General features: G+C 64.4%; 51 protein-coding genes (2 of these 51 cut by a window edge). 26 read left to right on the forward strand and 25 right to left on the reverse strand.

What is annotated here, in order from left to right:
• On the forward strand, positions 1-801 hold the 3' portion of the coding sequence (locus L0U80_RS06935) for a TolC family outer membrane protein (protein WP_233863227.1). The gene continues 1074 nt to the left of window position 1, outside the view; 801 of the gene's 1875 nt are visible here — the last part of the coding sequence; its start codon lies beyond the left edge, outside the window; it ends in the stop codon at positions 799-801.
• 95 nt (positions 802-896) lie between these two features.
• On the opposite strand, the gene L0U80_RS06940 is transcribed toward L0U80_RS06935, so the two are convergent.
• The 3 genes from L0U80_RS06940 to L0U80_RS06950 form a co-directional block, all read right to left on the reverse strand.
• The gene (locus L0U80_RS06940; RefSeq protein ID WP_233863228.1) at positions 897-2090 is read right to left on the reverse strand and encodes a urate hydroxylase PuuD; all 1194 of its coding nucleotides are present in this window, start codon (positions 2088-2090) and stop codon (positions 897-899) included.
• A gap of 213 nt (positions 2091-2303) precedes the next feature.
• Complete coding sequence (gene uraH, locus L0U80_RS06945; protein ID WP_233863229.1) at positions 2304-2657, reverse strand: hydroxyisourate hydrolase; 354 nt, start codon at positions 2655-2657, stop codon at positions 2304-2306.
• A gap of 468 nt (positions 2658-3125) precedes the next feature.
• Positions 3126-4058, reverse strand: coding sequence for a LysR substrate-binding domain-containing protein (locus L0U80_RS06950; protein WP_233863230.1), 933 nt, complete (start codon positions 4056-4058; stop codon positions 3126-3128).
• Positions 4059-4352: 294 nt separating this feature from the next.
• Here L0U80_RS06950 and L0U80_RS06955 point away from each other — a divergent pair, with 294 nt between their 5' ends.
• The 4 genes from L0U80_RS06955 (at position 4353) to L0U80_RS06970 (ending at position 9378) form a co-directional block, all read left to right on the forward strand.
• Positions 4353-5987 (forward strand): ABC transporter ATP-binding protein, encoded by a 1635-nt coding sequence (locus L0U80_RS06955; protein ID WP_233863231.1) that lies wholly within the window; start codon positions 4353-4355, stop codon positions 5985-5987.
• A gap of 180 nt (positions 5988-6167) precedes the next feature.
• Positions 6168-7274 (forward strand): ABC transporter permease, encoded by a 1107-nt coding sequence (locus L0U80_RS06960; protein WP_233863232.1) that lies wholly within the window; start codon positions 6168-6170, stop codon positions 7272-7274.
• Positions 7275-7290: 16 nt separating this feature from the next.
• A complete protein-coding gene (locus L0U80_RS06965; protein ID WP_233863233.1) occupies positions 7291-8220 on the forward strand; it encodes an ABC transporter permease in 930 nt (309 codons plus the stop codon).
• 69 nt (positions 8221-8289) lie between these two features.
• Positions 8290-9378, forward strand: coding sequence for a BMP family ABC transporter substrate-binding protein (locus L0U80_RS06970; protein ID WP_233863234.1), 1089 nt, complete (start codon positions 8290-8292; stop codon positions 9376-9378).
• A gap of 169 nt (positions 9379-9547) precedes the next feature.
• Here the strand turns inward: L0U80_RS06970 and L0U80_RS06975 are convergent, their stop codons facing one another.
• Positions 9548-9757, reverse strand: a complete 210-nt coding sequence (locus L0U80_RS06975) for a dodecin (RefSeq protein WP_233863235.1) — start codon at positions 9755-9757, stop codon at positions 9548-9550.
• 168 nt (positions 9758-9925) lie between these two features.
• Between L0U80_RS06975 and L0U80_RS06980 the strand changes: the two genes are divergently transcribed.
• The 5 genes from L0U80_RS06980 to L0U80_RS07000 all read left to right on the forward strand — a co-directional run bounded on the left by L0U80_RS06980 (position 9926) and on the right by L0U80_RS07000 (position 16367).
• Positions 9926-10831: an NAD(P)-dependent oxidoreductase gene (locus L0U80_RS06980; RefSeq protein ID WP_233863236.1), complete on the forward strand. Its 906-nt coding sequence runs from the start codon at positions 9926-9928 to the stop codon at positions 10829-10831.
• Positions 10832-11055: 224 nt separating this feature from the next.
• Complete coding sequence (locus L0U80_RS06985) at positions 11056-12648, forward strand: ABC-F family ATPase (RefSeq protein WP_233863237.1); 1593 nt, start codon at positions 11056-11058, stop codon at positions 12646-12648.
• Between the two features lie 177 nt (positions 12649-12825).
• A complete protein-coding gene (locus L0U80_RS06990) occupies positions 12826-14259 on the forward strand; it encodes an aldehyde dehydrogenase family protein (protein ID WP_233863238.1) in 1434 nt (477 codons plus the stop codon).
• 167 nt (positions 14260-14426) lie between these two features.
• Positions 14427-15617 (forward strand): NAD(P)H-dependent flavin oxidoreductase, encoded by a 1191-nt coding sequence (locus L0U80_RS06995; RefSeq protein ID WP_233863239.1) that lies wholly within the window; start codon positions 14427-14429, stop codon positions 15615-15617.
• Positions 15618-15701: 84 nt separating this feature from the next.
• Positions 15702-16367: an OmpW/AlkL family protein gene (locus L0U80_RS07000; protein ID WP_233863240.1), complete on the forward strand. Its 666-nt coding sequence runs from the start codon at positions 15702-15704 to the stop codon at positions 16365-16367.
• 65 nt (positions 16368-16432) lie between these two features.
• Here the strand turns inward: L0U80_RS07000 and L0U80_RS07005 are convergent, their stop codons facing one another.
• A complete protein-coding gene (locus tag L0U80_RS07005) occupies positions 16433-16636 on the reverse strand; it encodes a DUF1289 domain-containing protein (RefSeq protein ID WP_233863241.1) in 204 nt (67 codons plus the stop codon).
• 566 nt (positions 16637-17202) lie between these two features.
• Between L0U80_RS07005 and L0U80_RS07010 the strand changes: the two genes are divergently transcribed.
• The 4 genes from L0U80_RS07010 (at position 17203) to L0U80_RS07025 (ending at position 21313) form a co-directional block, all read left to right on the forward strand.
• Positions 17203-18303: a polyamine ABC transporter substrate-binding protein gene (locus L0U80_RS07010; protein WP_233863242.1), complete on the forward strand. Its 1101-nt coding sequence runs from the start codon at positions 17203-17205 to the stop codon at positions 18301-18303.
• Between the two features lie 105 nt (positions 18304-18408).
• Entirely contained in the window at positions 18409-19569 is a 1161-nt protein-coding gene (locus tag L0U80_RS07015; protein WP_267954671.1) for an ABC transporter ATP-binding protein, read from the forward strand.
• The gene (locus tag L0U80_RS07020; protein WP_233863243.1) at positions 19566-20498 is read left to right on the forward strand and encodes an ABC transporter permease subunit; all 933 of its coding nucleotides are present in this window, start codon (positions 19566-19568) and stop codon (positions 20496-20498) included. The genes L0U80_RS07015 and L0U80_RS07020 overlap by 4 nt, the downstream gene beginning before the upstream one ends.
• Positions 20495-21313, forward strand: a complete 819-nt coding sequence (locus L0U80_RS07025) for an ABC transporter permease subunit (protein WP_233863244.1) — start codon at positions 20495-20497, stop codon at positions 21311-21313. The genes L0U80_RS07020 and L0U80_RS07025 overlap by 4 nt, the downstream gene beginning before the upstream one ends.
• A gap of 79 nt (positions 21314-21392) precedes the next feature.
• On the opposite strand, the gene L0U80_RS07030 is transcribed toward L0U80_RS07025, so the two are convergent.
• Positions 21393-22817, reverse strand: a complete 1425-nt coding sequence (locus L0U80_RS07030) for a methyl-accepting chemotaxis protein (RefSeq protein ID WP_233863245.1) — start codon at positions 22815-22817, stop codon at positions 21393-21395.
• A gap of 476 nt (positions 22818-23293) precedes the next feature.
• On the opposite strand from L0U80_RS07030, the gene L0U80_RS07035 reads away from it, so the two are divergent.
• Positions 23294-24073 carry a class I SAM-dependent methyltransferase gene (locus tag L0U80_RS07035; RefSeq protein ID WP_233863246.1) on the forward strand — a complete coding sequence of 260 codons (780 nt, stop codon included), beginning with the start codon at positions 23294-23296 and terminating at the stop codon, positions 24071-24073.
• On the opposite strand, the gene L0U80_RS07040 is transcribed toward L0U80_RS07035, so the two are convergent.
• The 4 genes from L0U80_RS07040 to L0U80_RS07055 form a co-directional block, all read right to left on the reverse strand.
• Positions 24070-25551 carry a flavin-containing monooxygenase gene (locus tag L0U80_RS07040; RefSeq protein ID WP_233863247.1) on the reverse strand — a complete coding sequence of 494 codons (1482 nt, stop codon included), beginning with the start codon at positions 25549-25551 and terminating at the stop codon, positions 24070-24072. The genes L0U80_RS07035 and L0U80_RS07040 overlap by 4 nt on opposite strands.
• Before the next feature lie 115 nt (positions 25552-25666).
• Positions 25667-26818, reverse strand: coding sequence for a tetratricopeptide repeat protein (locus L0U80_RS07045; RefSeq protein ID WP_233865738.1), 1152 nt, complete (start codon positions 26816-26818; stop codon positions 25667-25669).
• A gap of 96 nt (positions 26819-26914) precedes the next feature.
• Positions 26915-27595, reverse strand: a complete 681-nt coding sequence (locus tag L0U80_RS07050; protein ID WP_233863248.1) for a PspA/IM30 family protein — start codon at positions 27593-27595, stop codon at positions 26915-26917.
• A 281-nt stretch (positions 27596-27876) separates the two neighbouring features.
• Complete coding sequence (locus tag L0U80_RS07055) at positions 27877-28527, reverse strand: hypothetical protein (protein WP_233863249.1); 651 nt, start codon at positions 28525-28527, stop codon at positions 27877-27879.
• Between the two features lie 632 nt (positions 28528-29159).
• Between L0U80_RS07055 and L0U80_RS07060 the strand changes: the two genes are divergently transcribed.
• The gene (locus tag L0U80_RS07060; protein WP_233863250.1) at positions 29160-31664 is read left to right on the forward strand and encodes a penicillin-binding protein 1A; all 2505 of its coding nucleotides are present in this window, start codon (positions 29160-29162) and stop codon (positions 31662-31664) included.
• A 215-nt stretch (positions 31665-31879) separates the two neighbouring features.
• Here L0U80_RS07060 and L0U80_RS07065 read toward each other — a convergent pair whose 3' ends face one another.
• The 5 genes from L0U80_RS07065 to L0U80_RS07085 form a co-directional block, all read right to left on the reverse strand.
• On the reverse strand, positions 31880-32302 hold the full coding sequence (locus L0U80_RS07065; protein WP_233863251.1) for a YfiM family lipoprotein: 423 nt from the start codon (positions 32300-32302) through the stop codon (positions 31880-31882).
• Positions 32303-32608: 306 nt separating this feature from the next.
• Complete coding sequence (locus L0U80_RS07070; RefSeq protein ID WP_233863252.1) at positions 32609-33217, reverse strand: 2-hydroxychromene-2-carboxylate isomerase; 609 nt, start codon at positions 33215-33217, stop codon at positions 32609-32611.
• An 80-nt stretch (positions 33218-33297) separates the two neighbouring features.
• A complete protein-coding gene (locus L0U80_RS07075; protein ID WP_233863253.1) occupies positions 33298-34845 on the reverse strand; it encodes an efflux transporter outer membrane subunit in 1548 nt (515 codons plus the stop codon).
• Positions 34842-37958 (reverse strand): efflux RND transporter permease subunit, encoded by a 3117-nt coding sequence (locus L0U80_RS07080; RefSeq protein ID WP_233863254.1) that lies wholly within the window; start codon positions 37956-37958, stop codon positions 34842-34844. Before L0U80_RS07080 ends, L0U80_RS07075 begins: the two co-directional genes overlap by 4 nt.
• The gene (locus L0U80_RS07085) at positions 37955-39106 is read right to left on the reverse strand and encodes an efflux RND transporter periplasmic adaptor subunit (protein WP_233863255.1); all 1152 of its coding nucleotides are present in this window, start codon (positions 39104-39106) and stop codon (positions 37955-37957) included. The genes L0U80_RS07080 and L0U80_RS07085 overlap by 4 nt, the downstream gene beginning before the upstream one ends.
• Before the next feature lie 225 nt (positions 39107-39331).
• Between L0U80_RS07085 and L0U80_RS07090 the strand changes: the two genes are divergently transcribed.
• Positions 39332-39949, forward strand: coding sequence for a TetR/AcrR family transcriptional regulator (locus tag L0U80_RS07090; protein WP_233863256.1), 618 nt, complete (start codon positions 39332-39334; stop codon positions 39947-39949).
• An 18-nt stretch (positions 39950-39967) separates the two neighbouring features.
• On the opposite strand, the gene L0U80_RS07095 is transcribed toward L0U80_RS07090, so the two are convergent.
• The 6 genes from L0U80_RS07095 to L0U80_RS07120 all read right to left on the reverse strand — a co-directional run bounded on the left by L0U80_RS07095 (position 39968) and on the right by L0U80_RS07120 (position 46380).
• The gene (locus tag L0U80_RS07095; protein ID WP_233863257.1) at positions 39968-40198 is read right to left on the reverse strand and encodes a DUF2795 domain-containing protein; all 231 of its coding nucleotides are present in this window, start codon (positions 40196-40198) and stop codon (positions 39968-39970) included.
• 105 nt (positions 40199-40303) lie between these two features.
• Complete coding sequence (locus tag L0U80_RS07100) at positions 40304-40564, reverse strand: hypothetical protein (RefSeq protein ID WP_233863258.1); 261 nt, start codon at positions 40562-40564, stop codon at positions 40304-40306.
• A gap of 262 nt (positions 40565-40826) precedes the next feature.
• Positions 40827-42176: a C45 family autoproteolytic acyltransferase/hydrolase gene (locus tag L0U80_RS07105; protein ID WP_233863259.1), complete on the reverse strand. Its 1350-nt coding sequence runs from the start codon at positions 42174-42176 to the stop codon at positions 40827-40829.
• 237 nt (positions 42177-42413) lie between these two features.
• Positions 42414-44159 (reverse strand): ClcB-like voltage-gated chloride channel protein, encoded by a 1746-nt coding sequence (locus L0U80_RS07110; RefSeq protein ID WP_233863260.1) that lies wholly within the window; start codon positions 44157-44159, stop codon positions 42414-42416.
• Positions 44160-44269: 110 nt separating this feature from the next.
• The gene (locus L0U80_RS07115; protein ID WP_233863261.1) at positions 44270-45007 is read right to left on the reverse strand and encodes a glutathione S-transferase; all 738 of its coding nucleotides are present in this window, start codon (positions 45005-45007) and stop codon (positions 44270-44272) included.
• Positions 45008-45306: 299 nt separating this feature from the next.
• The gene (locus L0U80_RS07120) at positions 45307-46380 is read right to left on the reverse strand and encodes a YeiH family protein (RefSeq protein ID WP_233863262.1); all 1074 of its coding nucleotides are present in this window, start codon (positions 46378-46380) and stop codon (positions 45307-45309) included.
• 113 nt (positions 46381-46493) lie between these two features.
• Between L0U80_RS07120 and L0U80_RS07125 the strand changes: the two genes are divergently transcribed.
• The 4 genes from L0U80_RS07125 (at position 46494) to L0U80_RS07140 (ending at position 50049) form a co-directional block, all read left to right on the forward strand.
• Positions 46494-47420 carry a LysR family transcriptional regulator gene (locus tag L0U80_RS07125; protein ID WP_233863263.1) on the forward strand — a complete coding sequence of 309 codons (927 nt, stop codon included), beginning with the start codon at positions 46494-46496 and terminating at the stop codon, positions 47418-47420.
• A 123-nt stretch (positions 47421-47543) separates the two neighbouring features.
• Positions 47544-48509 carry an NAD(P)-dependent oxidoreductase gene (locus L0U80_RS07130; RefSeq protein WP_233863264.1) on the forward strand — a complete coding sequence of 322 codons (966 nt, stop codon included), beginning with the start codon at positions 47544-47546 and terminating at the stop codon, positions 48507-48509.
• Between the two features lie 313 nt (positions 48510-48822).
• Positions 48823-49638: a YhfC family intramembrane metalloprotease gene (locus L0U80_RS07135; RefSeq protein WP_233863265.1), complete on the forward strand. Its 816-nt coding sequence runs from the start codon at positions 48823-48825 to the stop codon at positions 49636-49638.
• 45 nt (positions 49639-49683) lie between these two features.
• Entirely contained in the window at positions 49684-50049 is a 366-nt protein-coding gene (locus tag L0U80_RS07140; protein ID WP_233863266.1) for a DUF3022 domain-containing protein, read from the forward strand.
• 20 nt (positions 50050-50069) lie between these two features.
• Here L0U80_RS07140 and L0U80_RS07145 read toward each other — a convergent pair whose 3' ends face one another.
• Both L0U80_RS07145 and L0U80_RS07150 read right to left on the reverse strand, forming a co-directional pair.
• Positions 50070-50504 carry a PGDYG domain-containing protein gene (locus L0U80_RS07145; protein WP_233863267.1) on the reverse strand — a complete coding sequence of 145 codons (435 nt, stop codon included), beginning with the start codon at positions 50502-50504 and terminating at the stop codon, positions 50070-50072.
• Positions 50505-50716: 212 nt separating this feature from the next.
• Positions 50717-51259 carry a Spy/CpxP family protein refolding chaperone gene (locus L0U80_RS07150; protein ID WP_233863268.1) on the reverse strand — a complete coding sequence of 181 codons (543 nt, stop codon included), beginning with the start codon at positions 51257-51259 and terminating at the stop codon, positions 50717-50719.
• A gap of 262 nt (positions 51260-51521) precedes the next feature.
• Between L0U80_RS07150 and L0U80_RS07155 the strand changes: the two genes are divergently transcribed.
• Together L0U80_RS07155 and L0U80_RS07160 are read left to right on the forward strand one after the other, a co-directional pair.
• Entirely contained in the window at positions 51522-51986 is a 465-nt protein-coding gene (locus L0U80_RS07155; RefSeq protein ID WP_233863269.1) for an Lrp/AsnC family transcriptional regulator, read from the forward strand.
• A gap of 166 nt (positions 51987-52152) precedes the next feature.
• Positions 52153-53259 (forward strand): saccharopine dehydrogenase family protein, encoded by a 1107-nt coding sequence (locus L0U80_RS07160; protein ID WP_233863270.1) that lies wholly within the window; start codon positions 52153-52155, stop codon positions 53257-53259.
• A gap of 28 nt (positions 53260-53287) precedes the next feature.
• Here L0U80_RS07160 and L0U80_RS07165 read toward each other — a convergent pair whose 3' ends face one another.
• Both L0U80_RS07165 and L0U80_RS07170 read right to left on the reverse strand, forming a co-directional pair.
• Positions 53288-53890 carry a P-loop nucleotide/nucleoside kinase family protein gene (locus L0U80_RS07165; protein ID WP_233863271.1) on the reverse strand — a complete coding sequence of 201 codons (603 nt, stop codon included), beginning with the start codon at positions 53888-53890 and terminating at the stop codon, positions 53288-53290.
• Positions 53887-54018: a cytochrome bd-I oxidase subunit CydX gene (locus L0U80_RS07170; RefSeq protein ID WP_233863272.1), complete on the reverse strand. Its 132-nt coding sequence runs from the start codon at positions 54016-54018 to the stop codon at positions 53887-53889. The genes L0U80_RS07165 and L0U80_RS07170 overlap by 4 nt, the downstream gene beginning before the upstream one ends.
• A 219-nt stretch (positions 54019-54237) precedes the next feature.
• On the opposite strand from L0U80_RS07170, the gene L0U80_RS07175 reads away from it, so the two are divergent.
• The 3 genes from L0U80_RS07175 to L0U80_RS07185 all read left to right on the forward strand — a co-directional run.
• The gene (locus L0U80_RS07175) at positions 54238-54720 is read left to right on the forward strand and encodes a hypothetical protein (protein WP_233863273.1); all 483 of its coding nucleotides are present in this window, start codon (positions 54238-54240) and stop codon (positions 54718-54720) included.
• Between the two features lie 138 nt (positions 54721-54858).
• Positions 54859-55836 (forward strand): magnesium/cobalt transporter CorA, encoded by a 978-nt coding sequence (corA, locus tag L0U80_RS07180; RefSeq protein ID WP_233863274.1) that lies wholly within the window; start codon positions 54859-54861, stop codon positions 55834-55836.
• A gap of 503 nt (positions 55837-56339) precedes the next feature.
• Positions 56340-56625, forward strand: the beginning of a protein-coding gene (locus tag L0U80_RS07185) for a LacI family DNA-binding transcriptional regulator (protein ID WP_233863275.1). Its footprint extends 779 nt past the window's final position; 286 of the gene's 1065 nt are visible here — the first part of the coding sequence; its start codon is at positions 56340-56342; its stop codon lies off the right edge, out of view.

A 56625-nucleotide genomic window follows, 5' to 3' on the forward strand; every position in this document is an offset into this window, starting at 1 on the left:
GTGCAGCGTGCGCAGGCGTCGCTCGACGCGACGAGGACTGGTTTTCGCGTGGGCAGCCGCGCGAGTACGGACGTGCTGCGTGCGACGGACAGCTTCTATGCGAGCCGCCGCGACCTGATTCGTGCGCGATACGACACGGTGCTTGCCTTGCTGAAGCTGCTCGCCGAAACGGCGAGTCTGAATCTCGACGAAGTCGGGCGCATCAATACGCAGTTGTACGCACAACGCGCAAGCGAGCCGCGAATTGTGGATCCGGGTGTGGCGGTTGCGGCGCGGCAGGCGGCGGAGTCGAGCCCGTCTGATGCTGCGTCGCCCGTGGTTGCGGGTGGACGCATGGCGGTGCAGATCGCTTCACCTGCGGCACCCCGGTCCGGTGGCGGTTCACAAGCCACGGCTTCGTTTCCTCCGATGGCGCTGGACACGGCGTTCGCCAGTGGCACGCGTGGGAAACCGTCGGAGGGATCGATGCGCATCGTGGCTGTGCAAGCGGGTCCGTCCGAAGTGCCAGCGTCTGATTCGACGCCGCTACCGGCACCCATGACGACGACTGTGCCCACACCTGTGCCTGCATCCGTAACGCCGTCAGCGCCAGCGTTCGTTGTGACGCGCATAAGCGAAAGCGCGCCCCAGCCTCAAATCGTATCCGCGAGCCCGTCCGTGTCCGCGCCCGTTGTGGCGCGCATGCCCGAGCGTGCGCTTCAGCCCGTGCCGTCGTCGACGGTTCGCAGCCTGATAAACGCTGCCGAAATGGCGCCCGCGATCCCAGCGGCGTTCACGACGATGGGGACGCCGTTGCGCTGAGTTCCCGAGCGCGAGGCGGCCCGTTCGCGTAACAAGAAAGCGTGCACCTCGCGCTTTCTCTTTAGCATCAGCGTGAACGCGCGTCGAGCTCGACCTCACTTCACCGCGCCGCCTTCGAACCAGGCGGCGATCTTCTGCCGTTCGCCGTCGGTCATGTGCGTGACGTTGCCAAGCGGCATCGACTTCATCTGCACGGCCTGTTGATAAAGACGTTGTGCGTTCTGCGATATCTCGTCGGGCGTATCGAACATCACGCCAGCGGGCGCTGCGCCCATCAACGTCGGATGCGTCGAGTGGCACACCGCGCAGCGGGCCTGCAGGATAGGCTGGATGTCGGCGATCGTCAGTGCCGGCGCATTCGTGGCATCGGCCTGCGGCACGACCGGGCGTGGCAACGTCCACGTGATCGCGCCGAACATCAACGCGATACCGCCGAGCGGCAAATACCAGAGCACCTGGCCGCGGTGACGCATCACGAAGAACTGTCGAATCAGCGCGCCGGCCAGCATGATCACCGCGAGCACGGCCCAGTTGTGCGGGTGCGTGTAGGTCATCGCATAGTGGTTCGACAACATCGCGAACACCACCGGCAGCGTGAAATAGGTGTTGTGTACCGAACGTTGCTTGCCGCGCTTGCCATAGATCGGGTTGGGCTCGTCGCCCTTGAGCATTGCGTCGACCATCTTGCGCTGGCCCGGGATGATGACGAAGAACACGTTCGCCGACATGATCGTCGCGAGCATCGCACCGACGATCAGGTACGCGGCCCGGCCCGAAAAAACGTGGCACGCGAGCCAGGCCGCGATCAGTACATAGATGCCGACGCTAACGCCAAGCAGTCTGTCGCGCATACCGAGCAGGCGGCACAGGGCGTCATAAACGATCCAGCCCGCGGCGAGAAAGCCGAGCGCCGAGAAAATCGCGACGACCGGACCGATGTCGAGCACGTTCTTGTCGATGAGGTACGTGTTCGGCGCGAAGAGGTAAAGCACCGTGAAGAGCGACGCGCCGGACAGCCACGTCGTGTACGACGGCCACTTCGACCAGTGGAGGTCCTTCGGCATTTCGGGCGGGGCAAGGGTGTACTTCTGCATGTTGTAGAAGCCGCCACCGTGAACGTGCCACAGCTCGCCGAACACGCCGCGGCGGCGCTGGTTCGGGTCCGCGGGCGGTTTGAGGCTGTTGTCGAGCGCGACGAAATAGAACGACTCGCCGATCCAGGCGATCGCGACGACGACGTGGAACCAGCGCAGTGTGAGGCTCAGCCAGTCGGTGATGAAACCTTCCATGAAACGCCTCCACGCCTGATTTGTCGTGTGCCGAGCGCGTGATGCGGCTCGCTGGATGTGAGTGTTACATCGTCGTGCGGTGCTGCGGTGCCGATGAACGGATGCGTTGGCGCGAAGGATATTGCGTGGCCGCGGCGTCGTGCATGCCGTGCGGCGGTATCGCGCTGCCGGTCTTGCGTGCGCGGAAGCTGTCGTCGGCCTGGTCGTGCGCGCTCAGCTGCCGCGGTACGTGCTATACGACCAGGGTGAGACGAGCAGCGGCACGTGATAGTGGCTGCCGGCGTCCGCGATGCCAAAGCGCAGCACCACATGATCGACGAAACGCGGCTGCGGCAGATTCGTTCCGAGTGACGCGAAGTAGTCGCCCGCATGAAAGACGAGTTCGTATTCGCCCGCGACGAGCGCCTTGCCTTCGAGCAGCGGTTCGTCGCAGCGGCCGTCGTGGTTTGTCGTGACGGTTTTCAGCGCGTGGCGCGCATCGCCTGAGAGCGCAAAGAGTTCGACCTTGATGCCCGACCCGGGACGACCGTTTGCGGTGTCGAGCACATGAGTGGTGAGCTTGCCCATTCGCAGTTTCCTTGTGTCGTGCCTGTAATGACTGCGCGAAGTTTCAGCGATGGCCCGATCCCATGATCCCTGGCGGCGGATCGCGGTTGTACGTCAGCGTTGGCCACATCCCCGTCGAAGGATTGAAGCGGGCGCCGTCAACGCATTTTAGGAACGAACGCGGCCCAGTCGCATGACCGATAAGCAACATAACGCCTGCGGCATGAGCCACACGACGCTTCGCACGGGTTCACCCTGGTTTCGGGCGACTCGACGTGTATCGGGCCTATCGCGTGGTTATCGTAACGTTGCCAGAATTCAGCCGTTATATCGGCGCTTTAAATCCCTATATCGCGGTTATCAGAATTGCCGGCGCAATTTTGGCGGCTGAAGGTACGGAATGTGAGCAACGTGTGTCGCGCGATGCGAAGACGGAGCGGCGGTACCGGGCAGCCACTGGCCAATGGTGTCCATGACGCGTTCGTGCGATCAGGACTTTTCGGTCAGCGTTCTGGCCGCTTCAGTCACGAGGCCCCGCAACCAGCGCACCTCGTCCGAGTAGTGACAGCGTTCGTGCCACAACTGGTAATACTGCATCGGCGGAAAATCGAGCGGCGCGGGCACGACCGTGAGCGGCAGGACACGCGCGTAGTGATCGGCGAAGAGGCGTGTCGTCGTGAAGATCAGATCCGACTTGACGAGCACGTAGGGCGCGAGGTTGAAGTACGGCAAAGTGACGACGACGTGCCGTTTGAGGCGTTCGCGTGCGAGATGTACGTCGATGGCGCCGCGCTGGCCGACGGAATAGGGCGTCGGCGCGAGATGCGCCGCGCTCAGGTACTGCTCGAGCGTGAGCGCGCCGCGCTTCGCGAACGGGTGCGTGTTGCTCATGAGGCAGACGATCTGGTCGACGAACAGGTTCGACAGATGCAACTGCTCGGGCGGCTCGGGCCAGTTGCCGATCACGATGTCGAGCTTGCCCTCTTCGAGCGCGAGTTCATAGTCAAACGCGGGGCCGAGCGAGTGGAATTCGAGCGTTGCATTGGGCGCGGCCTGGCGAAGGCGCTCGACGACGGTCGGCACGAACAGGACGTTCAGATAGTCAGGGCAGCCGATCCGGTAGCAGCGGATCGACGTTGCGGGGTCGAAGCTGTGCTGCTGAAAACGGATGCGCTCGATTTCGCGCAGCGCGTTCTGCACGGGTTCGAGCAGACGCAGGCCGTATTCGGTCGGTACCATGCCGGACTTTCCGCGCACGAGAAGGGGGTCGCCGGTGATATCGCGCAGACGTCGCAATGCCGCGCTGATGGCGGGCTGCGACTGGTTGAGCTTGACAGCCGCACGCGTGACGCTGCGCTCCATCAGGAGGGTGTTCAGGACGCGCAACAAATAGGTGTCGATCGCCTCGCGCTGCTGGCTCATGAAGTCTCCGGGCTATATCGTTTGGCTATCGATTGTCCTTGCAGGTATATGATTTTTGATATAACCGGTCTGCTCCGTCAAGGGAGGCATCCCTGGAGTCCCCGCGCCATATGGTCCGGCGGGCTTTTTGCCCCTCGACGGACGCGCGGCTAACAGGTATCGTCACCCCCGCGCGGCGGCCGGTCATGGAAAAGCTGCGGCCGGTGCATCCATAATGGTGCGCGGGCAACTACCGGGGCGGCATCCGCCAGGCCCGGAAAACGAATAGCAATAACGTACTACGTCGGAACCTTCATGGGCGATTCTTCTTCACGTCAGGCAGCGGGCACCGCATCGGAACAGGGTGCGGGCGGCGCCGCGCCTCGCCTTGCGCTCTCCGGCATCACGAAGCAGTATCCGGCGGTGCGCGCGAACGACGACGTCACGCTGTCGGTTGCGCCTGGCGAGATCCACGCGCTGCTCGGGGAGAACGGGGCGGGCAAGAGCACGCTCATGAAGATCGTCTACGGCGCGGTGCGACCCGACGCGGGCGAGATTCGCTGGGAAGGGCAGGTCGTCGATATCGCGAGCCCGGCCGCCGCTCGCAAGCTCGGCATCGGCATGGTGTTCCAGCACTTTTCGCTCTTCGAGACGCTCACGGTGGGCGAGAACATCGCGCTCGCGCTCGACGAGCCGTTCGACCTCAAGGCCCTCGGCAAGCGTATCAGCGAGGTGTCGGCGCAATACGGACTCGACGTCGATCCGCAGCGCCACGTGCACAGTCTCACGGTGGGCGAGCGTCAGCGCGTGGAAATCGTGCGCTGCCTGTTGCAGAATCCGCGTCTGCTCATCATGGACGAGCCGACCTCGGTGCTTACACCGCAGGCCGTGCGCAAGCTTTTCGACACGCTGCGGCGGCTCGCCTCGGAAGGCTGCAGCATCCTTTACATCAGCCACAAGCTGGACGAAATCCAGGAACTCTGCGATACGGCTACGGTGCTGCGCGGCGGCAAGGTGACCGGCAACGTGATTCCGCGCGAGGAAACCCATGCGTCGCTCGCGCGGCTGATGGTGGGCCGGGAATTGCCCGACTACACGCGCCGCCCGCACACACCGGGCGACGTGCTGCTCGACGTGAAGCACCTTTCGGTGCCGAGCGAGGATCCGTTCGGCACGACGCTCACCGATGTCACGTTCGGCGTCCACGCGGGCGAGATATTCGGCATCGCGGGCGTATCGGGCAACGGTCAGGCGGAGCTGCTCGCCGCGCTCTCGGGCGAGGCCCACACGGGCCGCCACATCCCGGCCGACACCGTGACGATCTGCGGCAAGCCAGCCGCGCGGCTCGCAGCGGGCGCGCGGCGGCGCCTCGGCTTCGCGTTCGTGCCCGAGGAGCGGCTTGGGCGCGGCGCGGTGCCTGCGATGTCGCTCTCGGAAAACGCATTGCTGACCGCGCACCGCGAGGGCATGGTGCGCTCGGGCTGGCTCAGGATGGGCGCCATGCGTGCGTTCGCCGAGCGCTGCATCGGCGCATTCGATGTGCGCTGCGGCGGCCCCGATGCGCTCGCCCAGAGCCTGTCGGGCGGAAATCTGCAGAAGTTCATCGTCGGGCGCGAGATTCTGCAGGCGCCGAAGGTGCTCGTGGTCGCGCAGCCGACATGGGGTGTCGATGTCGGCGCTTCGGCGTTCATTCGCCAGCAATTGCTCGATCTTTCGGCGCGCGGCGTGGCGATCCTCGTGATCTCCGAGGAACTCGACGAGCTGTTCGACATCTGCGACCGGATCGCCGTGCTCGCGGGCGGGCGGCTCTCACCCGCGCGGCTCACCGGCGAAACCAACGCCGAGGAAATCGGGCGCTGGATGGCGGGCCTGTTCGGCGAGCGCGCGGGGGGCGGTGAACCACCCGCCGAGTCCGCGGCGCCAGGAGCTGGGCCCGCGGCACATGTCTGACGCCTGGGGAACCTGGCGCTGCTGTGGTTGTGCGCATGGCCGCCGGATCTGGCGCCTGCACGACTCGCCGCCAGGCCCAGGCAGTCACGCAGAGCCAGTCCGTAGCCCGGCTTGAAACCCCGCGGCCACAACCCCGAATACCGAAATCCGACAACCGGACCGACCACAGACCAGACCACCATGATTTTTCCGTTTCGACTCGAAGCCCGCACGGCGCCGTCCCGCACGGTGCGCATTGCCGTGCCACTGATCGCCGCGCTTCTCACGCTGGCGATCGGCTTCCTGATCTTTGGCGTCGTCGGACGCGACCCCGTGCAGGCGATGCACGCGTTCTTCATCGAGCCGCTTTCGACAGTCAACGGCTGGTCGGAACTCTTGCTCAAGGCGTCACCACTGTGCTTGATCGCGCTCGGACTCGCGGCGGGCTACCGCGCGAACATCTGGAACATCGGCGCAGAAGGGCAGATGGTTCTCGGCGGCATCGCGGCGAGCGCGGTTGCGATCTACTTCGACCAGTCGAGCGGCTGGTGGATCCTGTTCCTCATGATGATCGCGGGCGTCCTCGGCGGCATGGCCTGGGCGGCCATTCCAGCGTGGCTCAAGAGCCGCTTCAACACCAACGAGATTCTCACCAGTCTGATGCTCACCTATGTCGCGACACAGTTACTGACGTGGCTCGTGAGCGGCCCGATGCGTGATCCGCAAGGCATGAACTTCCCGCTCTCCGAGATGTTCAGCGGCGACGCACTCTATCCGACCTTCGGTGGCGACTGGCGTATCCACTGGCTGCGCGGCACGCGCCTGAACGCGTCGATCTTCCTCACGCTCGCGGCGATTCCGCTCGTGTGGCTCTTCATGCGCCGCAGCTTCGCGGGCTACCGCCTGAGCGTGGGCGGGCTGGCGCCGCTCGCCGCGCGCTACGCGGGTTTCTCGGAGAAACGGACGATCTGGACGTCGCTCCTGCTCTCAGGCGGCCTTGCCGGCCTCGCGGGGATGGGCGAGATCGCGGGCCCGATCGGACAGTTGCAGGCGACGTGGTCGCCGGGCTATGGCTTTACGGCGATCATCGTCGCGTTCGTCGGGCGGCTGCATCCGTTCGGCATCGTGCTCGCGAGTCTCCTGATGGCGCTGCTTTACCTCGGCGGCGAAAACGTGCAGACCTCGCTGCAATTGCCGCAGGCGCTTTCCGGTGTGTTTCAGGGCCTCCTCCTGTTCTGCCTGCTCGGCGCCGATCTTTTCGTGAATTACCGCGTGCGCCGCCGTCAACCGGTCGCGGCTGGCCACTGACTTCAAGCTAAACCACATGGATATCCAGCAAGCCAGTTCGCTCGCATCGAGCGCCGTCACGGCCGCTATCCCGCTTATGTTTGCGGGCGTCGGTGAACTCGTCACCGAAAAGTCCGGGGTGCTCAACCTCGGCGTCGAAGGGATGATGTTGATGGGCGCTGTCACCGGCTACGCCGCCACGATCGTCACCGGCAATCCGTGGCTCGGCCTCGTCGCGGCCATCGCGGCGGGCATGGCGATGGCGCTGCTCTTCGGCTTCCTCACGCTCACGATGCTCGCCAACCAGGTGGCCACGGGGCTGTCGCTCACGATCTTCGGCGTCGGCCTTTCGGCGTATGTCGGCAAGCCGTTCACGTCGGCGGCCACCGCGGCAACCATCGCGGCCTGGCCGATTCCGGGGCTCTCGCATCTGCCCGTGCTCGGGCCGGCGCTCTTTAGCAATACACCGATCGACTATCTCGCGTTCCTGATGTTCGCCGTGGTCGGCTGGTTCCTCTACCGCACGCGCGCCGGGCTCGTGCTGCGCTCGGTCGGTGAATCGCCGCAGGTCGCGCATTCGGTGGGCTTTCCCGTGATCGGTGTGCGCTACGGCGCGACGCTCTTCGGCGGCGCGATGGCGGGACTCGCCGGTGGCTACTATTCGGTTGTCCAGTTGCACCTGTGGCAGGAGCAGGTCACCGCGGGCCGCGGCTGGATTGCGCTTGCGCTCGTCGTTTTCGCCACCTGGCGGCCGGGACGTCTGTTGATCGGCGCGCTACTGTTTGGCGCCGTCACGGGTCTGCAGTTTTACGCGCAGGCCGTGGGCGTGGCTGTTCCGCCGCAGTTCCTCGCGATGCTGCCGTATGTCGCCACGATCGTCGTGCTGGCCGTGATTTCGCGCAACCCGACCACGATTCGACTGAACGCGCCGGCCTCGCTAGGCAAGCCGTTTCTGGGGGCCGCCTAGAGCCAGATTCAGAAGTCAGATGAAACGCCGTAGAAAGACTGCAGTATTCCCATCCACGACAGGAGATCCATGTTGAAAAAAACCATCCTGACCGCCTTCACCGTCGCCGCAACGTTCGGCGCGGTGGCGCTCGCACCGTCGGCACAGGCTGCCGATCCGGCAGGCGTCGCGTTCGTCTACCTCGCCAATCCGGGCGATGCCGGCTGGACTTTCGCCCACGATCAAGGGTCGCGGGCCGCCGAAGCGAAATTTGGCAACCGGATCAAGATCACGCGCGTCGAGAACGTCCCTGAATCGGCCGACTCGGAACGTGTATTCCGCGATCTCGCGAACAAGGGCAACAAGATCATCTTCGCGACGAGCTTCGGCTACCAGGATTTCGCGCTGAAGGTGGCAAAGGATTTCCCGGACACCGTGTTCCTGCACGCGACGGGCTACAAGAAGGCGCCGAACTTCGGCACCTATGACGTGCGCATGTACCAGGGCGCGTACCTCGCGGGCGTCGCGGCGGGCTACGCGACGAAGACGAACACGCTCGGCTTCGTGGCATCGGTGCCGATTCCCGAGGTGGTCCGCAACATCAACGCCTACACGCTCGGCGCGCGTTCGGTGAATCCGAAGGTTCACACGAAGGTCATCTGGATCAACAGCTGGTTCGATCCGGGCAAGGAAAAGCAGGCCGCGGAAACGCTGATCGGTCAGGGCGCCGACGTGCTGATCCAGAACACCGACTCGAGCGCGACGCTCGCGACGGCCGAAGCGAAGAAGGTCCACGCGTTCGGCTGGGATTCGAACATGCAGAAGTTCGGCCCGCACGCGCATCTCGGCTCTGTTGAGGCGAACTGGGGCGTGTACTACACCGCCGTGATCCAGCAGGTCCTCGATGGCAAGTGGAAGAATGATCCGGTGTGGTGGGGCATCCCGCAGAAGGCGGTCGATCTCGGCGACGTGAACGCGTCCGCGCTGCCCGCCGACGCCGTGAAGGCCGTCGCCGCGAAGCGCGAGTCGATCGCGAGCGGCAAGTGGGACGTTTTCACGGGTCCGATCAAGGACCAGACGGGCGCTGTGAAGGTGCCGGAAGGCAAGTCGCTGACCGACCCGGAACTGCAGCGTCTTAACTGGTACGTCGAGGGCGTCGACGGCGCTCTGCCGAAGTAAGCACGCCAGGCGCCGAGGCGCGCGCCGCTTCTCGCGGCGGCGTCGGGCGGCGCTCAGCACCCTCAGTACCCGCAGTACCAAGTGCGCGGCCGCGCGTAGCCTTCGGGCTCGCGTGGCCGTTTTGTTTTTGAGGACGATCCGCTGCCGTTCGGGACGTGCGGGAGCCGCTTCAATCGTCGATGCGCAGCCCGACCTTGATCGTCACCTGCCAGCGCGTGATCTTGTCGTCTTCGACGAGGCCGCGCGTTTCGGTCACCTCGAACCAGTGCAGATGTCGCAGTGTCTTCGCCGCCCGGGATATTGCGCAACGGATGGCGTCGTCGCTTGATTCGGTCGACGAGCCGGTGAGTTCGATCTGCTTGTAGACGTGATCGTTCATGATGGCGTCTCCTCATGGTCCACGGTGCATCAATCGAGTATAGGCAATCGCGGCCCGGTATCATGTCGCTCCGCGCCGCTCACGGGGCGGCGAATGAACGACGCAGCTTTGTATGGGATGGGACTAAGCGCTAAAGCGCTAAGTCCCATCGACAGGAGACGCCAAACGATGGACACGCAGGAACTGGGATTTTGCGGACCCGGGCTCATGGGCGGGCCGATGATCCGTCATCTGCTTCGCGTCGGCCACGCCGTGCGCGTGTGGAACCGCACCCCCGAAAAAGCCGAAGCGCTCGTCGCCGATGGGGCGCGCGTCGCTGCGACGCCGCGCGAACTGGCGCTGAACGCCGACGTGGTGCTGCTGTGCGTCGCCGACGCGGTAGCGGTGGAAGCGGTCGTGTTCGGCGCGAATGGGCTGCTCGACGAGCATACCGATCGGGCCGCTCGTCCGCGCATGCGACTGATCGTCGATCATTCGAGCATCCCGCCCGACGTCACGCGTGCGCTTGCCGCACGGGCTGCGGCACTGGGCGTCGGCTGGATCGATGCGCCGGTCTCGGGCGGCGTGGGCGGTGCGCAGGCGGGCACGCTCGCGATCATGGCGGGGGGCGTCGACGCTCACGTCGCATCGGTTGCGCCGATTCTCGCCGCGTATGCCTCGCGCGTCACGCATATGGGTGCGGTGGGTGCGGGCCAGACGACCAAGCTGTGCAACCAGGCGATCGTCACGGCGACGGTGGCCGCAATTGCAGAGGCCGTAAGCCTCGCGCGGCGCAGCGGCATCGACGCCCCGAAGCTGCCGGAGGCGCTCGCAGGGGGCTGGGCCGACTCGACGCTCCTGCGCACGTTCGTGCCCCGGATGACGCAGGATGGCCTCGATCCGATCGGCGCGCTGAAGACGTTTCAGAAGGACGTCGACACGGTCGCCGCCGCCGCACAGCAAACCGGCACGCCGATGCCGGTCTCGGGCACGGTCCAGCAGTTGCTGCGCCTCGGCGCGGCGATGGGGCTGGCACAGGCGGATCTTTCGGGGTTCATTGACGTGTTGCAGACGCCACGTAGCATGCCGCAGTGACGGCTTTGCATCCTCGTGGCGATGTGCAGCGGGGCTGCGATCTTGCCCCTTTATGAACCCGCGATTGTTCGGGTTGTTCGGGTCGCTCGTCCGGGCCGAGCGTGCTGCGGCAGGGGGGCGTCCGGTCCCCGCACAGGCTTCCGGACCACATAGCACTCCCCCGCGAAGTGACATAACCTGATAAAATTGCAGGTTTTTCTTCGATCTACTTTCAGGGACGCGCTGTGCTCTCTACCGCCAACATCACCATGCAATTCGGGCCGAAGCCCTTGTTCGAGAACATCTCGGTCAAATTCGGCGAAGGCAACCGCTATGGCCTGATCGGCGCGAACGGTTGCGGCAAGTCCACCTTCATGAAGATCCTCGGTGGCGACCTCGAGCAGAGCTCGGGCAACGTCGTGCTGGAGCCGAACGTGCGTCTGGGCAAGCTGCGCCAGGACCAGTTCGCGTATGAAGACGTGCGCGTGCTGGACGTCGTCATGATGGGCCACACGGAAATGTGGGCCGCGATGACCGAGCGTGACGCGATCTACGCGAACCCGGACGCCACTGACGACGACTACATGCACGCCGCCGAACTGGAAGCGAAGTTCGCCGAATACGACGGCTACACGGCCGAAGCGCGTGCGGGCGAGCTGCTGCTTGGCATCGGCATCGGCACGGAATTCCACAATGGTCCGATGAGCGCCGTGGCGCCGGGCTGGAAGCTGCGCGTGCTGCTCGCGCAGGCCCTGTTCTCGAAGCCGGACGTGCTGCTGCTCGACGAGCCGACGAACAACCTCGACATCAACTCGATCCGCTGGCTGGAAGATGTTCTGAACGAGTACAACTCGACGATGATCATCATTTCACACGATCGACACTTCCTGAACCAGGTCTGCACGCACATGGCGGACATGGACTACGGCACGCTGAAGGTTTATCCGGGCAACTACGACGACTACATGCTCGCGTCCACCCAGGCGCGCGAGCGCCAGGCCGCCGCGAACGCGAAGGCCAAGGAGCGTGTGGCCGACCTGCAGGACTTCGTGCGCCGCTTCTCGGCGAACAAGTCGAAGGCGCGCCAGGCCACGAGCCGTCTGAAGATGATCGACAAGATCAAGATCGAGGAATTCAAGCCCTCGTCGCGCCAGAACCCGTTCATCCGCTTCGAGTTCGAGAAGAAGCTGCATAACGTCGCCGTGGTCGCGGATGAGATCACGAAGCAGTACGATCGCCGGATTTTCAGCAAATTCAGTATCAGCGTGCAGCCGGGCGAGCGCATTGCAATCATCGGCGAGAACGGTGCGGGCAAGACCACGCTGCTGCGCTCGCTGCTCGGCAAGCTGACGCTCGACGGCGGCTCAGTGAAGTGGGCCGAGCACGCGAACATCGGTTACATGCCGCAGGACACGTACGAAGAGTTCCCGAACGACGTCACGCTGATGGAGTGGATCGACCAGTACCGTCAGGAAGGCGACGACGAGCAGTCGGTGCGCGGTACGCTCGGCCGTCTGCTGTTCAATGCGGACGATATCCGGAAGTCGGTGAAGGTGCTGTCGGGCGGCGAGAAGGGCCGCATGATCTGGGGCAAGCTGATGCTCGGCCGCCACAACGTGCTGCTCATGGACGAGCCGACCAACCACATGGACATGGAATCGATCGAGTCGCTGCAGATTGCGCTGGAGAAGTTCGACGGCACGCTGATCTTCGTGTCGCACGACCGCGAGTTCGTGAATGGTCTCGCCAACCGGATCATCGAAGTGAAGACCGACGGCAAGATCAACGACTACAGCGGCAATTACGAGGACTTCCTGGCGAGCCAGGGGCTGCAGTGAGCCTCGGCTGAAGGATAGGGTCGATGCCTGACGGGCGACGCGAAAGCGTCGCCCGTTTTGTTTTGCGGGTCAGACTGGTTGGCGTAGCCTTCCGTTTGCGTCAACCACGCTAGAATGCGCGATCACCGCGAATGAACCGCGAGCCATACCGAGCAACACGGAGACAGGAGTACCCGCATGAAACACTACGAGCAACTCTACATCGGCGGCCAGTGGGTCGCGCCTGCCGGCAAGGGCACGATCGACGTCATCGACTCGGGCACCGAGGCCGTGATGGGGCGCATACCAGAGGGCATCGAGGCCGACGCTGAAGCGGCTGTCGCAGCCGCGCGCGCGGCCTTCGACGCCTGGGCTTCGACACCCGCCGCCGAACGGGGCGCCTACCTGCAGAAGATCGCCCAGAACCTCAAGGCACGCACCGACGAACTCGCTGAAATAATCGCAGGCGAAGTCGGCATGCCGCTCAAGCTCGCGCGCGCGATCCAGGTGGGCAGCCCCGTTTACAACTGGAGCCTGTACGCGAAGCTCGCGAGCGAATTCCAGTACGAGGAGCGCCTTGGCAACTCGCTGGTGGTGCGCGAGCCGGTGGGTGTCGTCGCGGCGATCACGCCCTGGAACTATCCGCTCAATCAGATCACGCTGAAGGTCGCCGCGGCGCTCGCGGCGGGCTGCACGGTGGTCCTCAAGCCGTCCGAGGTCGCGCCGCTCAACGCGTTCGTGCTCGCCGAGGCCATCCATGAAGCGGGCCTGCCTGCGGGCGTGTTCAATCTCGTGACGGGCTTCGGGCCGGTGGTCGGTGAACTGATCGCGCGTCATCCGGAAGTCGACATGGTTTCGTTCACCGGGTCGACGCGCGCGGGCAAGCGCGTTTCGGAGGTTGCATCCGCAACGGTCAAGCGCGTGGCGCTCGAACTGGGCGGCAAGTCGGCGTCCGTGATCCTCGACGACGCCGATTTTCCGGCAGCCGTGAAGGGCACCGTGAGCGCGTGCTTCCTGAATTCAGGCCAGACCTGCGTGGCACACACGCGCATGATCGTGCCGGAGTCGCGCTACGAAGAGGCGCGTGCACTCGCCAAAGAAGCCGCGGAAGGCTTCACGGTGGGCGATCCGCGTGAGGAGAAGGTCAAGCTCGGGCCGCTCGCGTCGGCGGTGCAGCAGGCGCGGGTGCTGGAGTACATCGAGCGCGGTATCGCCGATGGTGCCGAACTCGTCACGGGCGGCCCGGGCCTGCCTGCGGGCGTGACGAAGGGATTCTTCGTGAAGCCGACCGTGTTCGGCCGCGTGCCGCGCGACGCCGCGATTGCACAGGAGGAAATCTTTGGCCCGGTGCTCACGATTCTCACGGCGAAGGACGAGGACGATGCCGTGGCGATCGCAAACGACTCGCTCTACGGGCTAGGCGGCGCGGTCTGGGCGGCCAGCGACGAACGTGCGATGCGCGTGGCGCGTCGAATTCGAACGGGTCAGATCGACATTAACGGCGGCACGTGGAACATGGTCGCGCCGTTTGGCGGCTACAAGCAGTCGGGTCACGGCCGCGAGAACGGAAAATACGGTCTGGAAGAGTATCTGGTGTACAAGTCGATGCAGTTGAAAGCCCCTAAAATCTGACCGCAAGGGGCTTTCGCAGCTATGCAAATATTTTTGTGCGACGTGTTGGTCTAAGTCATACGCGCGGACGTCTTCGTCGATGTCCGCGCATTTGTTTGATTTAAAACAAGATCATATGTTGGTGACGCGCGACCATTGTCATTTTGATACAGATAGCGCGGGTCACCATGTTTCCTACTCATTCGTTTGCGCCTCTCCAGATTCGAGGCCGCCGTCTCCTGCCCGTCGTACAGGGCGGCATGGGCGTCGGCATTTCGGCGCACCGCCTCGCGGGCAGCGTTGCCCGTGAAGGCGCCGTCGGCACCATCGCGAGTATCGACCTGCGTCACCACCACGCCGATCTGATCGACCTCTGCCGTGCGGACCCGTCCCATGAAACACTCGCCGGCGCGAATTTGACGGCGCTCGCGCGCGAGATCGCAGCGGCCCGCAAGCTCAGCGGCGGCAACGGCATGATCGCCGTCAACGTGATGAAGGCGGTCAGCGCCCATGCAGACTATGTGCGCGCCGCCTGCGAAAACGGCGCCGACGCGATCGTGATGGGTGCGGGCCTGCCGCTCGACCTGCCGGACCTCACGCAGGGCGTCGATATCGCGCTAATCCCCATTTTGTCGGACTCGCGCGGCGTTGCGCTCATTCTCAAGAAGTGGATGAAGAAAGGCCGTCTGCCGGACGCCATCGTGATCGAGCACCCGGCCCACGCGGGTGGCCACCTGGGTGTCACCGACATCGAAGACATGGGCAATGAACGCTTCGCGTTCGATCGTATCCTCAAGGAACTCGAAGACGTTTACGTCCAGTTGGGCATCACGCGCAAGGACGTGCCGTTGATCGTCGGTGGCGGTGTCAACAGCCACGAGGCCGTGCGCAAGTGGCTCGAAGCGGGCGCGGACGGCGTGCAGGTCGGCACGCCTTTCGCCGTAACGGAAGAGGGCGATGCGCATCCCGACTTCAAGCGCGTGCTCGCGGACGCGAAGCCCGAAGACATCGTCGAGTTCGTGAGCGTGACGGGCTTGCCCGCGCGCGCAGTCAAGACGCCCTGGCTCGAACGCTATCTGCGCAACGAAGCGCGCGTGCGCGCAAAGATCGGCTCGCTCAAGCTTGCTTGTCCCACTGGACTGGAATGCCTTTCGGTGTGCGGTTTGCGCGACGGCATCGAAAAATTCGGTCACTTCTGCATTGATACGCGGCTTGCCGCTGCGCTGCGCGGTGACGTGCAGAACGGGCTCTTCTTCCGCGGCCGCGAATCGTTGCCTTTTGGCAACGCGATCCGCAGCGTGCGCGACCTTCTGGAGCTGCTTCTGACCGGTGTAGCGCGACCCGCAGTCGCATGCAGGGCGGCCTTTGCTCTGACTTGACGGTTCGCAAGGTTGCAAAGAGGTCTGCCCCTGACAATTGACAATGTCTTACAGACAAGACAATACCAACGGGGCAAACCTTAAATGAAACAGCAACTGAAGTCTGTCGCGGCTGCCGCCGCAATCGTTCTTGGCGCCGCTTTCGCAGCAGCTCCCGCCAGTGCAGCCGATGCGTCCACCACGGACACATCGGGCACCGGCATCCATGCCGGTGACATCCTCGTGCGTCTGCGGGCGATCGCCATCATGCCGCAGTCCAGCACGAGTTCGGGCAGCACGCTCAACGCAATCAACGCGCAAGCCAACAACGCCATCGTTCCGGAACTGGACTTCACGTACATGTTCACGAACAGCATCGGCGCGGAGTTGATCCTCGGTACGTCGCGCAATCAGGTCACATCGAACATCGGCCCGCTCGGCGGTGTCGGCGTGCTGCCGCCTACGCTGCTGCTGCAGTACCACTTCAATCACGCGGGCAAGGTGCGCCCGTACGTCGGCGCTGGTATCAACTACACGATTTTCTACAACAACGGCCTGCATGCGCTCGGTCAGCCGGTTTCGATCGATAACCACAGCTTCGGTCCGGCACTGCAGATGGGTATCGACGTTGATGTCACCAAGAACGTGTTCATCAACGCGGACATCAAGAAAATCTGGATGCGCACGGGCGCTTCGCTCGGCGGTACGTCGCTCGGCACGCTTTACATCGATCCGCTGGTTGTTGGTGTCGGTGTCGGTATGCGGTTCTGAGGCACTCACGCTTTAAAAAAGCGCCGGTTTCCCCGGCGCTTTTTTCTTTTGGGCGTGTCGGCGGATCAGGCGCTGCGTTTCTGAAAGCGCATTGCCGTGCCTTCCCGCTCGATACGGACCCAAACTGCGCGCTTTTCCTCGTCGGTCATGAAGACCCAGTTGGAGACTTCCAGCGCGGTGCGGCCGCAGCCTTTGCAGATGTCGTCGAAAAGCGTCGAACAGACGCCTATGCACGGGCTGTCGGGGAGGTCGTGGAGATTGGATGCCATCGGAAAGGAGTCTCGGGTGGAGGGTCGGGCGCTGCGGCACGGCCGTCCACGGATAAAATCCCCGCTATGTTAGCCGATGCCAGCGCGGGACCGGCCGATTTATGGGACCCTGGATCGGGCGGGGCGTTTGACGGCCCGCTGGGTGCGCTGCGTTCGCACGCGCGTTCAGATATTACGGGTTGGCGGTCGCCGACATCCCGTTCAAGCGTGGGGGCGTGCGGATAGCCGCTGCAGATCGCCCCACCGCCAGGCGTCCGGACGACGTGCCGTGAAATACCCGGTAACACTCGCCGATGCACGGCCGGCCCACGCCAGGCCGGGCGTCGCACGAAAACAGCACGTGCGTTTTTTTGGTGGACACGCGCGCAGAACCGGCTAAAATTGCGCGCGATTTACCTACGGAACGGGCGCAGGCCCAGGTCTGTCCTGTCTGCGCGACGGACCAGCGGTTTTTTGTCGTCCAGCAATATTGATGGTAGGTTGCGTAAATCAGAGGGGGGCCGCGCCAGGCGCGGCATGATGCGAGGCAGACGGCCGCTACGGACTGGCCGGGATTGGAGAACGGAATGAAAAAACAGGTGGTGGCTCGACTGGCCGCGCTGGTGCTCTGTGCGGCGCCGTGGGTGTCGTCAGTGGCGAAGGACACGCAACTGAACGTGTACAACTGGTCCGATTACATCGCTCCGGACACGATTCCGAACTTCACCAGGCAGACGGGCGTCAAGGTCAAGTACGACAACTACGACAGCGACGACACGCTGCAAGCCAAGCTGCTCGCAGGCAATTCGGGCTACGACATCGTCGTGCCGACCAGCAACTACGCGGGCAAGCAGATTGCCGCCGGCATTTTCGCGCCGCTCGACAAGTCGAAGATCCCCAATCTGAAGTACCTCGATCCGCAGCTGATGGCGCTCGTCGCCGGGGCGGATCCGGGTAACAAGTTCGCGGTGCCCTGGGCGTACGGCACGACCGGGCTCGCGTTCAACGTGACGAAGGTCCAGTCGATCCTCGGCAAGGACGTGCCGCTCGACAACTGGGACATCCTGTTCAAGCCCGAGTACATCTCGAAGCTGAAGACGTGCGGCGTGTCGGTCCTCGACGCGCCTGACCAGATGTTCGCAGCCGCGCTGCATTACATGGGCAAGGATCCGATGTCGACGAACCCGGCCGACTATAAGGCCGCGCTCGAGATGATGAAGAAGATCCGTCCGTACATCACGCAGTTCAACTCGTCGGGCTACATCAACGATCTGGTCGGTGGGGACATCTGCTTTGCGTTCGGTTGGTCGGGCGACGTCGTGATCGCCAAGCACCGTGCGATCGAGGCGAAGAAGCCGTACAAGATCGAGTACTACATCCCGAAGGGCGGCGCGCCGATCTGGTTCGATGTGATGGTGATTCCGAAGGACGCCCAGCACGTCGAGGCCGCGCACGAGTGGATCAACTACATCGAAACGCCGCAGGTTCACGCCGCGATTACGAACGCCGTCTTCTATCCGAGCGCGAATGCGGAAGCACGCAAGTACGTGAAAAAGGACATTGCGGACGACCCGGCTGTCTATCCGCCGCCTGAGGTCCTGAAGACGCTGTTCCTGCTCAAGCCGCTGCCGCCTGAGATCCAGCGTCTGCAGACCCGCCTGTGGACCGAGTTCAAGTCGGGCCGCTAAGAAGAGGCACCGACGCGTTACCCCGAGCCCCCGGCAGACCGCCGGGGGCTTTGTTCGTCAATACCCGTCCAGCGCAATTCAGCACAAGGCAGGGCAGAGAGAATCATGAGTGACCAGTCGAGCGCACCGGCCGCGGCCGGCGTGCTGCCTTCGGGCGCATCCACCGCAGGGACCGCTGCGGACAATTTCGTGCAGGTCGTCGACGTCGTGAAGAAGTTCGGCGAGACGACTGCCGTGAATAACGTCAATCTCTCGGTCAGGAAGGGCGAGCTGTTCGCGCTGCTCGGCAGTTCGGGCTGCGGGAAGTCCACGCTGCTGCGCATGCTCGCAGGCCTCGAGTCGATCACGTCGGGCAAGATCCTGATCGATGGTGAGGACCTCGCCACGCTGCCGCCGTATCGCCGGCCGGTTAACATGATGTTCCAGTCTTACGCGCTTTTTCCGCACATGACGGTTGAGTCGAACGTCGGGTTCGGGCTGCGGCAGGAAGGCGTGAAGAAGGGCGAACTGCAGGACCGCGTCGCGGCGGCGCTCGAACTCGTGCAGATGTCGCGGTTCGCGAAGCGCAAGCCGCACCAGCTTTCAGGCGGCCAGCAGCAGCGCGTCGCGCTTGCGCGCTCGCTCGTGAAGCGCCCGAAGCTGCTGCTGCTCGACGAGCCGATGTCCGCGCTCGACAAGCAGATCCGGCAGCGCACGCAGATCGAACTCGTCAACATCCTCGAGACGGTCGGCGTCACGTGCATCATGGTCACGCACGACCAGGAAGAGGCGATGACGATGGCCGGGCGTCTCGCCGTGATGAGCGAAGGCGAGATCGTTCAGCTCGGCAGCCCGAACCAGGTCTACGAGTACCCGAACAGCCGCTTTTCCGCGGAATTCATCGGCTCGACGAATCTGTTTGACGGCAACGTGGTCGAGGATGAGCCCGATCACGTCTACGTCGAATCGCCGGAATTGTCGGTGCGCCTGTATGTGAACCACGGCATCACGGGCCCGCTCGGCATGCCCGTGACGATCTCGGTCCGCCCCGAGCGCATCGCGCTCACGCGCAAGCCGCCCGAGGGGACCTACAACTGGGGCCATGGCGTCGTCATGAACGTCGCGTACATGGGCGGCTACTCGCTCTATCACGTCAAGCTCGATTCCGGTAAGACCGTGGTCGCGAACGTGTCGAGCCTTGCGATCTCCGAGATCGAATCGCCCGCCTATGGCGACGAAGTCTACGTTCGCTGGAGCGCGTCTGCCGGTGTGGTGCTGACGTCATGAGCGCGACGCTGAAGAAAATAGCGAACTGGCCGGTCAAGCGCTTTAACCTGACCGGCAGCACGGCTGTCGTGGCAGGGCCGTTCTTCTGGCTGTTGCTGTTTTTCCTCGTGCCCTTCATCCTGGTCGTCAAGATCAGCTTCGCGGATCAGCAACTCGGCATTCCGCCGTACACGCGACTCGTGTCGTACGTCGACGGCGTCCTGCATATCGCACTCGATCTGTCGCACTACGCGTTCCTGTTCCAGGACAGCCTTTACTTCGCGACGTACGTGAATTCGGTGGTCGTGGCCGGGATTTCCACGCTCCTGTGCCTGCTGATCGGCTATCCGATGGCGTACTACATCGCGCGCTCGACGCCGGGTACGCGCAACGTCCTCATGATGGCGGTGATGCTCCCGTTCTGGACGTCGTTCCTGATTCGCGTGTACGCGTGGATCGGCATCCTGAAGAACAACGGACTACTGAACAATTTCCTGATGTCGATCGGGATGATCCACACGCCGCTCGAGCTGTATCACACGAATACGGCTGTCTACATCGGCATGGTGTATTCGTACCTGCCGTTTCTCGTGATGCCGCTCTATGCGCACCTCGTGAAGATGGATCTGACGTTGCTCGAAGCCGCCTACGATCTCGGCGCGAAACCGTGGCGGGCGTTCGTCGAGATCACGCTGCCGCTTTCGAAGAACGGTGTCATAGCGGGTTGCCTGCTGGTGTTCATTCCGGCGGTGGGCGAGTACGTGATTCCTGAGCTGCTCGGCGGTGCGAACACGCTGATGATCGGCCGCGTCATGTGGAACGAGTTCTTCGACAACGCCGACTGGCCGATGGCCTCCGCGGTGACGTGCGCGATGGTGCTGCTGCTGCTCGTGCCGATGGCGCTGTTCCAGCACTATCAGGCGAAGGAACTGGAGGGCCGCGGACGATGAAACCCAATCGTGTTCTGCAGTTCATCGCGCTCGGTCTCGGCTTCGCGTTTCTTTATATCCCCATCGTCAGTCTGATCGTCTATTCGTTCAACGAGTCGAAGCTCGTGACGGTGTGGACGGGCTTTTCGACGCGCTGGTACCAGGCGCTCCTGACCGACGACGAACTCATCACTGCCGCGTGGCTGTCGCTGCGTATTGGTTTGCTGACGGCGTTCGCGTCGGTTGTGATCGGGACGTGGGCCGGGTTCGTGCTCGCGCGTATGGGTCGCTTTCGCGGCTTCACGCTCTACACGGGCATGATCAACGCGCCGCTCGTGATTCCTGAGGTCATTCAGGGCATCTCGCTGCTGCTGCTTTTCGTGGAGATGGGCAAGCTGTTCGGATGGCCCGCCGGGCGCGGTGTGTTCACGATCTGGATCGGCCACGTGATGCTCTGTATCTCGTACGTCGCGATCATCGTGCAGTCGCGCGTGCGCGAACTGAACCCGTCGCTCGAAGAAGCCGCGCTCGACCTGGGCGCAACGCCGTTCAAGGTTTTCTTCACGATCACGCTGCCGCTCATCTCGCAGGCGCTCGCAGCCGGCTGGCTGCTGTCGTTCACGCTCTCCATCGACGACCTCGTGCTTTCCGCGTTCCTTTCGGGGCCGGGCTCGACGACATTGCCGCTTGTCGTGTTCTCGCGCGTGCGTCTGGGGCTGAACCCGGAGATGAACGCGCTCGCGACGCTCTTCATCCTCGTCGTAACGATCGGCGTTGTGCTCGGCAACTACTTCATGCAGCGCGCCGAGCGCAAGCGAATGGAAATGGCTGTCTGAACGAAACGACGACCTCAATACGCAAAACGGCGCGCGGGCAGTTCTGACCGCGCGCCGTTTTTCATGGTGTGAAGCGTCGTTACGGGGCAAGCCGGTAGCCCATGCGGAAGCCGCCCCAGTGCCGCCCGTTCACCATGATCGGCGCCGAAGCATCCTTCATCATCACGAAGTTGCCACCCCCCATGTCGCGCCGATAGGTCTGCAACAGGAACGGCTTCGTGTGCGAGCCCGCGGCGCGGCCGGCACGGTCGTTGAAGATGCGGTGATTCCGGCAGTTCGCGGCATTCCATACGGGATCGTCGCGCTGCGGCTGCGAGAACTTGCGATTGTGCGTCGGGATATAACCGCGCGGATCGATCGCGACGCAGAACGCCACGCGCGGATCGAAGGTGAGGAGCGGCTCAAGGATCGGGGGCAGCACGCGATCGGTGAACGCCGTGAAGCGCGTGATGTGCTGCTGCGGATTCGTGTGGGGCTCCGGCACATAGACGCTGTCGAAGAGGTCCGCGTCGCTGATGTCGCCGCGCGCGAGCGCCGTCTCGAACAGCTTGCTGACTTGCGCCGCCGCGCGCTGCACGGCGTCAACGAAGCGCGTGTCCTCGGTTTCGACGCCGGTGGCTGCGCTCAGCTCGATCAGCGTTTCGGAGACGTCGAGGAGCCGCCCGAGCTGATCCTTCGCCTGTGCGAAATTGCGGCTCGAATCCTCGACGCCGTTCGCCATTTCCGCCACCTGCGTTTCGAGCCCGTCGCATTTCGCTTCGATTTCACCGGTCAACTGCGCGATCTGGCCGGCGTGCTCGTCGAGCTGCGTAATGGCGTCGCCGGTGCTCTGCATGGCCGAGCCAATCGAGCGCGTGCCTTCGCGCACACGATGCGCCCGATCGGTGTTCGCGTTGCCTTCGACGATAAGCTGCTCGGTTTGCTGTGTCAGCTGCGCGAGCGTTTGTTCGATCTGGCCCGTGGCGAGGGCGGTTTTCGCCGAGAGGTTCTTCACCTCGGACGCCACGACCGCGAAGCTTTTTCCCGATTCGCCGGCGCGCGCGGCCTCGATGGCGGCGTTCAGCGCCAGCAACTGCGTTTGCCGCGCGATCAGCGAAATTTCCTCGGATACCTTCGAGACATGGGCGAGTGCGCTGCGCAGCGCGCCGATCTGGCTTGCGATAACGGTCACGCCTTCGACGAGCCCGTGGATATCCGCGAGCGAGTCGTCGATGGTCTGCTGTGAACTCTGCACCGTGGCCGCCGTCTCGCTGCTGACCTCGCGCATGGCGCGCGCCGCGGCCGCAATCTGATGATTTCCCGCAAGTGTGTGCGCTGCCGATTCGCGCAGCGCATGACAAACGCCGGCCTGATTCTGCACGCGCACGGCCACTTCGTCGACGTGACCGGACACGTCGCAGATTTCAATGCCAAGGCGGCCAGCCTGCGCGGCGATGTCGCCGATGATGGCAGCCGATTTGCCCGAGCGGCGGGGACCGCGCAGGCGCAAACGCGAAAGTGACATCCAGTGTCTCCTTGCCCGTAAGGGTCGATGGGCGGGAGCCCTGTCACTTATGCGAGTGACAGGCTCTCTGAACCCATTAACGGCGTGAAGCGCGGAAGACTTGAGCGTGCAAAGTGCCGCAGGGCTATGATCGTGGTCGCGGGCGAAAACGGGCCCGCTGTGGGAGCACGATGATCGAGGCAATGCTGTACGGGGGCGCCATCGGGGCGCTCTGGCAGCAACTCGTCCAGCTATGGGAGCTGATCGTGATGGTCCTTCGCTTCTTGTGGGGACTGCTGCGGCTTCTGGGCGGCGCTTGACGCCGCTGGCAGGGCGGTTGCGTGGTGCCGGCGCGATTGGACAGAAGCGCGGATAAACCCGAGGGTAAACGTGCGGAAAAATCCGCAGAGGAAAGAGCGGGAAATCCACGAGACGCGACCGGATTCGATTGACGTTGCACGCGTAAGCGCGCGTGCGACATCCTGGAAGGGCACACGATGATCCACGATTCCACCCGGCGTTTCACCGACCGGGTAGCCGACTACGTGAAGTACCGGCCGACCTATCCGCGCGAGCTGACGACATTCGTGCATGCCGAATGCGGCATCGCACCGGGCGCGCGCGTGGCCGATATTGGCGCGGGTACGGGCATTTCCACCAGGCTCTTTCTCGACGCGGGCCATCCTGCCGTGGCGGTCGAGCCGAACGCCGCGATGCGTGAAGCCGCAGACCAGATGCTTGGCGGCTACGAGCACTATCGCAGCGTTGCAGGCACGGCGGAGGCCACCACACTCGACGACGCAAGTGTCGATCTGGTGATAGCGGCACAGGCGTTCCACTGGTTCGACAAGGCGCTTGCACACCGCGAGTTCGCGCGCATCCTCAAGCCGCGCGGGCAAATCGTACTGTTCTGGAACAGCCGCCTCGTGGACGGCTCGCCGTTTCTCGCAGGCTACGAGGCGCTGCTGCGGCGCTTCAGCTCCGACTATGCGAGCGTTGCCGCGACGTATCCTGGCGACGCCCCCGGCGACACGTCGATGGCCGACTGGTTCGGCGACGGCTTCGAGCGCAAGACCGTTTTTCCCAACGCGCAGATGCTCGATTTCGACGGGTTGCAGGGGCGGTTGATGTCGTCGTCGTATGCGCCGAAGCCCGGCGATCCGCGCCACGAACCGATGCTGGACGCGCTACGCACGCTGTTCGATGAAACGCAGAAGGACGGCCTTGTGAATTTCGCCTACGAGACGCGTGTCTACGCAGGGCGGCCGCAGCGCTAGCGTCCGAACTCGTAGTCGCTCTCGCGCACCCGGCGCGTCCTGTGCCGGAACGCGAACGTGAAGCCCGGCCATAGCGCGGTGTTCTTGCCGTGTCGCGTCTGATACCAGCTATGGCAGCCCGATTGCCAGACCGTGTGGGCGAACGTGTGCTGCAGACGTTCATTGAACGCGCGCTGGACGGCGGGGCGCACGCTCATCGTGTGTGCGCCAGAGCGTTGCAGCACACGGATGCAGTCGGCGATATAGCGCACCTGCGACTCGATCATGAACACCATCGAGTTGTGCCCAAGCCCCGTGTTGGGGCCAGCGATCAGGAACAGATTCGGATAGCCCGCCACGCTCACGCCGAGAAAAGCCTCGGGCCCGTCGCGGCGCCACGTCTCGCCCAGGTCTGCGCCGCCTGCACCGGTCACGCGAAACGGCGCGTCGACGTCGTTCACCTGGAAGCCCGTGCCGCAGATGATCGCATCGAGCACGCGGTGCGTGCCGTCGGCTGTGACGATGCCATCGGCCACGACTTCGCGAATCGGATCGTTCACGAGCTCGGCGTTCGGTTGAGATATCGCCGGATAGTAGTCGGACGAGAGCAGCACGCGCTTGCACCCGAGCAGATAGTCCGGCGTGAGCTTTGCGCGCAGTGCGGGGTCTTTGATCTTGCGCCCGAGGTAATCACGCGCGAATTGCGTTGGCCGCTTGAGCAGCCGCAGATCGACGACGAAACCGAGCGCGCGCGATTCGTGCTGCCAGTATGCCGCCGCACGTGCGATGCGTTGCGCCAGCGGCACGCGCCGATAGAGCGCGCGCATGCGCTCGCTGATTGCATGGTCGCCGCGCGGCATGATCCATGGCGGGGTGCGCTGGAACACGGTCAGTTGTGCGACGCGCGGCTGGATGTGCGGCACGAACTGGATTGAGCTTGCACCCGTCCCGATCACGCCGACGCGCTTGCCGTCGAGCGCGTATCCATGGTCCCAGCGCGCCGAGTGAAAGAGCGCGCCGTCGAAGCGATCGAGACCGACCAGATCGGGCAGTGCAGGGCGCGAGAGTGGGCCGTTCGCAGCGATGAGCACATCGGCAATGATCTCGAGCGTGGTGCCGTCACGTTCGATTTCGATACGCCAGATGCGCTGCGTCTCGTCGAAACGTGCGGCGAGTACGCGCGAGCGGTACGAGATGAATCGCTCGACATCGTATTTGCGTGCGCAATGCCGCAAATAGTCCAGGATTTCGTGTTGTGGCGCGAATGCGCGTGTCCAGTGCGGATTGGGTTCGAACGAAAATGAATAGAGGTGCGAAGGAATATCGCAGGCGGCGCCCGGATAGGCGTTGTCGCGCCAGGTGCCTCCGAGGTCGGCAGCGGCCTCGTAGATCGCATACGATTCGATACCCATGCGTCGCAGGCGGATCGCCATGCCGATGCCTGCGAAGCCGCTGCCTACGATTGCGATGCGCGGCGTTTCGCCGGGTCGAAAAGCCATGAGCGGTTTCCCTTGGAACGGTTTCGCGATCGTTGCCGCGAGTCGATGAAAAACGGGCTCCGCGAAGGAGCCCGTTGTGCGGGTTATCGTCCTGTCTCGTGGACGCTTCAGGCGCTTACGAGTTGCCCCAGTCGTCGGAGCTGTCGTTGCTGCCGAGGTCGACGCCGCCGCCCGAACCATCGTTCCAGTCGTTGGAGCCCTGGCCGAAGTCGACGCCTCCGCCTTCGTTGCCGCGCGGCACGCGCCGGCCGTCTTCGTCGACACAGACGTCGCGTTCGACCACGCGGTCACGGCCGCGGCCGAGCGCTTCGCCGAGCAGCACGCCGGTCAGCAGTCCGCCCATACCGCCCATGCCGCCACCACCTTGCTGCACGATGACCTGCTGCGGTTGCTGTGGCGGATAGGGCGTCTGTGGCTGACGACCGAATGCGGCATCGGCTTCGCGCGAGTAGGCCGAATCACTGCCGTAAGCCGGGGCCGCGGCGGGCTGTGCATTCGGATCGGGGCGGCCTTCGGCTCGCGCCTTGAGGCTGGCGACCTGACGCTCCAGATCCTCGATCTCGTAAGGCGGCACGGGGTTCGCACTATTGGAAAGCGTCTCGACGAGGGTGCGCAACTGCGCTTCCAGACCTTCGACTTCCTTTTCGAGCGCCTCATGGCCCGGCGCGGTCGATAGCTTCACGTCGAGCTTGAGCGAGCGCACCGAGTTGAGCAGGTCGGTCGCGCGCTTGAGCTGATCGCGGCGGTCGTCCCCGGCTTTGGCGTCTTCATTCGATTTCGCACGGCGCAGCGTCCAGCGCAGCACGAGCGCAACGCCGAGCAACACGATCGCAATGCCAATCCAGGCGCCCATGCCCGGCCCGTGGCGCTGCGGCACCGAGACCGGCGCGACCTGCTGCGCAAACGGGTTATCGGCACGGTTCGTGGTTACGGCGCCGGCACGCCCTGCATTGGCGCGGATCATCGCTTCAACTTGGGCAAAGCGTTGCGGCGTCGTGAAGCTCAGTTGCGGATCGAGCGTTCTGGCCTGCTCGACCTGGGCCAGCGCGTCGCTGTACTGGCCTTCGCGATAGAGCACCTGCGCGTAGAGGTAGTGAGCATGCGCGTTGTTCGGGTGCGCCTGCAGGACCTCTACGAGGCCGGAATCGGCACGTTGCCAGTCGCCTTGCGACATGGCGGATTCGATCTGCTGCGCGGTGGGCACCGCGAACGCTGCGACGCTCACGAACGCAAGCGAGGCGAGGGCGGCGGCGAGATACTTTTTCATGTTGTAGCCGGGCGGCTTGACGCCCGTCTCCATGACAATCGGGTTGGGGAGGCGGCATGCATCGAGTGCCGCGCCGCCTCCAGACACGCCGGCGCGTTATTGCGCCGGCGTGTTCAACTGCTTCTTGAGCGCTTCGAGACGATCGTCCACGGACGGGCCCTTGTTCAGCGCGGCGAGCTTGTCGTCGAGCGCCTTGCCGCTCGACGTGTCGGCGCTATTCAGGCGTGCGTCGGAGCGCGCGTTCGACAGATCGACTTTGTCCTCGAGTTTCTGGAAATCGGCCGAGAGGTTTTTTCCGCCAATACCGCCGAGCGCCGTTGCCGCGACATCCTTCGCCTGCGCGATCTGCTGCTTCGCTTGCAGGATGTTCGAGCGTGCGTTGAGATCGTTGCGGCGCGAGCGCATGTCGTCGATCTGCTGCTTCAGCTGATCGACCGACGGTTCGAGCTTCGCGAGTTCCGCGGCGAGCGCATCGCGCTCGGCTTCGGCCGTGGACTGCGCACCGAGCGCCTCACGCGCGAGCGTTTCATCACCCGACTGCAACGCGCGCTTTGCGCCTTCTTCGTATTTCTTCGCCTTGTCGGCGGCTACATCGCGCTTGCTTTGCTGGGTCGCGACCTGCGCCTGGATCTCGACGAGTGCGTTCTCCGCTTTCCCGATGCTGTCGTCGAGTTCGCGCACGATCTGGCGGGCGTCGCGCGACGGGTCCTGCACCGAATCGGCGGCGTCGTTCAGCAGGCCCTTGAGCGTGCGCGAGATGGAGTCAAAAAGCGACATGAATTTCTCCGTGAATTGAAATCGGCCGCGATGCGCGGATCGCCTCGTGCGGCGTCGTGCCCGCTATCGGCAGCTTACGCCGCCTTGCACGAGTCGCGCATGCGCCGCGAAATTGGGGACGCGGCCCGTCGATTGCAAGAGCGCATTCGATCGTACGCTGAATGGTCCGGCGAGCCACGATGTGCAGCCCGGTTGCCATCGATCGCGGATATTACACCACGCGCCCTCTTAAAAGGGACTTAAAGGAACGGCTGCCTGGATGGCGACGCGAGCGTGCCCCTTCACGCAAATTTGCCGTCTTCGGGAGCGCCGCCGAACTCATCCTGGTACGCGTCCGTATCGCGGCGCGAGCGTCTGGCCCGGGTGATGGGCGCAACGCTGGGCGACCGGAAGCGTTCGTCGTCGGCAGCATGAGCCGCATCGGACTGCGCGGTATCGGGGGGCGGCGTTGGGGTGTTCGCCCGTGCGGTCGCCTGGGTGATTTCATGTGCGGTGCTGCTGACGTCGTGCCCAGTGACTACGGCCGAAGGAAGCGTCGAGGCTTGCGTTTGCGCGGGTGCCGTTGCGGCGTGGCGGGCTGCCGTCGCTTCGATCACTGTTGCCTTGCCTTGTGTCTGGATCGGAGCATCCGCAGGACTGGCTTCCGCGCGGGGAGCCACGGCTACGGCGGGCCGCAACGGACTCGAGCGCCGCTCGCGCAATGGCTTGGCCGCTTTGCGCAGTACCTGCGCCAGCGCATCGGGTTCGCGCGGTGCGTTCAGGCGGTCGACAATGCTCGCGGCTTTCACCTGGTCACTCGTCGCGCCGAACGCGAGCACGGCGCGGCGCATCAGCTCGCTGATGCTGATGCCGAGTTCGTCGGCCGTGGCCGATATCGCCCGCTTCTGCCCGGGCGTGACGAAGACGACGATGCGTTCGCTAGGCTTGTTCATGATCGGCTGTCAGGTCGGCCCGGGGTCCCGTAACGGCACGGCTCGATTGCATCGGGGCGCTCGCGGGTAGCGTGCTTGAACGATGACAGTCGCATGTCGGTCGGGCGGGGCGTGCCGCAGTTGTCCAGACGGAAACCATAATACGGCCTGACGCGCAATGCGCAACGCTCAGGTGTACGGGCCTCGGGGGGCATGGCGCAAGAATATGCTGGCGATTCGAGCAGGCGGCGCGTTTTCTGGTGCCCAATCCGGACTTGTCTGAAAACCTTTTGCGAAGAACGCCTCCGATGGCGCAAAGAGCCGCCTTTCGCGCCGAAAGTGCGGGCGGGATGACACACGCACCATCCGCAGCATGATGTTCCGCAGGATTTTTTTACAAAAAATCCCGTTCTGTCCCCCGTGAATTATTTAGAATGCGCTGTTACATTGCACGATGGCGCGCCACATAGTGTGCGGCGCGGCCGGACGGGGGCGTTGCCGGTCGCGTTACGGGCACCGGCACAAGCGGGCACAAGCAGGCAACAGCAGGCGCTGCTGCCAGCCGCATCGACGCCATGACGCCATGACCACGATCTGTGTGTGCGAAACAACGCGCAGCGCGGCGCACGCCGGACGGGCCAAACTTTCCAGTCATGCCAATTATCAAACGACCGCCTTCTCCGCAGTACCCGAACGACGATCGGGAGCCTTCCTTCCACAACGGATCCACTGGGCTACACCAGCCGGAGCACCACACGACCTCACGTGACGGCGCCGGACGCCGGCGCTCGCTCGGCGGGTCGATCGCACTCTGGTTCGTTGGCCTGATCGTGACGCTGCTCGCAGTCGGCGCGTTGATCCTCGGCTACGGGCTTGTCGTGATGGAGCCGCAGTTGCCTTCTCTCGATGCGCTCACCGCGTATCACCCGAAGGTGCCGTTGCGCGTCTATACGGCCGATCACGTGTTGATCGGCGAGTTCGGCGAGGAGCGCCGGCAAATCGTACGTTTCAAGGACATCCCGGACGTCCAGAAGAAGGCGGTCCTCGCGATCGAGGACTACCGCTTCTACGAGCACGGCGGCGTCGATTTCGTCGGCATTCTGCGTGCGGGCGTGTCCGACGTGATGCACGGCGGCGCGTCGCAGGGGGCGAGCACGATCACGATGCAGGTCGCGCGCAACTTCTTCCTGTCGAGCGAGAAGACCTATACGCGCAAGATCTACGAGATGCTGCTCGCCTACAAGATCGAGCGCGCGCTCACGAAGGACCAGATTCTCGAGCTGTACATGAACCAGATCTATCTGGGGCAGCGCGCCTATGGCTTTTCGGCGGCGGCGCGCGTGTATTTCGGCAAGGATCTGAAGGACATCACGCTTGCGCAGGCTGCGATGCTCGCGGGGCTGCCGAAGGCGCCGTCCGCGTATAACCCGATCGTCAATCCGCGCCGCGCGAAGATCCGCCAGGAGTACATCCTCAAGCGCATGCTCGAACTCGGCTACATCACCCCGGCGCAGTATGACCAGGCGATCAAGGAGCCGATCGTCACGAAAAACTCGGGCAACGAGTACAGCGTGCACGCCGAGTACATCGCCGAAATGGTGCGGCAGATGATGTACGCACAGTACAAGGACGAGACCTACACGCGTGGCCTGACGGTCACCACCACGATCGATTCCGCCGATCAGGAAGCCGCCTACAGGGCGGTTCGCAAGGGCGTGATGGATTACGAGCGCCGCCACGGCTATCGCGGTCCGGAGGGCTTCGTGCAATTACCCGCCGACGGTGGGGACCGCGATCAGGCCATCGACGATGCGCTCACCGATCACCCGGACAACGGAGAGATCGTCGCGGCCGTCGTCACCGACGCGAATCCTCGCGTGCTCAAGGCCCAACTGCTCGACGGCACGACGATCACCGTGAGCGGCGACGGCCTGCGCTTCGCAGCGAACGCGCTTTCGCCGCGCGCCACGGACGCGCAGCGCATCCGCGTGGGTTCGATCGTGCGCGTGCTCCCCGACGACAAGGGCAACTGGCAGATCACGCAGTTGCCGCAGGTGGAGGGCGCGCTGGTGTCGCTGACACCGCAGGACGGTGCTATCCGCGCGCTTGTAGGCGGCTTCGACTTCAACAAGAACAAGTTCAATCACATCACGCAGGCCTGGCGCCAGCCGGGCTCGAGCTTCAAGCCGTTCATCTATTCGGCGTCGCTCGAAAAGGGCCTTGGACCGGCGACGATCATCAACGACGCGCCGCTGTACTTTCCGCCGCGTTCGCCGGGCGGCGACGCGTGGGAGCCGAAGGACGACGACGAGCCGCAAGGCCCGATGCCGATGCGCCTCGCGCTCCAGAAGTCGAAGAACCTCGTGTCGATCCGCATCCTTTCGTACATCGGCACGAAGTACGCACAGGACTATGTGACGCAACGCTTCGGCTTCGATGCCGACAAGACGCCGCCGTATCTGCCGATGGCGCTCGGTGCGGGGCTCGTCACGCCGCTGCAGTCGGCGGGGGCGTATTCCGTGTTCGCGAATGGCGGTTATCGCATCAATCCGTATCTGATCGCCGAAGTCGACGATGCGAATGGCCAGCCGGTCCTGCGCGCACAGCCGCTCGTCGCGGGCCAGAACGCGCCGCAGACGATCACGCCGCGCAATGCGTACGTCATGAACAGCCTGCTGCACTCGGTGGCGACGGCCGGCACGGGCGCTGGCACCAACGTGCTGCATCGCGACGATCTGCAGGGCAAGACCGGTACGACCAACGATGCGAAGGACGGCTGGTTCGCCGGCTATCAGCGCACGCTCGTGGCGGTCGCGTGGATGGGCTATGACCAGCCCAAGAGCCTGGGCAGCCGCGAATTCGGCGCACAGCTCGCGCTTCCGATCTGGGTCGAGTACATGCAGCGCGCGCTGCGCGGCGTGCCGCAGCAGCAACAGCCGATGCCGGACGGTGTGGCGACGATCGGTGGTGAGCTGTTTTTCTCGGACATGACGCCGGGTAGCGGCTTTGTCGCAAGCATCGGCCTCGATGCAGCGAATCCGGCGGGAGGCGTGACCGATGCCGTGGGCAGTACGGGCCCGGCCGGGATGACGCCGCCTGGCGTCACGTCGACGGAAAAGCAGCAGATCATGGATTTGTTCGAGACGAACAAGCCCTGAGGGGTCTGGGACTCTGTTAGCAGTTGTAAAAACGGCGCGTCGGCAACGGCGCGCCGTTTTTGTTTGGTGGGTTGTCTGCAGCAGGACGGTGAATAGCGTCGCTTGAGGCTCCACTTCAGGACCAAAACGATCGCTATTCGCCGGGAGTGGAGAATATCCCGGCGGGCCGAGAATTAATCTGCACTACGAATGGTTTGGGTGGCACTTAAACGCACTCAGAAGCTGTCGTGATAGCCCAGACCAATCATCGTTCCACGTCGGTCGCGGTTGTACGTGACAGCCCAATGCGTGAGTGATGCGCCAGTCAGCGCGCCGACGGCATCGGCAAACAGATCCTTGAAAGAGAACCCATTGCCGTGGCAGGTGCCATCGTAAATTTCTTTCGCCAGTCCTGGCACGGTGCCAATCATCGTGCCATAGACGATCGGATGGTTGGTGTCGCGCGTGATCCAGCCGCCTAACGCGCCGAAGGGCAGCGATACGGCAAAGTGCTCCAGCTTGTCGGTGCCGATCCAGCTATCCGACGTTGTGGTACGGAATCCGCCGTGCGAGGTGTTGCAGTCGTAACTGGCGTGAGCGGTGGAACTCAGTGCCAGCGCGATTGCGAGACCGAGGCTCTGTTTGAGTAGGTGGGGCATATGCGTGAGGTTGTGCTATAGCAACGCCGCCGCCAATGCCCGACAGGAGCCGGTGGACGGTAGCGCTCTCCGATTAAATTGCTTGTAGGAATTAGTAGGACTGCGAATCAGTCTGCCGATGGAAACGTATTCGGCGGTCGCAGTGTAACAGCGTTGTCTCGAAAATAGGCTTACGAAATTTCTGTCAGAAATTCGCGCAGGTGGCGAAGGCGCGGGTTAGGGGCGCTCAGCCATCGCGATCGCCTGGCTGAGCGTGTGCCGCATTTCACGGATGGGCAGGGTGGGAGATCCGTGCAGGCGATGCCGCTATCGAGGCGCGCGGGCACACGCCGCCTCCAGCGCGTCCTCCAGCCGGTCGTTGCCCCAGAACATCTCGTTGTCGACGAAGAAGGTCGGTGCGCCAAATATGCCGCGCTCGCGCGCCTCACGAGTCGCGTCGCGCAGCCGCTGGCGATTGGGTTCGGCGAGCGCGTCATCGACGATACGTTGCGCTGGCAGACCAAGCTGCTCGAGCACCTCGATTACAGCATCGGGCGTATCGACTTCCCGATCCTCGCCGTAATTGCGGGTCATGATTGCGCGGCACCAGGCGGCCATCCACGGTTCGTCGGCGCCCAGCACGGCGATGCGCGTCGGCAGGACGGCGCGTCGCGGGAACACGGTCGGCTGCTGCCACGGAATGCCGTACTTGCGGCACTGACGCACCATGTCCTGCCATACGTAAGCGCCTTTTTCCTTCTGCACGACAAACGGCGGCCCTTCCCAGCCAAGCGCTTCGAAGACGGGGCCGAGCAGGAATGGTCGCCACCGTACGTTCACATCTGCGTGCTGCGCGGCCGCCTCGATGCGCATCACGCTAAGGTAGCTGTAGTTACTGGCGAGGTCGAACCAGAATTCGAGGTCGGGCGAGGGCATGGCGGCGTCTCCATTTCGATGGCCGCTCCTACGCGGTGGAGCGGCGAGTTCGATCATACTGCGCGCACTGTCGCTCGTGGCTACTCGCTTGCCGTGGCTGCCTTGCTGGACGCATCGCTCGACGAATTCGCTGCGTTTGCCGCCACCGGTGGGCTGCCCATCGCCTGGAAGAGCGCGGCTGTATCGGAGAGCCGCGAGCCGCGATAGCGAATCTCGTCGAGTTGCGCGTTTCGCCATTGCTGCTCGCTCTGCCGCACCGCGTAGTACGGCACCGCGCCCAACCGGTAGCGCGCGTTGGTCTCTTCGTAGACACCCGCGGACGAGCGCGCGGAAAGGCTGGCCGAATCGAGCGCCTGCGCGTCGTGTTCGAGCGCGGCGAGCTGGTCGGCGACGTTCTGGAATGCCGCGAGCACCGTTTGCTTGTACGACGCGTTCGCCGCGTCGTACGACTGCAGCGCCGCGCGCCGCTGCGCGAGCAGCGCGCCGCCATGAAATATCGGTTGCGTAAGCGAAGCGCCGATGAGCCACAGTGCACCCACGCCGGACGTTGCCGCAGGCCACGAAAAACCGGCCTGTCCGAGTGCAGCCGACAACGTGATACTCGGGAACATCTGCGCCGTGGCTGCGCCGACGTCGGCTGCTGCGGCCGTGAGCGCCGCGGCGGCGGCTTCGACGTCCGGTCGGGACTTCAGCAACTCCGACGGCACCACGACAGGCACTTGTGCGGGCAGCGTGAGGCTTGAAAGGTCGAGGTCGGGCGGCGCCGCGTCGGGCGTGCGGCCGAGCAGCACGGCGAGCGAGTGGCGCGTCGCGCTCAGTTGCTGGCGCAGGACGGGCAGAGTCGTCGCGATCGATGCCGCGCTTTGCTGCGCGCTGAGCATATCCGTGTGCGAGACGGCGCCCAGTGCGTAGCGCTTCGCCAGATCGTCGGCCTGCGCGTTTGCGAGCGTGACGAGGCGCTCGGTCGCGTCGACTTGCGCGTGCAGCACAGCCGCGCCGATCGCTGCCGCCACGATGTTGCCCGCGAGCGAGCGCCGCGCGGAGTCGAACTGGTAGGTCTGCAGGTCGACACGCGACGCCAGCGCCTCGTTATTCAACCGCGTCGCACCGAAGAGATCGAACGTGTAGCGTACCTGGACGAGGCCCGCGAAGAGGTCGGCTTCCGTCCCGTTGAAGCCCAGTTGCGGCACGCCCGGCACGCGCTGATGCTGCGCGACACCGAGTGCATCGACGGTCGGCAGCAGCGAGCTGCCGATCTGGCCGCGCAGTTGCTCGCGCGCCGCCTGCAGGTTGTGCTCGGCAGCGGCGAGGTTCGGGCTGTTGCGCAAGCCTTCGTCGACGAGCGCGTCAAGCGAGTCGGAACCGTACAGCGTCCACCATTGCGGCACCGGCTTCGCGCCTACAACGAACTGCTGCGCGACGCCCAGCGCGGCGACGGTTTGCGCGGGCTGTGGCGCTGCGCCATAGTGGGCGGGCTCCGGCATCTCGGGCGCTTTGCCGCCCGGGCCCCACGCGCAGCCTGCGACGTTGAGCGTGACGAGAGTGGCAAGCGCGACCGCACAGGTGCGCGTCAAGGGCACGGGCGATCCGTGCGTGCGTTTCATCGTGATCGTCGCGGACCGTTTCATGATGCATTCTCCGCGTTGGTGCCGGGTTCGTCGGTTTCGTTGCTGCGCACGCGGAATGCCGCGGCGTAGAGCGCCGGCAAATAGAAGAGCGTGAGCACGGTGGCGGTCGTGATGCCGCCCATCAGCGCGGTCGCCATCGGTCCGAAGAAGTTCGAGCGCAACAGCGGAATCAGCGCGAGCACTGCCGCTGCCGCGGTCAGCGTGATCGGGCGGAAGCGCCGCACGGTTGCGCCGACGATGGCGTCGATGCGCTTGTGCCCGTCGCGGATATCGTGCTCGATCTGGTCGACGAGAATCACGGAGTTACGCATGATGATGCCGAACATCGCGATCACGCCGAGCATCGCTACAAAGCCGAACGGCTCGCGGAATAGCAGTAGTGCGATCACCACGCCGATCAGGCCGAGCGGTGCGGTCAGCACTACCATCATCACGCGCGCGAAACTCTGCAACTGGATCATGAGCAGCGTGAGCACGGCGATCACGAGTATCGGCATCTGCGCGAAGATCGAGGCCTGGCCTTTCGCGCTTTCCTCGACCGAGCCGCCCACCTCGATGCGATAACCCGTCGGCAACGTGGCGCGGACCGTCTGCAATCTTCGCCCGACAGCATTCGTCACGTCGATGCCCTGCGCACCGATCTTCACGTCCGATTGAACGGTGATGGTAGGCTGCCGGTCGCGCGACCAGATCACGCCGTATTCGAGGTCGTTGACGAGGTGGCCGAGCGAGCCGAGCGGCACAGGGCCGTTCGGTGTCGGCATCGCAATGCTCAAGAGGTGCGCGGGATCGACGCGCTCCGCAGCCGGCGCGCGCAGGTCGACGCTGATGAGTTTGTCGCGCTCGCGGTACTGCGTGACCGTGTAGCCCGAGAGCGTCATCTGCAGGAAATTCGCGATGTCCTGCGACGACACGTTCAACTGACGCGCCCTCTGCTGGTCGATCTCAAAGTGCAGCGATCGTTCGGCGGGTTCGTCCCAGTCGAAGTTGACGTTGTCCGTGCGCGGGTCGTCGCGCATGGTTGCGGCGACGCGTTCCGCGATGCCGCGCACGACGGCGATATCGTTGCCGCTCACGCGGAACTGCACCGGATAGCCGACGGGTGGCCCGTTTTCCAGACGCGAGAGACGTGTGCGAACGGCGGGGAAGTCGTTGCGCAGCTTCCCGGTGAGCCACGTTGCGAGCTTTTCGCGATCCTCCACCGATGTTGCCGTGATCACAAATTGCGCGAAATTCGGCTGTTGCAGTTGCTGGTCGAGCGGCAGATAGAAGCGGGGCGCTCCGGTGCCGACGAAATTGATCGAATGGTCGATCTCGGGGCGGTCCTTCAACGCGGCTTCGAGCCGCTTCGCCTCGCGCAGCGTGGCGTCGAACGAGGCGCCTTCGGGCAGGCGCACATCGACGAGCAGTTCCGGCCGGTCGGAACTCGGGAAGAACTGCTGCGGCACGAGCGTGAAGCCCGCGAGCGCGATCACGAAGAGCAAGACGGTGATGCCGAGCACGATCCAGCGTCGCTCGATACACCAGCCGATCAGGCGCCGGAACCGGCGATAGAAGCGGGTATCGTAGATGTCGTGTTCGTGGCCGCCGGGTTCATGCGCCGCGCGCTTGCGCTCGGGCAGGAGCCGGTAGCCGAGGAGCGGAATCAGAACCACGGCCGCGAACCAGGAGGCGATAAGCGCGATCGCCGAGACCTGAAAGATCGAGCGCGTGTACTCACCCGTGCTCGACCTCGCGAGCACGATCGGCAGGAAGCCGGCGACCGTGACGAGCGTGCCGGTGAGCATCGGAAAAGCGGTGCTCGTGTAGGCGAACGCAGCCGCGCGCGTGCGGTCCCAGCCCTGCTCGAGCTTCACGGCCATCATTTCGACGGCGATGATGGCGTCGTCCACGAGCAGGCCGAGCGCGAGCACGAGCGTGCCGAGCGAAACCTTGTGCAAGCCGATATCGAACAGATACATGACGAGCGACGTCACAGCGAGCACGACGGGAATCGAGATGACGACGACCATGCCGGTGCGCACGCCGAGCGAAACGAGGCTCACGAGCAGCACGATGCCGATGGCTTCGGCCACGGCCTGAACGAAATCGTCGACCGAACGCGACACCGCTTTCGGCATGCTCGAAACTTCGACGAGCCGAAGACCCGCAGGCAACCCGGCGCGCAGTTGTGCGACGCGTACATCGAGCGCCTTGCCGAGCCGGATGACGTCGCCGCCGGACTGCATCGTGATGCCGATGCCGAGCACGGATTTTCCTTCGAAGCGCATCTGCGTGGCGAGCGGTTCGTCGTAGCCGCGTCTGATCGTGGCGATGTCCCCGAGACGGAAGCTGCGGCCGTTCACGCGGATCAGCGTGTCGGCGAGTGCCTTCAGATCGGTGAACTGGCCGCTCGGGCGCACGAACACGCGGTCGTCGGCCGTGGTCAGCGTGCCGGCCGGCGAGACGCTGTTCTGTGCGCCGATGATCTGCCCCATCTGGGTGGGCGAGATGCCGAGTCTGGTCAACTGCGTATTCGGGATCTCGATGTAGATGCGCTGGTTCGGATCGCCGAAGTAATCGACCTTGCCGACGTCGGGTACGCGCAGCAGTTCTTCGCGCAGGGTGTCGGCGTAGTCATGCAGTTGTGCGGGCGTAAACCCGTCACCTTCGAGTGTGTAGATGTTCGTGTAGACGTCGCCGAATTCGTCGTTGAAGAACGGCCCTTGTACGCCCGGCGGCAGGGTCGCCGCGATATCGCCCGTTTTTTTGCGCACCTGGTACCAGGTTTCCTTCACCTCGCTCACGGGCGCGGAGTCCTTCATCGTGAAGAACACGAGCGACTCGCCGGGGCGCGAGTACGCGCGCAGGAAGTCGATGTGCGGCGTCTCCTGTAGCTTGCGGCCGATCCGGGTCGTCACTTGATCCTCGACCTGGCGCGCCGTCGCGCCGGGCCAGAAGGTCTGGATCACCATCACGCGAAACGTGAAGGGCGGATCTTCGGACTGCGAAAGACGTGTATAGGAGAGGGCGCCGAAAAGCGTCGCGAGCACGATCACGAAGACCACCAGCGCCTGATGCCGCAGCGCCCACGCAGACAGGTTGAAGCGCCCCTCTTCGCGAGGCGTACTCATGATGCAAAATCTTCAGGGTGGAGCGGCGGGACCGGGCGCACTTTCTGGCCCGCAGTGACGGTGTGGACGCCCTGAACCACGATCTGATCGTGGTCGGCGAGGCCGCCTGTGACGGTAATCGTGCGCGCGTCGTAGCGCGCGACCGTGACGCGGCGTAGTTGCAGCACGTTGTCGGGTTTGCTCACGACCCAGATCGCGGGCGCGTTGCCGTCGTGGAAGAGGGCCGTTGCCGGGATCGTAAAGGACGCTTGCGCACCGCCGTGATTCGCAGCGAGTACGACATTGGCGCTCATGCCGAGCCGCACGGCTGCGTCCGGCTGTTCGAGCGTGAATCTCACGCGCCAGGTGCGGCTTGTGGGGTCGGCGGCGGTCGCGACCTCGCGCACCTGTGCCCTGTAACGCTTGCCCGGAAGCGCGGGCAGGCTCACCTGTGCGGTTTCTCCGATGCTGATGCCGTGTATGGCGTTTTCGGGCAGGTCGCAGAGCACGTCGATGCTGCCTGACCACGCCAGCTGATAGACGGGCTGACCCGATTGCACGTTCTGGCCGGTATCGGCGTTTTCGGCGGTGATGGTGCCTGCGTGATCGGAGACGAGCTCCGTATAGCGGCGCTGGTTCTCGGCAAGTGCGAGCTGTTGCTGGGCCTGGTCGCGTTGTGCGGCCGCGGACGCGTAAGCGTCCTGCGTCTGCTCGAGCTGCGCTTTGGCGATCAGGTTGGCCTGCGCCTGCGCCGTGTCGCGTTCGAGCTGCTGTTGCGCGAATACATAGCGATGGCGCGCGGCGTCGAGTTGCGCGGCGGCGCTTGCGGCGTTCTTGTCGTAGTCGACCGGATCGAGACGTGCGAGCACCTGGCCGGGCTTGACGGTATCGCCGAGGCGCACACTGCGCTCGATGATCTTGCCGTTGACGCGAAACGAGAGCGGCGTTGAATAGCGCGCATCGATTTCGCCGGGGTAGGTTGCCGATGCGGCGCTTTCGTCCGGATGCACCGCCATCGACACGACGGGCCGCGGTTCGGGCGGCGCGGACGCCCGTCTTTCGCACGCGGCGAGCGCGAGCACGCCACACAACGGCAGGAGACCGGCGAAACGGCGCAACCGCGGAAACAACTGCACGCCACCCGATGACCCACTGGACTGCCTGCGCATCCGGCTCGATGCGTCACGACTGCAATGATTCACGTGAACCTCGACTTGCATTGTGCGCACGCCCGCGCCTCGCATGAGAGTGGACGCGACGCCGCTGGAACCCGCCAGACCCGCAAAGCAGGGGCGAACGGGCATTGGCTACAGATGATGCATCGAATTCTAATACACAGCTGTATCTGAATGCAAAGCCGTATTGTCGAATCCTTTCAGTGATAGACTTTCGGGATGAACCGTATACGACTCACCCGCGAGCAGAGCCGTGACCAGACGCGCGAGCGCCTGCTCGATGCGGCGCTCGCCATCTTCATGAAAAAAGGATTCGTGGGGGCGAGTGTCGAAGATATCGCGTTTGCCGCAGGCTACACACGAGGCGCGTTCTATTCGAACTTCTCGAGCAAGGCGGAACTGCTCGTCGAACTACTGCGGCGCGATCACGAGGCGATGCAAGCCGATTTGCACGCGATTTTCCAGACGGAAACGACGCGCGAGGACATGGAAGCGCGCGTGATTGCGTACTACAGCCGCATGGCGCAGGACAACAAGGGGTTTCTGCTGTGGGTAGAAGCCAAGCTGCTGGCCGCGCGCGACGCTCGCTTTCGCACGCGTTTTAACGCGTTCATGAAAGAAAAACGTGACCAGCTTGCCGCTTACATCGAAGAATTTTCTGCGCGCGTCGGCACGCCCATGCCGCTTGCGTCCGATCTGCTCGTCATCGGCCTGATCGGCCTGTGTGACGGCGTGCAATTTCTCGCGATGGCCGATCCGCAGCAGATTACGCCGCCCGTCGTCGAAGAAGTGCTGGGCCGGTTTTTCGCGCGCGTGGTGTTCGGCCGCGACGTCTGACTGGGTGCCCAGCGGCCCTTACGAGCCGAGACCCGGGCCGTAGTTGCTGCCAATCAGCTGCGTGACGGACGCAACGTCGTGATAGTCCTGCTCCGGCATGCCGTCGAGTATGGCCAGCAGTTCGTTGCTCGCGCCCGCACTGCGCGCGACGTCGATGAGGCTGTCTTTGTTGGCCGGCCAGCGCACCTCGCGCAACACGTCGGCGAATTGCAGGTCGATGGGTTCGTCGGGGATGCGGGATGCGGACATGCAGGGGTTCCTTGGCGCGGCGCGCGCGCTGTACGACTTCTCAATCGGATCGTGTCACAGCGGGACCATACACAATCCGTTCCGGGTGCCGCCGCTTTGTGTCGCTCATGTCTGCTGGTGCAGTACCGGGGTGAGCGCGCGGTCGAGCCGCTTCGACTTCGGCAGGGTCACGTATTCCCAGTGTTCAGGGCCGCTCGCCCTGGAGACCGGCACGTCGGGAGCGGGCGGGGCAACCGGGACGTCTTCGGCAGGGAACTGCAGAGGCGCACTGCCGTGGTAGACCGGAACTTCCTGTGCTGTGCGTACCGGCGCAGCAAAGCATGATGCCGATACGAGCACACTGGTCATCAGTGTCGAGGCTTTCATCGCTCGACCTCCTTTCCATGCAGCCCTCAGGCCGCAGCAAACGCCGTGCCGCGCCCGGGCGGGCGCCACGCGGCTTCAGCGCCGACCGCGTCCGGCTGGCGCGCGGCATCGCTCCAGCACGCGGGCGGGGTGGTTGCCCTGCGTTGGCGTACCGGTGGATGCAACACTCCCATCATGGCAGCAAATGGACCGGCGCGTCGCGAACATGCGTGCTTTTTGACGAAATGCAGGTGACAGACGCGGCGGTGCGGGGTTCAGGGGCTTAGGTGCCCGGACGCAGAACGTCGAAGCGGGTCCAGGGCCAGGATGGCCGGTCGCGCATGTAGCCGTTCAGCCAGTTCCATTGCGGATGGCGCAGCATGAACGCCTGCGCGTCGAACGGACGGCCGCACGGATGCCCCCAGCGCGCCCAGAACGCCAGATCGCGCGCCATTTCGCTGTCCACGACTTTGCCGTCGTTGGCCCCCCACGGGTTGAACGGTCCGTGATCGGAGCCGGGAAAGCGTGCGTCGTCGAGCTCGAGGTGGCCGCAGATCGTGCGCGAGCACGGGTTGTCGTCGCGGTCCAGATAGACGTCGTGGTGATCGGCGATCATTTCCTTGGCCAGTTCGACGTCGATTTTGCCGTGGTGCCGCTCGGCGAGCTGCATGAAGCGCAGGCGCCGCGCCCCGTTGTGACGCACGTCGGTGTAGTCGTCGCCTTCACCCGCACATTCCTGATTGCGGATCTTGAGATCCGTCGCCGCGTTGAAACCGCTGAAAAAACCGTCCTTCGTGATTTCGAAGCCCGTGTGCTGCAGTCCCAGTTCGTAGCGTGCGATTTCGCCGGTCTTCACGTCGCCGAGCAGCCAGCTGTTCGCATAGCCACCGTTGTTTGCGACCGCGAACATTTCGCACCATTGCCCAATGCTCGACGCATACTGCGTAGCGTGCCGCGAGCGGTAAAACTCCGGCGCACCGCTCGTGCGATAGCCGATGAAGTTCGAGATGGTCGTCTCCGTGATCATCAGGCCCGCGGACGTGATCCAGAAATCGGTGAGGCTCGAGATGCAGCCGGGCAGGCCCTGCATGAGAATGCGGTGGCCCGAATCGGGGACGATGTCGAACACCACGTTGAAGGCGTCGCCGGCCGCGTAACGGTCCCACGAGTTGTGCGCCATGACGATGCGGCCGTCGCGCGTTGCGCTGCCGGTCGCAATGAAGGCGCTGCAGTGGTGGCCGCGCCGGCCGCGCCACGGCCTCGCTGCCCCGTGTTGCGGGTCTCGCGCGGCGGTATGCGTCGGCCACCAGCCCTGCAGCAGATCCATATAGCCGTTCCAGGCGAGCACCTCGGCGAACGACAGCTTCGCACCATCGGCGATGCCCTGGATCTCGTCGGCGAATTCGTTGTCGAGCCGCGGCGCGAATTGCGCGACGGCGGCGTTGACGAAGGTGTCGAAGTCCTCGCCCGTGTCCCATTTCGCGAGATAGCGTGCCGTGCGGATCGCATTGCGGATCTCATTGCCGAGCAACTGGCCGTGCTGCTCGCCGCGGTCGTACGGTTCGCCTTCGAGGTGCACGAAGATCCATCCCGCATGATCGCGGCGCACGGCATCGAGGGACGGTTCGCTCATCTTCGCTCCGCGGATTGGACCCTTTGCACCGCTTCTGCCTGACGGCGCCTGCCCGGTTCGTGAGTCCCGCCAATACGCGGGGACCGGACGCGCGGCTGGTTTCCATTGTAGAAAATCCGCTGCGCTTTGACACGTGGTGCGTTGCGCCGCGAGCGGGCGAAGACGCACGAGGCATGCGGCTTTCGGGGCGATGGGGGTGCGCGGTCACAGGCGCGTCACGCACCATGCAAGGCGAATTTACCGATCGGGATTCAGTCGCTGATAAGCGTCGAGGAGAGATGTCTTGTAGACGACACCAGCGAGCGTCGGCTGCACCGTGCTCTCGATGACAGGCAGTCGTTCGCCGCGGAATGCCATGAAATGCTGGAGGCCCGTCGCGAGCGACATGTCCGGTGTGAGCGCCTCGAAAGGCATCTGCACGTAGTCGGCAGCGCGCTTTTGCGACGTGTCGCGCTTTTGCAGCAGGTCCGAGGTGATGTCGGCGAGCGCGACTGCGCCGAGGAAGTGGCCCGAAGCATCGGTGACGTAGAGATACTTCACCGGATATTCGAGGAATACGCGTGTCATTTCGGGCACGGTGGCGTCGGCATGCACGACGGTGTCGGCCGGGCGGATCAGCGCGCGCATCTGCGTCGAGCGCAGGCGCATGCGCTCTTCTTCTTCGCGGTTGCGGTGGAGCGTGATCTCGTACATCGACGCCTTGCCTGTCGCACGCGCCACGAAATACGCGACGACGCACGAGAGCATGAGCGGCAGCACGACCTGATAGCTGAGCGTCATCTCGAAGATCATGAGAATCGCCATCAGCGGCGCCTGGGTGGCGCCCGCGAGGAACGCGCCCATGCCGACTATCGCGTATGCATAGGGCGCCGACGTGCCGTCCGGCAATAGTGCATGCACCGCCTGGCCGAAAAGGCAGCCGGCCACGGCGCCCATGAAGAGGGTTGGCGTGAAGATGCCGCCGGCTGCACCCGAGCCGACCGTCGCCGCCGTCGCAATGAGCTTGAACACGAGCACGGTGGCGAGCGCGGTCCATGTCCACGGCGAATGGAGGATCGAATTGACGACGCTGTAGCCGTTGCCCCAGACCTCTGGTGTCCACACCGAGAGAATGCCGACCACGAGTCCACCCAGTCCGAGTTTCACGGGCAGCGGTATCGGCAGACGCGCGACGCGCGATTTCGTGGCATCGAGCAGGCTCAGGAACTGCGGCGCGAGCGCTCCGCACAGGAGGCCGAGCACGACGAAAAGGAGGACTTCGATGCCCGTGATCGTCGGGAACTCGGGCATCTGGTACGGCGGTTTGTATCCCGCGAACTCGCGCATCGTGATGTTCGCGACGACGGAGGACACCACGAGCGGCCCGAAGCTTTCCATCGCGATCGAGCCGATCACGATCTCGGTGACGAAGAAAGCCCCGGCGATGGGCGCGTTATACGCCGACGTAATACCGGCCGCCGCGCCGCACGCGACGAGCAGGCGCAGACGTTGCGGGTCGAAGTGGATCCAGCGGCCCAGAAGCGATGCCGCGAGCGCGGCGAGTTGCACCATCGGACCTTCGCGGCCGATCGAGCCGCCGCTCGCGATCGTGAAGAGCGACGATGCGCTGCGCCAGATACTCGTGCCGACCGGCATGACACCGTCGCCGATTGCGACGGCTTCGACGTAATCGGCGTGAATGGTGCGCGCGCTATCGGCGGCTGTCTTGCGCTTCGCGAAGATCAGCAGGCCGCCCGCGATCACGCCGCCAGCTGTGGGCACCACGATACGCATGTACCACGGGAGATGTTCCGCGATTTCGACGAGGCTGCCCGACGTGCCCGCGTAAAGGTGTTCGAGGAGGTCGATGGCTCGGCGAAATATCACCGTCGCGAAGGCGCCGGCGAGACCGACGATGACCGACCAGATGAGCATCGTGTGCGCGTCCGAGAGCCGGAATAACTCGCGGGCACGGGTGCGCAGTTTCAGCAGGAATGACAGCACGATGGACAGGATTGGAGTGTGGGTAAGCGGCGCCGAGCGCAAGCATAGCATTGCGCCCGGCGTGGCACGGGTGTTGCGAGGCGCAGCGCCCGGGTGGGTGGCGGGGGCCGCTAGCGCGCGGCCCGGTCGAGTTCCGGGTAGTGCCGGAAGATGCCGGTCTCGTTGAACGGCAGCCGGCGCGGCGACGCGAGATACGCGGCGATGTTCGGGCGTGCGGCCACGGCGTCGTGCAGCGCGACGATGTGCGGATAGTGATCGGCGAGATGCTTCGTTGCCTTGGGGAAGGCGTAGCGCAAACCCTCGACGATCTGGAAGATCGACAGGTCGACGTAGGTGAGCGTGTCGCCGGCCATGTGCTGTGGTCCAGAAGGGTTCTGCACGAGTGCGCGCTCGAAGTAACCGAGGAATTTCGGCATGCGATGCGAAAGGAAATCGGCAGAGCGTGCCTTCGCCTCGACCTTCTGGTCCTCGTAATAGAGGCCGCTCGCGATCGGATGGTGTGTGTCGTGGACTTCGGTCACGAGATCGGCGATTGTCAGTTGCAGGCCGTTCGCTACGTAGCGCAGACCTTCGTCGCGCGGCGCGAGTGAGAGCTTCGGACCGAGATAAAAGAGGATATTTGCGGTCTGCGGGATCAGCAGGTCGCCATCCTTGAGAAACGGCGGCGCAAAGGGTGGGCACGCCTCTGAACGGCTGTCGAGTTTCGCCATCATTGCGCCAATCCCGAGACCGTCCGATTTTTCGCCGCGCGCCACGTCGACATACGCCGCCTGCGCCTCCTCCAGAGCAAGCCGCACGAATTCGCCGCGGCCCTGCAGGCCGTCCCAGTAATAGAGTTCGTATGCCATCGGTTGCTCCTGTCGACCAGCGTTAGCGCTTTAGCGCTTGTCGATTGGCGTTGGGCTTCGGCCCTTACTCCAATCCCACCTGGTCCCATGCAAAGCTGTCGTGACTCCCACCCGCGACGCAGGCGGCCCGGCACAGTATCGCGCGCAACGGGCACACGTGGGCGGTGCGTGCCGCGTCCCGGCGATGCATCCGTCGCCACGCCTCGGCACTAGCCAAAACGAAAAAAACCCCGCGCGCGGCGGGGCAATCGGCCTGCGTGGCCGGCACTGCGGCGCTCACGCGCCTGTCGTAATCACGGTCAGCCGAACAGGCGCTCGACGGCCCAGGTAATCGCAAGACCACCACCGACCAGCCACACGTAGAGGATAAGGCCCGTGGTCAGTGCACGCGGACCAGCTTCGCGGATCTGCGAAACGCGCGTTTCGATACCGAGAGCGGTCATCGCCATGGTGAGCGCGAAGGTGTCGAGTGCGTTGATCGACTGCGTGGCAGGGGCCGGCAGCACATGCAGCGAGTTCACGACCACGAGGGCGAGGAAGCCCAGCGCGAACCACGGCACCGCGATCTTGCGTGCACCGTGCGCCGCGTGGTCGGCGCCGTTGCCGCGTGCCTGACGATTGAGCCACACGCCGAGCACGAGCAACACCGGCACGAGCAGCATCACGCGCGTCATCTTGACGATGGTGGCAATGTGCGTGGCTTCGGGGCTCACATTGGACGCCGCGCCGACGACCTGCGCCACTTCGTGGATCGTGCCGCCGAAGAAGAGACCAGCGCCGAGGGTGTCGAGATGGAGCCAGCCCGCGTGAAAGAGCACGGGGTAGAGGAACATCGAGAGCGTGCCGAAGAGCACGACGCTGCCGACGGCCATCGCGCTCTTGTGGGGCTTCGACTGGAGCGTCGATTCGAAGGCGAGCACGGCGGCCGCGCCGCAGATCGCGCTGCCGGCGGCTGTGAGGATGGCGGTGTCGCGGTCGAGCTTCATGACCTTCATGCCTGCCCAGGTGCCGATCAGAAGCGTGCTCACGACGATAGTGACCGATTCGACGAGCCCCGGCACGCCGACCTGGGCGATCTCCTGAAGGCTCACGCGCAAGCCGAAGAACGCGACGGCGATGCGCAACAGCTTGCGCGCGGAGAAGTTGACACCGGCAGCCCAGCTTTCGGGCATCCCATCGCGCAGGGCATTGCCGTAGACTGCCCCGGCAGCGATACCGATGATGAGCGGACTCATTCCCAGCCCGGCAATGGCGGGCAGCGCGGCGATTCGGGTGACGGCGGCGGCGAACAGCGCGACGAACAGGACGCCGTTGATCTTGCCGCGGGTGGCGGAGGTTTGAAGCGCGACGGTCGTTGACGGCGAGGCGGACATGGTGAACCCGGAATCAGGTAGTGAATCGATGCGCTTATCCTAGTTTGGATATATCGATATGAAAAATCGTGATTTGTGACGTAATATATAAGTCAATCCGATAGTTCTAGATCATGACCCCGGAACAGCTGATAACCTTTGCCGCCGTTGCCGAGCACCGCAACATCAGCCGGGCCGCGCAGGCGCTCCATCTCTCGCAGCCCGCGGTGTCGGGCCAGTTGCGGCTCTTGCAGGAGGAGTTCGGCGAGCCGCTCTATCTGCGCGACGGCCGCGGCGTGCGCCTCACGCCCACCGGCGAGCAACTGGCCGCCTACGCGGCGCGGGTGCGCGATAGCTGGCGTGACGCCTTCGCCTTCCGCGACGCGTTGCGCGGGCTGGAGCATGGGACGTTGCGTATCGGCGCGAGCACGACGCCCGCGAGCTATCTGCTGCCGTATCTCGTGGCGGCGTTCCACCGGCGTTTTCCAGGCGTGAAGCTCGAAACGACGAGCGGCAACACCTCCGACGTGGTCGGGATGCTCGGCGCGCTCGATATCGCGCTGATCGAAGGCGCAGCCGGCACGCCGCTGCCTGCCGATACCGTCGTCCACGAGTGGCACGACGATGAGATCGTTGCCATCGTGCCGCGTGCCCATCCGCTTGCGGCGCGCGCGCTGACGCCGGACACGGGTGTCCCGCTCGCTGCGATCGGCGACTACCCGCTCGTGCTGCGCGAGGCCGGTTCGGGTGTGCGTCAGATCGTCGAGCGTGCGTTCACGAGCGCGGACGTGCCGATGCGTATCGCCCTGGAAATTGCCGGTGTGGAGGGCGTGAAAGAGGCGGTGCGCGCGGGCATGGGCATCGGCTTCGTATCGGCCATGTCGATGCGCCACGAGGACGGCGCGCTATGCAAGATCGGGATTGGGCCGGATCCGCTCGTGCGGCGATTCTCGATTCTCGTCCCGCACGGGGGCGCGGCCTCGCGGGTCGCACAGCGATTTCTCGACCTGTGTCTCGCCCAGGCTGCCGGCGAAAGCGCGGCCCCGAGCGAGGCGACATAGCGGCACAGCTTCGAACGGGGCATCCTATGCGTTCATGAGCGCGGCGCCCGTCGATACGGTCGGACACGCGCTCGCGGTAACACCGTAGCGCCACGTCGCGCCGCAGCCCAGGAATGAATGGACATGACTCAGAACATCGTTATTTACAAGACCTTGCCCGACGACGTAGCCGCGTGGCTACGTGAACACGCGGAACTCGTCGTTGTCGATCCGCAGACGCCAGGCGCGCTGGCTGCCGCGCTGCGCGATGCCGACGGCGCGATCGGCGCAAGCGTGACGATCACGCCCGCGATGCTCGACGGCTCGCGGGTGAGGGCACTCTCGACGGTCTCGGTCGGCTACGACCAGTTCGACGTCGCCGATCTCACGAAACGCGGTATCGTGCTGGCGCACACGCCCGACGTGCTGACCGAATCGACCGCGGATACCGTGTTCGCGCTCATTCTCGCGAGTGCGCGCCGCGTCGTCGAACTGGCCGATTGGGTCAAGGCCGGCAAGTGGACGGCAAGTGTCGGTCCGGCGCAATACGGAGTTGATGTGCAGGGCAAGACGCTCGGCATCATCGGCCTCGGACGCATTGGAGGTGCTGTGGCGCGGCGTGCGGCGCTCGGCTTCAATATGAAGGTGCAGTACACGAACCGCAGTGCAAACGCGGTTGCGGAACGCGACTATGGCGCACGCCGCGTCGCACTCGACGAACTGCTCGCCACGTCGGATTTCGTGTGCCTGCAGGTGCCCCTCACGCCCGAGACCCATCATCTGATCGGCGCGGACGAGCTGCGCGCGATGAAGCGCAACGCGATTCTGATCAACGCGTCGCGCGGCGCGACCGTCGACGAATCGGCGCTCATCGCGGCGCTTGAAGCAGGCACGATCCGCGGCGCCGGGCTCGATGTGTTCGACCGCGAGCCGATCGAACCCACGTCGCCGCTTCTCGCCATGCCCAACGTTGTGGCGCTGCCGCACATCGGGTCGGCCACGCACGAAACGCGTCACGCCATGGCGCGCTGTGCCGCCGAAAATCTCGTTGCCGCGCTTGCGGGCACGCTCGATCGCAACATCGTGAACCGCGAGGTGCTCGCACGATGAGTGTTGGGCTGGTTATGCCGGCGCGCTGCGCGACCATCAGCGATGTGGTCCGCGAAGCCCGGTATCGGCAAGGCCAGCGTTTCGTGCTATCCGAATAGCGCGCTACCCGCGCTTTAGCGGGATCGGCGCGCGCGCATCTAAAGGGCAGCGGTTTGATCACGCAGGACAGCGTCGGAATGCGAACTCGTGGCGCGCGGTTTGCAGGGGGCATCTTCTCAGGAAGCGTCGGCCGGGGCTGCGCGTCGGCCCGGATATCTGCGATGATTCGGGCTGCGGCGCGCGCTCTCGCGTGCCGCTCGTCACAAGGATCCTCATGACCGTTGCCCCGATCACGCTGCTCAGCCTCTCGTTCGCGACGCTCTTCGTCGCTGCTTTGCCCGTGTTGCTGTATCGGCGGCTGCGTCGTCCATTCGCGCTCGGCTGGCGCGACACGGTTGCTGGTATCGCCGTGTTTGCGTTGTTCGCGACCGTGATCGAGCGAGCACTCAACGCCTTCGTGCTTCACGGCAATCCTGTGACCGCCGGCTGGTTCGAACACCCGCTTGCATTCGTCGCGTATGGGGCGCTGGCAGCCGGCGTGTGCGAAGAGGTGGGCCGTTACATCGCCATGCGCCTGCTCGTTCGACGCGCGGGCGGCGAGGCATCCGCGCGACTCGACTCAGATAAAACGGGCATCGGCTATGGCATCGGGCACGGCGGGGCCGAGGCCTGGCTCGTCGGCGTTTTCGTGCAAGTGCCGTGGATCGTGTTCGCCGTGCTCGCCAATCGCGGTGAACTCGACGAACATCTCGCCAATCTTTCGATGGACGCCGTGCTGCGCGTACATCTGATCCTCGCGAACCTGTCGCCGATGATGGCGCTTGTATTCGCCGCCGAGCGCGCGGCGGCGTTCGTGTTCCAGATCGGTTTTTCAGTGCTGATGTGGCGCGGCGTGCGTGCGGGAAAGAAGGGCATCCTGCCGCTCGTGATCGTCCTTCATGCGCTGACCGACGTGCCTGCCGCGATGTATCAGGCGCGCATGCTGCCGCTCCTGGTGGTGGACGGCGCGTATGTCCTGGCGGCGATCGTGGTCGCGTTCGTTCTGTTTCGCGTGTGCCGGGTGCAGGGGCGTGCCGTACTTGCAGCGTGAGCCGGTCTAGATCCGGCGCGTATTGTTACCTTTTCGTTGGCCCTGATGGAAACCTATCTGTTTGAATGCACGAGTCCCGACTTCGAGGAACTGGCCCGCGTAATTGCGGACCTCTTTCCTGAGCAGACGCGTTTTGCCGAACTGCCCGCCGAAAACGGCGCGCCGCTCCTGACCGTGCAATGGGTGGCGATGCGCTTCGGAACAGCCGCGCGACGCATGACGTTGACGATCGCGATCGCACCTGCCGCGCTTGCCCGCTATCGAGCGCTGCCTGCGCGGTTGCGCGGCCGCAGCTTCGCCGTGCTGCGCGCCTACGTGGAGGCGTTGATTGGTTCGCTCGAAGAGCAGCACGCGAAAGGCGAGAGCGTGCCGCGCGAGGTGACGCTGGAACTGGACGAGGAGTTTGCGTGAAGCGGTGAGGGTGGGGGCGGTCAGTCGGCGAGACGATAGACCTTGGCGAAACGCTCGGCTTTGACCACACCGTAGTCGCCGGGCGCGTACTGCATGACCCAGTCGCCTGCCGCACCGGTGAGGCGGTCGCCGCCTGCGGACCGGGTGATGGTGAACGGTTCGGTCATGTGCTTCGCGAGCACGACTGCTGGCCGGTTGCGATACGCACCGGATTCGCCATGCTGGCGTGCCGCATCGGCGGGCAGGTACTTCGCATCGAAACGCTCGCGCGAGACGACCCAGCGCTCGCCCGTCGAGCCGGTGATGATCGCGTCGCCTTGTGCATAACGGTTCGGGCCTTCGAGGCTCATCAGCTCGCCGGGAACGGCAGCGAACGTGACAGCGACGGTTTCGTCCTTGACGACGCGTTGGGCGGCGGCGTCGGTGCGCAGGTCGAGTTGGGTGAGTTCAATCATGATGGGGCAAGCGGACCTGCATCGAAAAAGCGTGTTCCGGATGAGGCGGCGGCCGGGCAATCGAGCCCGGCAGTCGCGCGGCCCGCAAGGGTACCTCGAATCAGCCCGCCGCGCACGTCGTTTCGTGCGTCACCGCCGCGGGCTTTTTCCGCGTGACTGCGCGGGTAACGGCAGTGGGGCAGTCGAGTCCTGCCCGAGGGTGATGGCGTGGATTACTGCGCTGCCGGGTCGCTCGCCGCAGGCGCTGCGCCGGCCGGCTTCGACTGCGAGCCGGACCTGTTCCTCTGCCGATTGCCACCCTTACCACCCTTGCCGCCGCGTTCAGGCGCGCCATGGCGGAAGGTCTTGTCCGCAATCGCCTTCTGATCGGCGGAGAAGCTGTTGTACAGCGGCTCGAATGCCGTCACGAGCTTTTGCATCTCATCGGCGTGAGCCTGGGTGATCTGCGCGTATTCCTTCATGTCGTCGAGCGCGTTACGCGTGCCCAGGCCTTCCGCGCGCTGCTTGAACATTTCGCCCATGGTCCGGCCGTTGGTGCGCATCTGGTCCGCGAAAGGCTTCCAGAGCGCCTCCTGTTCGGGCGTGATCTTCAGCGTCGAGTGCAGGAAGGCGATGCGTTCCTCAACGCGCTGCTGATGCTCGGCGACGCCCGCCTCGATGGCTGCCGACGACGGCGCAGCCGGCGTCGCAGCGTTCTGCGCGAAGGCGCCGCTCATCGACAGTGCGGTCGCAAGGACGACGATAGCTTTCTTCATTGCTACTCCTTAGTTCGTTTCGTAGCGAGTTGGGCGTAATGCCGCATCGGTTGAAGCGAATATTAGTACCACGATAACGGCCCATCGCGATTTGAATGCGACAACTCCTTACAAGTGAAACCGGTCGAAACCGCCGGATTTGCGCTCGCGCAAACGTCGCCGGACGCTGAAGGCACGCCCGCCGCGTTTTCCCGATGCCGCCTGCGCCGCACTGCGCGCGATAATGGCGCCAACTCAACTTGACCTGTCAGACGCCCCATCAATGAGACCGCCGCGCCTCGACCAACTCGACGACCTCGACCGCAGCCTCGTCGCGCTGCTGCAGGAGAACGCGCGAGAGAGCGTCGCGAACCTCGCGCGCCGGCTCGGCGTTGCACGCACCACCGTGCTCGCGCGCATCGCGCGACTGGAGCGCTCGCAAGTGATCGCGGGCTATGGCGCGCGGCTCGGACAGGACGTGCTCGACGCGAGCCTTCAGGCGTGGGTGGGCCTGATCATCGCGCCGAAGCATGGCGCGGATCTGCTCAAACGCCTCGGCAAGATGCCCGAGGTGCAGTTGCTGTGCGCGGTCAGCGGCGAATACGACTATGTCGCGTGGCTGCGCGCCGAAACGCCGGATCGCCTCAATGACCTGCTCGACCAGATCGGCACCATGCCGGGTGTCGAGCGCACCACGACCTCGATCGTGCTCGCGCGCAAAATCGACCGCGGGACGATCACGGGCTGAAGCCGTGCATGCGGCCATCTCGACGAATCGTCGAAATGTTTCGTCGAAATGTCGAAAAATGCGGTCGAAACGCATCACTTTGCGCCTATGAACCGTTTTTGCACCTCCCTAGACTGTCCGTAGCGGGAACGGCCCGCCCCGGAACATAAAACAAAGGAGATGCAAGATGAAAGTCGCGATTGCCGGTGCCGGCCTGATCGGCCATACCATTGCTCACATGTTGCGCGAGACCGGGGACTACGAGGTGACCGCCCTCGACCGCGACGGGAGCGCGCTCGACAAGCTCGCGGCCCAGGGCATTCCCGTCGAGCGTGTCGACTCCGCCGATGCCGCCGCCATGCGCCGCGCGCTGGCCGGCTACGATGTGCTCGTGAATGCGCTGCCGTATTACCTTGCGGTGAGCGTCGCGGCGGCGGCGAAGTCCGCGGGCGTCCACTATTTCGATCTCACCGAGGACGTGCGTGCGACCCACGCAATCCGCACACTCGCCGATGGCGCCGATCACGTCTTCATGCCGCAATGCGGACTCGCGCCGGGCTTTATCGGTATCGCAGCGCATGCGCTTGCGAGCCGTTTCACCGAGATACGCGACGTGAAGATGCGCGTCGGCGCTTTGCCGCAGTTTCCCACCAACGCGTTCAAGTACAACCTGACCTGGAGCGTGGACGGACTCATCAACGAGTATTGCCAGCCGTGCGAGGCGATTCGTGACAGCCGCATTCAATCGCTGCAGCCGCTGGAGGGCCTCGAACACTTCTCGCTGGATGGTTTGGAGTACGAAGCGTTCAATACCTCGGGCGGGCTCGGCACGTTGTGCGAGACGCTGGCAGGTCGCGTCGAATCGCTCGACTACAAGTCGGTGCGCTATCCGGGCCATCGCGCGCTGATACAGTTCCTGCTGGAAGACCTGCGTCTTGCCACCGACCGTGAGACACTCAAGTCGATCCTGCGTCGCGCGGTGCCCGCAACCGGGCAGGATGTCGTGCTGATCTTCATGACGGTCACGGGCATGCGCGACGGCCAGCTCGTACAGGAGGTGTTCACGCGCAAGATCTTCGCGAAGACGGTATGCGGCATGCCGATGAGCGCAATCCAGATCACCACCGCAGGCGCGATGTGCGCCGTGCTCGATCTGTTCCGGGAGAGGGCGCTACCGCAAAAGGGCTTCGTACGCCAGGAACAGGTGTCGCTGGACGCGTTCCTCTCAAACCGGTTTGGTCAGGTCTACGAAGGCTCCACGCTCGATGTCATGGCGCCGGCGCTCGTCGCCTGATACTCGAGCGATCGTCGGCAGGCGCTCCTCAGCCCGCCGGCGGTTCTTGCCCCGTCCGCACAATGCACTGAAGCAGCGCGTCGTAATCGGCTGCACCTGGCGCCGTGTTGTCGAAAACAATGAGCCCGTCGCACTGCACGCCCGACGGCACGAATCGGCGCTGCCGGTACTCGTCCCAGTGGGCGAGCTTGTAGGCGTCGTTCGGATTACCGCGCGCGACGATGCGACTGTGCGCCGTGTCTTCCGATGTCTGCACCCAGACCACCGCGATCTCCACCGATGGCGCGACACCGAGCCATGCACGGTCGAAGAGCCGACGGTCGCGAATTTCGCGCGAAAGCGGCCCAACGACGATCGCGCTGACGCCGAGTTCGATGTTTTCGCGGGCAGTGTCGAGGAGCCCCTGGTATTCGGGGTCCCGCAAATGTTTGAGGTAGAGGGGGCTGTCGCGGTCGTTCGGGTCGTGCGTGAGCGCAGCCATGGCGGCGGCGCTGTAGCGGCCGTAGAGCGTGTCCTTGTCGAGCAGGCAGAACGCCTCGCCCGTGGCGCGGCTGAGCGGACCTATCAGGCGCTTCGCGAGCGTTGTCTTGCCGGTGCCCGCGTGGCCGCACAAAAATACGAGTCGAGTCACGAACGGAGCGTCCCTGCGTTGCGCAGCGGTGTGCCCTTGCCGCGGCCGCTCGCTTCGAGCCACATCGCGTTGATGGCGCCGAAGCCGGGCGCAACCCCGATGCCCGGTATCCGTGAAAAGTACCCCATCGTTTTTTCTCCTTGCCTTGTGACGCGGCACAGCACCGCCGCGTGCCGTGCGAATCCTGTATCGCCGATGATGGCCGGTATGCGTGTGCCGCGCAAGCAGGTACCGAGGCCGGCACGTGCGCCGAGGCGCCGCGCCGTGCGCGCGTATGATGACCGCACGGTGGGGACGGCGACCCGGCAAAACGAACAGGCAGACCGATACAGACAGGGGTAGCGTCCATGGCTTTGTGCGTGTTCCGTGCCTTGCTCGAACCTGCTGCTATTGCGCGCCGCAGTTATGGCGCCGTGTTACGCGTGCTGGCGCTCACCATGCTCGGCGTACTGGCGCTTGCCGGCTGCGGCGAAACACCGGCGACGCCGGTGCCGTTCAAGCCCGTGCCTGCCGAACGCATCTTGCTGCCCGGTTATCTGCAACCGGGCGAAGGGCTCGTCGCGGTGGACGTGCGGCGTGAACGAACGGGGAACGTGATCGTCAAGTTCCGCGACGCACCGCTCTACGTCGACGGCAAGCAGGTCACCGATCTGATGAACGGCGAGCACGTCGTGCTGCACCTGCCTCCGGGCGTGCACCGGATCGGCGTGACGACACAATTCGATCCGGTGGTCGAGATCCACTTCGTGGTGGACCAGCGCTACACGAACCGCGCAAGCGTCTCGTTCGACACGGATCACCGTGTCCTGATCCGCCGCGTTGGGCAGTAACGCCCGTAGTAATCCGCGTGCGCCTGAGGCCGTGTCCGGCGCAACGCGGGCTGCCGTGAAGCGCCCTATACTGGCGAACCGGATTCACCGCAGGTCAACCTCACCACGGGCTGCGCCCGTCGGCGGAATGAAAAACACATGCTGATCAATTGCGCCGCGTATCAGAACGGCAAAAAACTGGGCGATGTCGCGATCAAGGACATCAGCGACTACCTCGCCAAATCCGAGTGCTTCGTCTGGGTCGCGCTCAAGGACCCCGACGATGCCGAGATGGCTGCCATGAAGGAGGAATTCGGCCTGCATGTGCTCGCTATCGAAGACGTCATGAGAGGCGGACAGCGGCCGAAGATCGAGGATTACGGCGACACGCTCTTCACGGTCCTGCACACCATCGAGACCGGCGACGACGGCGAACTGATCATCGGCCAGGTGAATATATTCGCGGGGCCGAACTTCGTGGTTTCGGTGCGCCATCGCGCTCAGAAGGGCTTTCAGGACGTGCGTGCGCGCTGCGAGCGCGAGCCGGAGTTGCTCAAGGAAGGCGCGGGTTTCGTGCTTTACGCGCTCATCGACAGCGTCGTCGACCGGTACACGCCGGTCGTGGAGGTGCTTTCGGAAGAGATCGAGGAACTCGAGGACCGCATCTTCGAGAAGCACAGCCTCGCCGACTCGCGCGCGATCATCCAGGATCTCTATTCGCTCAAGCGCCGCCTCGTGATCCTCCAGCATCACATCACGCCGCTTGTGGATGCGGTGGGCAAGCTTGTCGGCGGGCGCGTTCCGGCCATCTGCACGGGCATGCAGGCGTACTACCGCGATGTCTATGACCACCTCGTGCGCGTATCGAACATGATCGACGCACGCCGCGACATGATCGTTACGGCGGTTCAGGTGAACCTCGGCATGATTTCGGTCGCGGAGGGCGAGGTGACCAAGCGGCTTGGCGCGTTCGCCGCGCTTTTCGCCGTGCCCACCCTGATCGCGGGGATCTACGGGATGAATTTCCAGTCGATTCCCGCATTGCAGTCCCGCTTCGGCTTCCAGATCTGCCTCGCGGCGATGGCGGCCATCGACGTGATCCTGTACTTCCTGTTCCGCCGCGGCGGGTGGCTCTGAATCCGGCCGCACACAGCGGCGCACGGCCAGGTGCGCAGTCGGGCCGGCCTCGTCCGGAATAGAGGCAAACTTCGAGACCACCGGGAAATACACGAAAAATTCTGGGGTGCCGCGCCCGTCGAAGGGGCGGCCATGGTCGTGGTGAAGTGACGCCAGCCCCGCAGGGCGTAGTTTGCAGCGTCTGCTGAAAAATAGGTCTCAAGAAATGCGCCTGTAAGCCGTTATGTGTTAGGTGATGGCGACGATATCGGCGCGCCGGCTGGCTGGATGGCGGTCAGGCGCACCGTGCTTTGCATGCCACCGCCCAAATGCCACGCGTAGCGTGCGTACCTGTAGCGCGGATCCCGCAGGTGCGGGCGCTGCGCGGACCCGGAGCGTGGTCCGCGCGGCACGTGCGGCGTGTCGGGGGGCAATTTCCGCATCGCGGCGCTCGCAGTAGCGGGCGAACCGGGCAGCGCGACGCGGCCGCAACAGGCAGCAAACGAGGCAGGAGCAATAAGAAAATGGCGACGATCAAGGATGTGGCCGCCGTAGCGGGGGTGTCGTTCACCACGGTGTCTCACGTGGTGAACAACTCGCGGCCAGTGTCGGCAGACGTTCGAACCAAGGTCGAGCGTGCGATTCGCGAGCTGAACTACGTGCCTTCAGCGGTGGCGCGTTCGCTCAAGGCGCGCTCGACTGCGACGATTGGTTTGCTGGTGCCGAACGGCACGAATCCGTACTTCGCGGAACTGGCTCGCGGCGTCGAGGACGGCTGCGCGCAGAAGGGCTATTGCGTCTTCTTCTGCA

The sequence above is a fragment of the Paraburkholderia adhaesiva genome (assembly GCF_021390575.1).
GTDB classification, from domain to species: domain Bacteria; phylum Pseudomonadota; class Gammaproteobacteria; order Burkholderiales; family Burkholderiaceae; genus Paraburkholderia; species Paraburkholderia adhaesiva.

What these genes read in the sequence shown, in the direction of transcription:
- L0U80_RS06940 (WP_233863228.1), bottom strand. Translation starts at nt 2,090, where the DNA reads ATGGAAGGTTTCATCACCGACTGGCTGAGCCTCACACTGCGCTGGTTC.
- uraH (WP_233863229.1), bottom strand. Translation starts at nt 2,657, where the DNA reads ATGGGCAAGCTCACCACTCATGTGCTCGACACCGCAAACGGTCGTCCC.
- L0U80_RS06950 (WP_233863230.1), bottom strand. Translation starts at nt 4,058, where the DNA reads ATGAGCCAGCAGCGCGAGGCGATCGACACCTATTTGTTGCGCGTCCTG.
- L0U80_RS06955 (WP_233863231.1), top strand. Translation starts at nt 4,353, where the DNA reads ATGGGCGATTCTTCTTCACGTCAGGCAGCGGGCACCGCATCGGAACAG.
- L0U80_RS06960 (WP_233863232.1), top strand. Translation starts at nt 6,168, where the DNA reads ATGATTTTTCCGTTTCGACTCGAAGCCCGCACGGCGCCGTCCCGCACG.
- L0U80_RS06965 (WP_233863233.1), top strand. Translation starts at nt 7,291, where the DNA reads ATGGATATCCAGCAAGCCAGTTCGCTCGCATCGAGCGCCGTCACGGCC.
- L0U80_RS06970 (WP_233863234.1), top strand. Translation starts at nt 8,290, where the DNA reads ATGTTGAAAAAAACCATCCTGACCGCCTTCACCGTCGCCGCAACGTTC.
- L0U80_RS06975 (WP_233863235.1), bottom strand. Translation starts at nt 9,757, where the DNA reads ATGAACGATCACGTCTACAAGCAGATCGAACTCACCGGCTCGTCGACC.
- L0U80_RS06980 (WP_233863236.1), top strand. Translation starts at nt 9,926, where the DNA reads ATGGACACGCAGGAACTGGGATTTTGCGGACCCGGGCTCATGGGCGGG.
- L0U80_RS06990 (WP_233863238.1), top strand. Translation starts at nt 12,826, where the DNA reads ATGAAACACTACGAGCAACTCTACATCGGCGGCCAGTGGGTCGCGCCT.
- L0U80_RS06995 (WP_233863239.1), top strand. Translation starts at nt 14,427, where the DNA reads ATGTTTCCTACTCATTCGTTTGCGCCTCTCCAGATTCGAGGCCGCCGT.
- L0U80_RS07000 (WP_233863240.1), top strand. Translation starts at nt 15,702, where the DNA reads ATGAAACAGCAACTGAAGTCTGTCGCGGCTGCCGCCGCAATCGTTCTT.
- L0U80_RS07005 (WP_233863241.1), bottom strand. Translation starts at nt 16,636, where the DNA reads ATGGCATCCAATCTCCACGACCTCCCCGACAGCCCGTGCATAGGCGTC.
- L0U80_RS07010 (WP_233863242.1), top strand. Translation starts at nt 17,203, where the DNA reads ATGAAAAAACAGGTGGTGGCTCGACTGGCCGCGCTGGTGCTCTGTGCG.
- L0U80_RS07015 (WP_267954671.1), top strand. Translation starts at nt 18,409, where the DNA reads ATGAGTGACCAGTCGAGCGCACCGGCCGCGGCCGGCGTGCTGCCTTCG.
- L0U80_RS07020 (WP_233863243.1), top strand. Translation starts at nt 19,566, where the DNA reads ATGAGCGCGACGCTGAAGAAAATAGCGAACTGGCCGGTCAAGCGCTTT.
- L0U80_RS07025 (WP_233863244.1), top strand. Translation starts at nt 20,495, where the DNA reads ATGAAACCCAATCGTGTTCTGCAGTTCATCGCGCTCGGTCTCGGCTTC.
- L0U80_RS07030 (WP_233863245.1), bottom strand. Translation starts at nt 22,817, where the DNA reads ATGTCACTTTCGCGTTTGCGCCTGCGCGGTCCCCGCCGCTCGGGCAAA.
- L0U80_RS07035 (WP_233863246.1), top strand. Translation starts at nt 23,294, where the DNA reads ATGATCCACGATTCCACCCGGCGTTTCACCGACCGGGTAGCCGACTAC.
- L0U80_RS07040 (WP_233863247.1), bottom strand. Translation starts at nt 25,551, where the DNA reads ATGGCTTTTCGACCCGGCGAAACGCCGCGCATCGCAATCGTAGGCAGC.
- L0U80_RS07045 (WP_233865738.1), bottom strand. Translation starts at nt 26,818, where the DNA reads ATGAAAAAGTATCTCGCCGCCGCCCTCGCCTCGCTTGCGTTCGTGAGC.
- L0U80_RS07050 (WP_233863248.1), bottom strand. Translation starts at nt 27,595, where the DNA reads ATGTCGCTTTTTGACTCCATCTCGCGCACGCTCAAGGGCCTGCTGAAC.
- L0U80_RS07055 (WP_233863249.1), bottom strand. Translation starts at nt 28,527, where the DNA reads ATGAACAAGCCTAGCGAACGCATCGTCGTCTTCGTCACGCCCGGGCAG.
- L0U80_RS07060 (WP_233863250.1), top strand. Translation starts at nt 29,160, where the DNA reads ATGCCAATTATCAAACGACCGCCTTCTCCGCAGTACCCGAACGACGAT.
- L0U80_RS07065 (WP_233863251.1), bottom strand. Translation starts at nt 32,302, where the DNA reads ATGCCCCACCTACTCAAACAGAGCCTCGGTCTCGCAATCGCGCTGGCA.
- L0U80_RS07070 (WP_233863252.1), bottom strand. Translation starts at nt 33,217, where the DNA reads ATGCCCTCGCCCGACCTCGAATTCTGGTTCGACCTCGCCAGTAACTAC.
- L0U80_RS07075 (WP_233863253.1), bottom strand. Translation starts at nt 34,845, where the DNA reads ATGAAACGGTCCGCGACGATCACGATGAAACGCACGCACGGATCGCCC.
- L0U80_RS07080 (WP_233863254.1), bottom strand. Translation starts at nt 37,958, where the DNA reads ATGAGTACGCCTCGCGAAGAGGGGCGCTTCAACCTGTCTGCGTGGGCG.
- L0U80_RS07085 (WP_233863255.1), bottom strand. Translation starts at nt 39,106, where the DNA reads ATGCGCAGGCAGTCCAGTGGGTCATCGGGTGGCGTGCAGTTGTTTCCG.
- L0U80_RS07090 (WP_233863256.1), top strand. Translation starts at nt 39,332, where the DNA reads ATGAACCGTATACGACTCACCCGCGAGCAGAGCCGTGACCAGACGCGC.
- L0U80_RS07095 (WP_233863257.1), bottom strand. Translation starts at nt 40,198, where the DNA reads ATGTCCGCATCCCGCATCCCCGACGAACCCATCGACCTGCAATTCGCC.
- L0U80_RS07100 (WP_233863258.1), bottom strand. Translation starts at nt 40,564, where the DNA reads ATGAAAGCCTCGACACTGATGACCAGTGTGCTCGTATCGGCATCATGC.
- L0U80_RS07105 (WP_233863259.1), bottom strand. Translation starts at nt 42,176, where the DNA reads ATGAGCGAACCGTCCCTCGATGCCGTGCGCCGCGATCATGCGGGATGG.
- L0U80_RS07115 (WP_233863261.1), bottom strand. Translation starts at nt 45,007, where the DNA reads ATGGCATACGAACTCTATTACTGGGACGGCCTGCAGGGCCGCGGCGAA.
- L0U80_RS07120 (WP_233863262.1), bottom strand. Translation starts at nt 46,380, where the DNA reads ATGTCCGCCTCGCCGTCAACGACCGTCGCGCTTCAAACCTCCGCCACC.
- L0U80_RS07125 (WP_233863263.1), top strand. Translation starts at nt 46,494, where the DNA reads ATGACCCCGGAACAGCTGATAACCTTTGCCGCCGTTGCCGAGCACCGC.
- L0U80_RS07130 (WP_233863264.1), top strand. Translation starts at nt 47,544, where the DNA reads ATGACTCAGAACATCGTTATTTACAAGACCTTGCCCGACGACGTAGCC.
- L0U80_RS07135 (WP_233863265.1), top strand. Translation starts at nt 48,823, where the DNA reads ATGACCGTTGCCCCGATCACGCTGCTCAGCCTCTCGTTCGCGACGCTC.
- L0U80_RS07140 (WP_233863266.1), top strand. Translation starts at nt 49,684, where the DNA reads ATGGAAACCTATCTGTTTGAATGCACGAGTCCCGACTTCGAGGAACTG.
- L0U80_RS07145 (WP_233863267.1), bottom strand. Translation starts at nt 50,504, where the DNA reads ATGATTGAACTCACCCAACTCGACCTGCGCACCGACGCCGCCGCCCAA.
- L0U80_RS07150 (WP_233863268.1), bottom strand. Translation starts at nt 51,259, where the DNA reads ATGAAGAAAGCTATCGTCGTCCTTGCGACCGCACTGTCGATGAGCGGC.
- L0U80_RS07155 (WP_233863269.1), top strand. Translation starts at nt 51,522, where the DNA reads ATGAGACCGCCGCGCCTCGACCAACTCGACGACCTCGACCGCAGCCTC.
- L0U80_RS07160 (WP_233863270.1), top strand. Translation starts at nt 52,153, where the DNA reads ATGAAAGTCGCGATTGCCGGTGCCGGCCTGATCGGCCATACCATTGCT.
- L0U80_RS07170 (WP_233863272.1), bottom strand. Translation starts at nt 54,018, where the DNA reads ATGGGGTACTTTTCACGGATACCGGGCATCGGGGTTGCGCCCGGCTTC.
- L0U80_RS07175 (WP_233863273.1), top strand. Translation starts at nt 54,238, where the DNA reads ATGGCTTTGTGCGTGTTCCGTGCCTTGCTCGAACCTGCTGCTATTGCG.
- corA (WP_233863274.1), top strand. Translation starts at nt 54,859, where the DNA reads ATGCTGATCAATTGCGCCGCGTATCAGAACGGCAAAAAACTGGGCGAT.